57 protein-coding genes, 3 pseudogenes and 1 riboswitch (1 of these 61 running past the window's edge) are annotated in these 57,671 nt (G+C 37.8%); all 60 genes and pseudogenes read left to right on the top strand.

Annotated features, from left to right (window positions below; all coding sequences use genetic code 11):
- Positions 1-29: the final stretch of a hypothetical protein gene (locus tag ACFCYJ_RS18980; RefSeq protein ID WP_376075843.1), read on the top strand. It extends 289 nt beyond the left edge of the window; only the last 29 of its 318 coding nucleotides appear in the window; the start codon falls outside the window, past its left edge; it ends in the stop codon at positions 27-29.
- The gene (gene comGF / locus ACFCYJ_RS18975) at positions 22-447 is read left to right on the top strand and encodes a competence type IV pilus minor pilin ComGF (protein ID WP_376075842.1); all 426 of its coding nucleotides are present in this window, start codon (positions 22-24) and stop codon (positions 445-447) included. The genes ACFCYJ_RS18980 and comGF overlap by 8 nt, the downstream gene beginning before the upstream one ends.
- Positions 425-625, top strand: coding sequence for a hypothetical protein (locus ACFCYJ_RS18970; protein ID WP_376075840.1), 201 nt, complete (start codon positions 425-427; stop codon positions 623-625). The genes comGF and ACFCYJ_RS18970 overlap by 23 nt, the downstream gene beginning before the upstream one ends.
- A 19-nt stretch (positions 626-644) precedes the next feature.
- Entirely contained in the window at positions 645-1,160 is a 516-nt protein-coding gene (locus ACFCYJ_RS18965; RefSeq protein ID WP_376075839.1) for a shikimate kinase, read from the top strand.
- A gap of 144 nt (positions 1,161-1,304) precedes the next feature.
- Positions 1,305-1,397, top strand: a riboswitch (glycine riboswitch).
- A 275-nt stretch (positions 1,398-1,672) separates the two neighbouring features.
- Positions 1,673-2,776: a glycine cleavage system aminomethyltransferase GcvT gene (gene gcvT / locus ACFCYJ_RS18960; protein ID WP_376075837.1), complete on the top strand. Its 1,104-nt coding sequence runs from the start codon at positions 1,673-1,675 to the stop codon at positions 2,774-2,776.
- A gap of 25 nt (positions 2,777-2,801) precedes the next feature.
- Positions 2,802-4,148, top strand: coding sequence for an aminomethyl-transferring glycine dehydrogenase subunit GcvPA (gene gcvPA / locus ACFCYJ_RS18955; RefSeq protein WP_376075835.1), 1,347 nt, complete (start codon positions 2,802-2,804; stop codon positions 4,146-4,148).
- Complete coding sequence (gcvPB, locus tag ACFCYJ_RS18950) at positions 4,141-5,604, top strand: aminomethyl-transferring glycine dehydrogenase subunit GcvPB (protein ID WP_376075833.1); 1,464 nt, start codon at positions 4,141-4,143, stop codon at positions 5,602-5,604. The genes gcvPA and gcvPB overlap by 8 nt, the downstream gene beginning before the upstream one ends.
- Before the next feature lie 64 nt (positions 5,605-5,668).
- Positions 5,669-5,896, top strand: a complete 228-nt coding sequence (locus tag ACFCYJ_RS18945) for a hypothetical protein (protein WP_376075832.1) — start codon at positions 5,669-5,671, stop codon at positions 5,894-5,896.
- Positions 5,893-6,081, top strand: coding sequence for a hypothetical protein (locus tag ACFCYJ_RS18940; RefSeq protein ID WP_376075830.1), 189 nt, complete (start codon positions 5,893-5,895; stop codon positions 6,079-6,081). Before ACFCYJ_RS18945 ends, ACFCYJ_RS18940 begins: the two co-directional genes overlap by 4 nt.
- Before the next feature lie 99 nt (positions 6,082-6,180).
- Positions 6,181-6,465, top strand: coding sequence for a hypothetical protein (locus ACFCYJ_RS18935; protein WP_376075829.1), 285 nt, complete (start codon positions 6,181-6,183; stop codon positions 6,463-6,465).
- A 148-nt stretch (positions 6,466-6,613) separates the two neighbouring features.
- A complete protein-coding gene (locus tag ACFCYJ_RS18930; protein ID WP_376075827.1) occupies positions 6,614-7,540 on the top strand; it encodes a serine/threonine-protein kinase in 927 nt (308 codons plus the stop codon).
- Between the two features lie 461 nt (positions 7,541-8,001).
- Positions 8,002-10,170, top strand: coding sequence for a transcriptional regulator (locus ACFCYJ_RS18925; RefSeq protein WP_376075825.1), 2,169 nt, complete (start codon positions 8,002-8,004; stop codon positions 10,168-10,170).
- A 232-nt stretch (positions 10,171-10,402) separates the two neighbouring features.
- Positions 10,403-10,828 (top strand): membrane-associated protease 1, encoded by a 426-nt coding sequence (locus tag ACFCYJ_RS18920; RefSeq protein WP_376075824.1) that lies wholly within the window; start codon positions 10,403-10,405, stop codon positions 10,826-10,828.
- Positions 10,829-10,920: 92 nt separating this feature from the next.
- Entirely contained in the window at positions 10,921-11,355 is a 435-nt protein-coding gene (locus tag ACFCYJ_RS18915) for a J domain-containing protein (RefSeq protein WP_376075823.1), read from the top strand.
- 36 nt (positions 11,356-11,391) lie between these two features.
- Complete coding sequence (locus ACFCYJ_RS18910) at positions 11,392-11,967, top strand: FHA domain-containing protein (protein WP_376075821.1); 576 nt, start codon at positions 11,392-11,394, stop codon at positions 11,965-11,967.
- 40 nt (positions 11,968-12,007) lie between these two features.
- Positions 12,008-12,535: an FHA domain-containing protein gene (locus ACFCYJ_RS18905; protein ID WP_376075819.1), complete on the top strand. Its 528-nt coding sequence runs from the start codon at positions 12,008-12,010 to the stop codon at positions 12,533-12,535.
- 6 nt (positions 12,536-12,541) lie between these two features.
- The gene (locus tag ACFCYJ_RS18900) at positions 12,542-13,381 is read left to right on the top strand and encodes a PP2C family protein-serine/threonine phosphatase (RefSeq protein ID WP_376075817.1); all 840 of its coding nucleotides are present in this window, start codon (positions 12,542-12,544) and stop codon (positions 13,379-13,381) included.
- 42 nt (positions 13,382-13,423) lie between these two features.
- Complete coding sequence (locus ACFCYJ_RS18895; RefSeq protein WP_376075816.1) at positions 13,424-15,070, top strand: serine/threonine protein phosphatase; 1,647 nt, start codon at positions 13,424-13,426, stop codon at positions 15,068-15,070.
- Position 15,071: 1 nt separating this feature from the next.
- The gene (locus tag ACFCYJ_RS18890; protein WP_376075814.1) at positions 15,072-16,349 is read left to right on the top strand and encodes a normocyte-binding protein; all 1,278 of its coding nucleotides are present in this window, start codon (positions 15,072-15,074) and stop codon (positions 16,347-16,349) included.
- Entirely contained in the window at positions 16,340-17,035 is a 696-nt protein-coding gene (locus tag ACFCYJ_RS18885) for an iron-dependent peroxidase (protein WP_376075813.1), read from the top strand. The genes ACFCYJ_RS18890 and ACFCYJ_RS18885 overlap by 10 nt, the downstream gene beginning before the upstream one ends.
- Positions 17,036-17,058: 23 nt before the next feature.
- Entirely contained in the window at positions 17,059-19,707 is a 2,649-nt protein-coding gene (locus ACFCYJ_RS18880) for a molecular chaperone (protein WP_376075811.1), read from the top strand.
- 581 nt (positions 19,708-20,288) lie between these two features.
- Positions 20,289-20,444: a hypothetical protein gene (locus ACFCYJ_RS18875; RefSeq protein WP_376075810.1), complete on the top strand. Its 156-nt coding sequence runs from the start codon at positions 20,289-20,291 to the stop codon at positions 20,442-20,444.
- A 34-nt stretch (positions 20,445-20,478) separates the two neighbouring features.
- Entirely contained in the window at positions 20,479-21,252 is a 774-nt protein-coding gene (locus ACFCYJ_RS18870) for a DNA and RNA helicase (protein ID WP_376075809.1), read from the top strand.
- Positions 21,253-21,292: 40 nt separating this feature from the next.
- Positions 21,293-21,985: a hypothetical protein gene (locus tag ACFCYJ_RS18865; RefSeq protein WP_376075807.1), complete on the top strand. Its 693-nt coding sequence runs from the start codon at positions 21,293-21,295 to the stop codon at positions 21,983-21,985.
- Positions 21,986-21,987: 2 nt separating this feature from the next.
- On the top strand, positions 21,988-23,412 hold the full coding sequence (locus ACFCYJ_RS18860) for a hypothetical protein (protein WP_376075805.1): 1,425 nt from the start codon (positions 21,988-21,990) through the stop codon (positions 23,410-23,412).
- A gap of 16 nt (positions 23,413-23,428) precedes the next feature.
- Complete coding sequence (locus ACFCYJ_RS18855) at positions 23,429-24,559, top strand: pentapeptide repeat-containing protein (RefSeq protein ID WP_376075804.1); 1,131 nt, start codon at positions 23,429-23,431, stop codon at positions 24,557-24,559.
- A gap of 25 nt (positions 24,560-24,584) precedes the next feature.
- The gene (locus tag ACFCYJ_RS18850) at positions 24,585-25,136 is read left to right on the top strand and encodes a serine protease (protein ID WP_376075802.1); all 552 of its coding nucleotides are present in this window, start codon (positions 24,585-24,587) and stop codon (positions 25,134-25,136) included.
- 35 nt (positions 25,137-25,171) lie between these two features.
- Positions 25,172-25,903 carry a hypothetical protein gene (locus ACFCYJ_RS18845; RefSeq protein WP_376075801.1) on the top strand — a complete coding sequence of 244 codons (732 nt, stop codon included), beginning with the start codon at positions 25,172-25,174 and terminating at the stop codon, positions 25,901-25,903.
- 148 nt (positions 25,904-26,051) lie between these two features.
- Positions 26,052-26,459 carry a DUF4280 domain-containing protein gene (locus tag ACFCYJ_RS18840; protein WP_376075799.1) on the top strand — a complete coding sequence of 136 codons (408 nt, stop codon included), beginning with the start codon at positions 26,052-26,054 and terminating at the stop codon, positions 26,457-26,459.
- A gap of 33 nt (positions 26,460-26,492) precedes the next feature.
- Entirely contained in the window at positions 26,493-28,022 is a 1,530-nt protein-coding gene (locus ACFCYJ_RS18835) for a contractile injection system protein, VgrG/Pvc8 family (protein WP_376075797.1), read from the top strand.
- The gene (locus ACFCYJ_RS18830) at positions 28,022-29,311 is read left to right on the top strand and encodes a DNA/RNA non-specific endonuclease (protein WP_376075795.1); all 1,290 of its coding nucleotides are present in this window, start codon (positions 28,022-28,024) and stop codon (positions 29,309-29,311) included. The genes ACFCYJ_RS18835 and ACFCYJ_RS18830 overlap by 1 nt, the downstream gene beginning before the upstream one ends.
- A gap of 7 nt (positions 29,312-29,318) precedes the next feature.
- Positions 29,319-29,798 carry an antitoxin YezG family protein gene (locus ACFCYJ_RS18825; protein WP_376075793.1) on the top strand — a complete coding sequence of 160 codons (480 nt, stop codon included), beginning with the start codon at positions 29,319-29,321 and terminating at the stop codon, positions 29,796-29,798.
- A 620-nt stretch (positions 29,799-30,418) separates the two neighbouring features.
- Positions 30,419-30,766 (top strand): hypothetical protein, encoded by a 348-nt coding sequence (locus ACFCYJ_RS18820; protein WP_376075792.1) that lies wholly within the window; start codon positions 30,419-30,421, stop codon positions 30,764-30,766.
- A 316-nt stretch (positions 30,767-31,082) separates the two neighbouring features.
- Positions 31,083-31,817 carry a phage baseplate assembly protein V gene (locus tag ACFCYJ_RS18815; protein WP_376075790.1) on the top strand — a complete coding sequence of 245 codons (735 nt, stop codon included), beginning with the start codon at positions 31,083-31,085 and terminating at the stop codon, positions 31,815-31,817.
- On the top strand, positions 31,817-33,112 hold the full coding sequence (locus ACFCYJ_RS18810) for a pre-toxin TG domain-containing protein (protein WP_376075788.1): 1,296 nt from the start codon (positions 31,817-31,819) through the stop codon (positions 33,110-33,112). Before ACFCYJ_RS18815 ends, ACFCYJ_RS18810 begins: the two co-directional genes overlap by 1 nt.
- Before the next feature lie 14 nt (positions 33,113-33,126).
- Complete coding sequence (locus ACFCYJ_RS18805; RefSeq protein WP_376075787.1) at positions 33,127-33,636, top strand: hypothetical protein; 510 nt, start codon at positions 33,127-33,129, stop codon at positions 33,634-33,636.
- A 400-nt stretch (positions 33,637-34,036) separates the two neighbouring features.
- Positions 34,037-34,813 carry a recombinase family protein gene (locus ACFCYJ_RS18800; RefSeq protein ID WP_376075785.1) on the top strand — a complete coding sequence of 259 codons (777 nt, stop codon included), beginning with the start codon at positions 34,037-34,039 and terminating at the stop codon, positions 34,811-34,813.
- Between the two features lie 148 nt (positions 34,814-34,961).
- Positions 34,962-36,200 carry an IS110 family RNA-guided transposase gene (locus tag ACFCYJ_RS18795; RefSeq protein WP_376075784.1) on the top strand — a complete coding sequence of 413 codons (1,239 nt, stop codon included), beginning with the start codon at positions 34,962-34,964 and terminating at the stop codon, positions 36,198-36,200.
- 86 nt (positions 36,201-36,286) lie between these two features.
- A pseudogene (locus ACFCYJ_RS18790) lies at positions 36,287-36,556 on the top strand (polymorphic toxin type 24 domain-containing protein); the annotation flags it as partial.
- Positions 36,557-36,568: 12 nt separating this feature from the next.
- Positions 36,569-37,027 carry a hypothetical protein gene (locus tag ACFCYJ_RS18785; RefSeq protein ID WP_376075782.1) on the top strand — a complete coding sequence of 153 codons (459 nt, stop codon included), beginning with the start codon at positions 36,569-36,571 and terminating at the stop codon, positions 37,025-37,027.
- 230 nt (positions 37,028-37,257) lie between these two features.
- Positions 37,258-37,602, top strand: a pseudogene (locus ACFCYJ_RS18780) (transposase); the annotation flags it as partial.
- 433 nt (positions 37,603-38,035) lie between these two features.
- A complete protein-coding gene (locus ACFCYJ_RS18775; RefSeq protein ID WP_376075780.1) occupies positions 38,036-38,548 on the top strand; it encodes a hypothetical protein in 513 nt (170 codons plus the stop codon).
- 615 nt (positions 38,549-39,163) lie between these two features.
- Positions 39,164-39,616 carry a hypothetical protein gene (locus ACFCYJ_RS18770; protein WP_376075859.1) on the top strand — a complete coding sequence of 151 codons (453 nt, stop codon included), beginning with the start codon at positions 39,164-39,166 and terminating at the stop codon, positions 39,614-39,616.
- Positions 39,543-39,965 (top strand): annotated as a pseudogene (locus tag ACFCYJ_RS18765) (transposase); the annotation flags it as partial. The gene ACFCYJ_RS18770 and the pseudogene ACFCYJ_RS18765, both read left to right, overlap by 74 nt.
- A 201-nt stretch (positions 39,966-40,166) precedes the next feature.
- The gene (locus ACFCYJ_RS18760; RefSeq protein ID WP_376075779.1) at positions 40,167-40,379 is read left to right on the top strand and encodes a hypothetical protein; all 213 of its coding nucleotides are present in this window, start codon (positions 40,167-40,169) and stop codon (positions 40,377-40,379) included.
- Between the two features lie 14 nt (positions 40,380-40,393).
- Positions 40,394-40,864: a DUF2247 family protein gene (locus ACFCYJ_RS18755; RefSeq protein ID WP_376075777.1), complete on the top strand. Its 471-nt coding sequence runs from the start codon at positions 40,394-40,396 to the stop codon at positions 40,862-40,864.
- Positions 40,865-41,154: 290 nt separating this feature from the next.
- The gene (locus ACFCYJ_RS18750; RefSeq protein ID WP_376075775.1) at positions 41,155-41,358 is read left to right on the top strand and encodes a hypothetical protein; all 204 of its coding nucleotides are present in this window, start codon (positions 41,155-41,157) and stop codon (positions 41,356-41,358) included.
- Positions 41,358-41,891, top strand: a complete 534-nt coding sequence (locus ACFCYJ_RS18745) for a hypothetical protein (protein WP_376075774.1) — start codon at positions 41,358-41,360, stop codon at positions 41,889-41,891. Before ACFCYJ_RS18750 ends, ACFCYJ_RS18745 begins: the two co-directional genes overlap by 1 nt.
- Positions 41,892-42,390: 499 nt before the next feature.
- A complete protein-coding gene (locus ACFCYJ_RS18740) occupies positions 42,391-42,726 on the top strand; it encodes a hypothetical protein (RefSeq protein WP_376075772.1) in 336 nt (111 codons plus the stop codon).
- Positions 42,726-43,835: a deaminase domain-containing protein gene (locus tag ACFCYJ_RS18735; protein ID WP_376075770.1), complete on the top strand. Its 1,110-nt coding sequence runs from the start codon at positions 42,726-42,728 to the stop codon at positions 43,833-43,835. Before ACFCYJ_RS18740 ends, ACFCYJ_RS18735 begins: the two co-directional genes overlap by 1 nt.
- A gap of 12 nt (positions 43,836-43,847) precedes the next feature.
- On the top strand, positions 43,848-44,543 hold the full coding sequence (locus tag ACFCYJ_RS18730) for an Imm3 family immunity protein (protein WP_376075769.1): 696 nt from the start codon (positions 43,848-43,850) through the stop codon (positions 44,541-44,543).
- A gap of 142 nt (positions 44,544-44,685) precedes the next feature.
- Positions 44,686-45,246 (top strand): hypothetical protein, encoded by a 561-nt coding sequence (locus ACFCYJ_RS18725; RefSeq protein ID WP_376075768.1) that lies wholly within the window; start codon positions 44,686-44,688, stop codon positions 45,244-45,246.
- A complete protein-coding gene (locus tag ACFCYJ_RS18720) occupies positions 45,246-46,361 on the top strand; it encodes a pre-toxin TG domain-containing protein (RefSeq protein WP_376075766.1) in 1,116 nt (371 codons plus the stop codon). Before ACFCYJ_RS18725 ends, ACFCYJ_RS18720 begins: the two co-directional genes overlap by 1 nt.
- A 14-nt stretch (positions 46,362-46,375) precedes the next feature.
- The gene (locus ACFCYJ_RS18715; protein WP_376075764.1) at positions 46,376-46,750 is read left to right on the top strand and encodes a hypothetical protein; all 375 of its coding nucleotides are present in this window, start codon (positions 46,376-46,378) and stop codon (positions 46,748-46,750) included.
- Positions 46,751-47,461: 711 nt separating this feature from the next.
- Positions 47,462-48,106, top strand: coding sequence for a hypothetical protein (locus ACFCYJ_RS18710; RefSeq protein WP_376075763.1), 645 nt, complete (start codon positions 47,462-47,464; stop codon positions 48,104-48,106).
- The gene (locus ACFCYJ_RS18705) at positions 48,103-49,635 is read left to right on the top strand and encodes a phage baseplate assembly protein V (protein WP_376075761.1); all 1,533 of its coding nucleotides are present in this window, start codon (positions 48,103-48,105) and stop codon (positions 49,633-49,635) included. The genes ACFCYJ_RS18710 and ACFCYJ_RS18705 overlap by 4 nt, the downstream gene beginning before the upstream one ends.
- A 15-nt stretch (positions 49,636-49,650) precedes the next feature.
- Positions 49,651-50,748, top strand: coding sequence for a pentapeptide repeat-containing protein (locus tag ACFCYJ_RS18700; protein ID WP_376075760.1), 1,098 nt, complete (start codon positions 49,651-49,653; stop codon positions 50,746-50,748).
- A gap of 39 nt (positions 50,749-50,787) precedes the next feature.
- Positions 50,788-51,285 (top strand): hypothetical protein, encoded by a 498-nt coding sequence (locus ACFCYJ_RS18695; protein WP_376075758.1) that lies wholly within the window; start codon positions 50,788-50,790, stop codon positions 51,283-51,285.
- A gap of 338 nt (positions 51,286-51,623) precedes the next feature.
- Positions 51,624-52,022 (top strand): DUF4280 domain-containing protein, encoded by a 399-nt coding sequence (locus ACFCYJ_RS18690; RefSeq protein ID WP_053596527.1) that lies wholly within the window; start codon positions 51,624-51,626, stop codon positions 52,020-52,022.
- 30 nt (positions 52,023-52,052) lie between these two features.
- Complete coding sequence (locus tag ACFCYJ_RS18685; protein ID WP_376075757.1) at positions 52,053-57,557, top strand: RHS repeat-associated core domain-containing protein; 5,505 nt, start codon at positions 52,053-52,055, stop codon at positions 57,555-57,557.
- Positions 57,558-57,671 lie beyond the last annotated feature (114 nt).

The raw sequence follows: 57,671 nt of genomic DNA, 5'->3' as shown, positions 1-57,671 counted from the left end.
TACAACTGACAGGTGAAGTCGATGAATGAGCGAGGCTATACATTATTAGAAGCGTTATTTCAATTAGTTGTTTTTGTGTTTATTGCCCATCTTGTTGTGTTCATCATGCTTTGGTTTGCAGAAATGAAAATAACGGTGTTATCTGATGAGCAATCAAAGTGGGAGCTTTTTGTTTATGATTTGAATATGTATGTAAATGATGTTTCATCATTTACGATTCGGAAAGATCAAAAGAGAATAACCTTCCAGGCAGCAGATACCATTCATCATATTGATTGTTATAGCAATATTATTCGTGATCAAGTAAATGGTGGTCATGTACCAATGCTAATTGGTATTAATAAATGCCAGTTCCAATATGAAAAAGATATGTTAACAGTAGCTGTTGAACTTCCAAGTGGTATCAAAAAGGAGCGAACTTTCTATGTTCCAGTTATTGAAAAATGACAGAGGGGCTATTTTTTTAATCGCAATTGCATTATTATTTTTTGTAACTACTTTTGTTCTTACGTATTGTACGTCTTATGAGATTCAGTTTCGAACATACGATGGCCTAGAAAAGCTGAATGTTCGAGCTACGGTAAATTTATTAGGACAAATTTTGTCAGACAGTGTAGAATCGTAGTTATAAGAAGGTGATTCGAATGCGAAAAATATATTTAGTGGGCTTTATGGGCTGCGGGAAAAGTGCGTTAGGAAGGCGTTTAAGTTATTTGTTAAAGATGCCATATTATGATATGGATCATGAGATTGTTAGGCAGCAGGGTATGACAATTCCACAGATATTTGAAAAATATGGAGAAGCACGTTTTCGAGAAATAGAAACAGAATTTTTGAAAAATTTCCGAGACGAAGCTTGTATTATTTCAACTGGTGGTGGAGTTGCAATCAATGCTGAAAATCGAAAAATAATGAGGCGCAGTGGACTCGTGTTTTTTTTAGATGCGACATTCGAAGATATTTACAAACGAATACAGCATGATCCGAACAGACCGATTGTACAGAGCTCGACGAAAGAGGAGTTAGAGCAGCTGTATCATTACAGAAGAAAGTTCTATCGTGAAGTAGGACATATTCAAGTGTTAACAGAGGGGAGAACAATCCGCCAAATTCTTGAGTATTTAGCATTCCAAGTTAAAAGGTTAAAAGGCGAACTATGATGCATTGTAGTGATTTAAACGTTCGTGTTTTAATATAAATTAAAAAATGATTGCCTTTTCATTGCAATTAATGTTAGGATATAGACAAATAAGTTACTTAATGTTCATTGAATACTAAATAGTACCAAGTTGAAACTTGGGCGGATGACTGTACGGGGAGAGCACGTGTAGACGTCACCGAAGGAGCAAGTAACAAAAAGTTATGAATCTCTCAGGTAAAAGGACTCGTATAAGACGCAACTCTGGAGAGAGCTGTAGTACAACAGCCACCAAAGGGGAAAGCCGGCTGATTGGCATTGTAGGTATGCGAGCCAGTCTGGTGTAACTTTCAGGTGCAAGGACAGAGAATCCCGAAAAGGGGTTCGTCTGTCTTTTTTAATGTCTAAATGTTTTACCTAATGTTGTTAGTTCCTCTTTTTGATGAACAAACAGGGAAAGCATGACTGTACAAATAAAAAAACAGACGAACTACTATCAGTAAAAATGTAACGAACAATAAGGGGGCAAAAACAATGACGAACGAATTACAACGTACACCTCTATTTGAAGAATATGCAACACATGGCGGAAAAACAATTGACTTCGGTGGATGGGAATTACCAGTGCAATTCTCTTCTATTAAAGAAGAGCATGATGCAGTACGTAATCGTGCTGGCTTATTTGATGTATCACATATGGGGGAGATTTTAGTAACTGGACCTAATTCACTAGAGTTTTTACAAAATCTTTTGACAAATGATATTTCCAAAATTGCAGTAGGTCAAGCGCAATATAATGCAATGTGCTATGAAGATGGTGGTGTTGTCGATGATTTATTAACGTATAAATTAGCAGACAATCATTATTTACTATGCGTGAACGCGTCAAATATTGAAAAAGATTATGAGTGGATGATGGAAAATCAACATCAATATGATGTGACGATCGACAACCAATCAGAGGCTTATGCACAAATTGCCCTTCAAGGTCCATTAGCAGAAGAAGTTCTTCAAACATTAACAGATACTGATTTACAAACGATTAAATATTTCCGTTTCCAAGCAGATGTTGAAGTTGCTGGTCATAAAACGTTAGTATCTCGTAGTGGTTACACCGGAGAAGATGGTTTTGAACTATACGGCTCTCCAGAAGATATTAAAGCATTATGGAGTAAAATCCTAGAGGCTGGAAAAGACAAAGGTGTAGTTCCTGCAGGTTTAGGCTGCCGAGATACACTTCGTTTTGAAGCAGGTCTTCCATTATACGGGCAAGAGCTATCAGCGACAATTTCACCCCTTGAGGCTGGTATTGGTTTTGCTGTGAAGTTAAATAAAGAGGATTTTAATGGTCATGATGCATTAGTGGCACAAAAAGAAAATGGGCTGTCACGTAAAATTGTTGGCATTGAAATGATTGATAAAGGAATTCCTCGTCATGGCTATAAAGTGTTGAAGGATGGTCAGGAAATCGGTGAAGTGACAACAGGTACACAGCTTCCTTCTTCTAAACGTAATGTTGGTCACGCATTAATTGACAGCCAATTCGCAACTATCGGAACTGAATTGGAAATCGAAATCCGTGGTAAGCACTTAAAGGTAGTAACAGTTGAAACACCGTTTTACAAACGTTCAAAATAATATTTGAAAAGAGGGACCTACATTTATGAAACATCGTTATTTACCTATGACGGAGCAAGATAAACAAGAAATGTTAGACGTAATCGGTGTATCCTCAGTTGATGAGTTATTTGGGGATATTCCAGAAAAAGTACGTTTTAAAGGCCTATATGATATTAAAGAAGCGAAATCTGAATCAGCTTTATTAAAAGAATTAACGGCAATGGCTGCGAAAAATAAAGATACAAATGCTAACGTATCGTTTTTAGGTGCAGGCGTATACAACCACTATAAACCGGTTATCGTGGACCATGTTATTTCTCGTTCAGAGTTTTACACAGCGTATACTCCATATCAACCGGAAATTTCACAAGGGGAATTACAAGCAATTTTTGAATTCCAAACGATGATTGCAGAGCTTACAGGTATGGATCTTGCAAACTCTTCTATGTACGATGGAGGAACAGCATTAGCTGAAGCGGGTATGCTTGCAGCTGGCCATACACGTCGTAAGAAAATTTTAGTATCTGAAACTGTTCATCCTGAGTATCGTGATGTCGTTGCTACATATGCATATGGTCAATCCATTGAAATTGTTACTGTTCCACAAAAAGATGGTGTGACAGATGTAGAAGCTTTAAAGGAATTAATGGATGACAATACGGCAGCTGTTATTGCACAATATCCAAACTTCTTTGGTCAAATAGAGGACTTACAAGTAATTGGTGATATTGCGCATGAGGCAAAAAGTTTATTTGTTGTATCTTCAAACCCACTTGCACTAGGAATTTTAACACCACCTGGTGAGCTAGGGGCTGATATTTGTGTAGGGGATGCACAGGTCTTCGGTATTTCTGAAGCATTCGGTGGTCCACACTGTGGTTTCTTTGCAGTAACAACGAAGCTAATGCGTAAAGTTCCTGGTCGTCTTGTTGGTGAAACAGTAGATGGTGAAGGTCGTCGTGGTTATGTTTTAACATTACAAGCACGTGAACAACATATCCGTCGTGATAAAGCAACGTCTAATATTTGTTCGAACCAAGCGCTTCTTGCACTTGCTGCTTCTGTAGCAATGACTGCTCTAGGTAAAGAAGGCGTTCGTGAAATGGCTACGCAAAATATCGCGAAAACTCGCTATGCTAAAAATGCCTTTGAAGCGGCAGGCTTCACAGTAGCATTCCAAGGTGCTCACTTTAACGAAATCGTTGTGAAGACAAATAAATGTGTGAAAGAAATTAATAAAAGCTTAATTGATAAAGGGATCATCGGTGGATATCCTTTAGGTCAAACATATGACTCTCTAAAAAATCACGTGCTAATCGCAGTAACAGAATTACGCACGAAGGAAGAAATTGATGCACTTGTTGCAGAAATGGGGGCTCTTAATGCATAACGAAAATCAATCACTCATTTTTGAAATTTCCAAAGAAGGTCGCGTAGGCTACAACTTAGAAGCACTTGATGTACCTGAGATTGATCTTGCAGATTTACTTCCTGCAAACTTAGTACGCGCTGAGGCAGCGGAATTACCAGAAGTATCTGAGCTTGATATTATGCGTCATTATACAGCACTTTCTCGTCGAAACCATGGTGTAGACTCTGGCTTCTACCCTCTTGGTTCTTGTACGATGAAATATAATCCTAAAATTAACGAGGCTGTTGCACGAATTTCTGGTTTTGCAAATGTTCACCCATTACAGGATGAATCAACAGTTCAAGGTGCGATGGAGCTTCTTTATGATCTACAAACTTCATTAGTTGAAATTACAGGTATGGATGAAGTGACATTACAACCTGCAGCAGGTGCTCATGGTGAATGGACAGCATTAATGATGATTCGTGCCTTCCATGAGGCAAACGGTGAAGGTCATCGTAATAAAGTTATCGTTCCTGACTCTGCTCACGGTACAAACCCAGCATCGGCAACGGTTGCAGGCTTTGAAACTATCACTGTTAAATCAGATGAAAATGGCTTAGTAGATATTGAAGATTTGCGCAAAGTAGTTGGTTCTGATACAGCTGCATTAATGCTAACAAATCCAAATACACTTGGTCTATTTGAAGAAAACATTATCGAAATGGCAGAGCTTATTCACTCTGTTGGCGGTAAAGTATACTATGACGGTGCAAACTTAAACGCAGTTATGAGTAAAGCACGTCCTGGTGATATGGGCTTTGACTGCGTACACTTAAATTTACACAAAACATTTACAGGTCCTCACGGTGGCGGTGGCCCAGGTTCAGGTCCAGTAGGAGTAAAAGCAGATTTAATACCATTCCTTCCAAAACCAGTTTTAGTAAGAACAGAGGAAGGAACATATCACTTCGATTACGAGCGTCCACAATCAATCGGACGTGTTAAACCTTACTATGGTAACTTTGGTATCAACGTACGTGCATACACTTATATCCGTACAATGGGTCCAGATGGCTTAAAAGCAGTAACAGAATACGCTGTACTAAACGCAAACTATATGATGCGTCGCCTAGAGCCATTCTACGATCTACCATATAACCGTCATTGTAAGCATGAATTTGTATTATCAGGTCGTCGTCAAAAGAAACTTGGCGTTCGTACTTTAGACATTGCAAAACGTCTGTTAGACTTTGGCTATCATCCACCAACAACTTACTTCCCATTAAATGTGGAAGAGGCATTAATGATTGAGCCAACAGAAACAGAATCTAAAGAAACATTAGATGCATTCTGCGATGTGATGATTCAAATTGCAAAAGAAACAGAAGAAAACCCATCAATCGTACAAGAAGCACCACATACAACAGTCGTAACTCGTCTAGACGAAACACGTGCTGCTCGTACACCTGTGCTACGTTACCAAAAAGCATAATTAATTGTATAAGGCATCCGATAAGTATTTAGATACTTATTGGACGCTTTTTTTTTATTCTTTTTTGATAGACATTAGCAATGTGACGGAAAGAAAACAGAGCGACGGAAGGAAGAACCGAAGCGACGGAAGGAAAGGTCCAAGCGACGGAAAAAAAGTCGAAAGTGACGGAAGGAAGAGCCAAGGTGACGGAAAGAAGGCAGGGCGACGGAAGGAAGAGCAGAAGCGACGGAAGGAAAGGTCCAAGCGACGGAAAGAAAGTCGAAAGCGACGGAAGGAAGAGCCAAGGTGACGGAAAGAAAACAGAGCGACGGAAGGAAGAACCGAAGCGACGGAAGGAAAGGTCCAAGCGACGGAAAGAAAGTCGAAAGCGACGGAAAGAAGAGCCAAGGTGACGGAAAGAAGGCAGAGCGACGGAAGGAAGAGCAGAAGCGACGGAAGGAAAGTCGAAAGCGACGGAAGGAAGAGCCAAGGTGACGGAAAGAAAACAGAGCGACGGAAGGAAGAACCGAAGCGACGGAAGGAAAGGTCCAATCGACGGAAAGAAAGTCGAAAGCGACGGAAAGAAGAGCCAAGGTGACGGAAAGAAAACAGAGCGACGGAAGGAAGAACCGAAGCGACGGAAGGAAAGGTCCAATCGACGGAAAGAAAGTCGAAAGCGACGGAAAGAAGAGCCAAGGTGACGGAAAGAAGGCAGAGCGACGGAAGGTAAGGTCCAAGCGACGGAAGGAAGAGCAGAAGCGACGGAAAGAAAACAAAATGATGGATAGAACCATCAAAGTGCCAGATAGGACTAGCAAAATGTCAGGAAAAATAAGCAACCCCACCCCACATTGTGCCTATCCCCACCATTCCATGTAGAACTACTATAAGATAACTATTTAATATAAGGGTGTATATTGATATACTTACATTAATTTGTATTTTAGTTAAAACAATTACATATTTCGCGTTGAATATGTAACAGATTGTTCGTAGTTTATGTGTTGAAAGGGATGATAGATCAAAAATGCAAGCGACGACTCAAATTGAATTGAGCTTACCGGCAAACAGTGTGTTGAACGATACATATAAAATAATAGAAGTACTTGCAACTAGTAAGTTGTCCTTTGTTTATATGGCGGAGAATATCAATGATGGAAATCAGCTAATTATTAAGGAGTTCTTTCCCAATGACATTGCTTTGCGGGATTTAGATAATAAAACAGTTATTAATCGTTTGCCTTCAACAAAGCAGAAATTCGAGGATTTAAAAGCTATTTTTCTAAATGAAGCATTAATTTTGCAGCAAATAAATCATCACAATATCGTCAAATATATTGACCATTTTGAGGAAAATGAATCGATTTATATCATTATGGAGTATTATGAAGGAACTTTATTAGATCAATATTTAATAGATTATCCTATTAATAATAGGGACCATTTGTACACAGGTGTATTCCTCCCTCTAATTGATGCTTTAAGCTATTTACATAAAAAAGGCATACTCCATCGTGACATTAAACCAAATAATATTATGATAGATTCTGAAGGTAATCCATATCTACTAGATTTTGGTTCCGCAATTTATTATAAAACTGCTGAAGATTATCAAATATTTACGAGTTCAGGATATTCCCCTCTTGAGCAATATTCAACTATTTCTGAGCAAGGTGTCTATACGGATATTTATAGTTTAGCAGCAACATTTTATTTTTCTTTGACAAATGTTATTTCACCTGATGTATCGCAGCGGTTAATAGAGGATAAAATTGGAGATGTAAGAACGTATAATAAAAAGGTGAGTATTCTTTTATCCAAAACCATCATGTGGGGGCTGGCAGTGCAAGCAAAGAAACGCTGCTCTTCACTAAAATATATGAAATTGGTAATTACTATTGAAGGTATTGTCAATAGGATAACGAACTATTTTAAGGAAAATAATTCTAAATGACCAAAAATTTAGGTAAAGTGATTCTATGTTATCATTTTACAGTTAAAGGTAAGAGCTTACGAAGCAACTTATGGGGTATGAAAAATACCCCATAAGTTGCTTTTTTAATAAAAAAGAATGAATGCATACGCATTTTTGATTAAAATAGCACAAATATATTAATGTATATTTTTTACCATTCACCCAGTTGCATACATATTATTTGCCAGAATATTCTAATGAAAATATTGACAATAAAATTGGATGTTGTATAGTTACTTTTGTGATACATAATGTCATCAGTGATGTAGAAGTAAGAAGCTTAAAATACAATTTTAGTTATAGTAACTGTAAATTTTTTATCTTTCGTTACCATTTTATAACTTAATAGTTAATTTCTATTTACTTCTCACTTGTGATTATGCTTACTCGAAATTCGTTACAAAAAGGAGGGATGGCTGTATAACTATACGGCCGACTGAATGGAGATTATTAGTCAAACAAACAGAACCATGCTCTTTGAGGAAATAAATCCGGAAAAAATGGATTTAATTACGCTTGTTGGAGATGTAAAAGGGATTGACAGTCTTAGTGATGAAAAAATCAAAGAAATCAATGAAAATCTTCTTGTCAAAAGCTTCGACGAGTTTTTAGATAAGTTTTCTCCAACGGTTTATTCATTCTACAATGCTGCTAACCAAAAGGTTATGTATACATTAAAGAAACCAGAAGGAATTCAAGATGACTGTATTTCTGAAATAGCAATTGATCAAAATAATGATTTTTTAAAGATGTTATTTACCCTCATTGATACGAAAAGAAGTCAGGGCATTGCGAATGTTGATTTTAAGTTTGAAAATTTGCTCGACATGATCTCTCCTAAAAAGGTTATGGACGACATTCGACAAGTCCGAAAAGAAATCCATTACCTATACGGTGAATATGACAAATTAGATGAAGGCGATCCAAAAAAATTGGATACAGGGGACAAGCTAAACCTGATGTTTGAAGTGGCAAGTAGAAATTACAACAATGTCATGGCGATGCTTCCTTTAGCAATTGAAGATATTAAAACGAGACTATTGTTAGGTGCTAATCAGGATGAAGATGAATCCGAAAAATTACAAATTGGGACGCTTTCAATTGGTGACAATGGTGAATTAAAAATCATTGAGGCACCACAAAATAATAGCTCTGAACTGATGGTTATTGAAGAAAATAGTAACTATGGTTTAAGCACAGTTTTTGAAGAGGACTATGAGGCGATTACAGAATCACCATCCTCTTATGTCAAAGATTTAGTCGTAAGAACCTTCTCTCCATTGCCAGCCGTGAGAGCTGAATTTGATGTAGAGACAGAGGTACAAAACTACAATACATACTTAGAATTCTATAAGGATGCTAAGGATGAATTTGTAAAAACAGTGAAGCCATTAGTTGAAAAACTATTAGGCGTAAAAATGTACTTTGATCAGTATGCAACTAAAAACAAAGGTATGCAGCCCTCGTTACTTGTAACGAACACAAAGTTAGATATGCTCGTTAAAAGTAATAATCTACCACGATTACGCACGTATTTAAATACTGTTAACTCCAAAAATGACTTTACAGATACGGTATGGTACGGAATTGTCCCTGCACTAGAACTAGAAGCTTCCGGAAAAATGAAAGTAAGCAGAGCTAGATTTAAAGGGAACGATAAAGTTGCGAAGCAAGATGGCAATACAATGGAATCGTTATCCATCCTTCTTGATACTGTGAAAGATTATAAAATACAAATTTTCTTCAACTTCATGGCAGAAGAAGAAACGACATTCAATGGAATTGCTACTGCAGGTATTGATCGCCTGATCGATAAATGCTCAGTGCTTATTAGAAAAGATTATAGTGAGTTTGCTATACCGTGTTTACCGAACTTCACTATTATTCCTAAAGATAAATCAGGTGTAATCATTGATACAAGAATGCAGACAACAGAAAATGGAGCGCGATTATCTAAAGAAAAAGAGGATATTTTAAAGCTTTGGATAGAGGGCGTTTATGTTGGTGCTAGCTATGTAGCGGCAGGTATTGTCTCTGCTTATCAATGTCCAGAATATTTGAAAGACTCTTTCAGAAACGTTCAGAGAAATTATCCTGGTGTACGCTTCGATATTGAAGCTGGTGATAACTCACTAAGAGCCGTTACAACAATGGCAAAAGAAATCTCAGGATTTACTAATAACATTAAAGATGCCATTAACAGCAGAAGCTTTGGCTTTGTATTCTCTTCAGAAAATGCACAGCTTCAAGATAAAGACATTAAACGCATTACAGTGTATAAAGCTAGAAGTCTAGCGATGGAGGAAGATGGATTCGATTCAATCTACAAAACTCAAGTTAGTACGTATATTGAAAGAATTTTACGATTCCAATCTGGTGACTTTAAACACGAAAATATCGTTCGATTCTTTAGTAATAATCCAAGTAGTCAAAAAAGTAAATGGATTAATGATAAAGGCTATGTAAACTCCGTTATTCACGATGGAGATGACATCGGCTACATTATCGATGAAAAAACAAGCACTTGTCAGATTGATTTAGTGTTTAACGGTAATGTGAAGAATCTTGAAGTCATGATTACAAAGGCAAGCAGTGCTGTTAAGGCCTAACAAGTTTACACATACACTCAAAAACTTTTTAAGTCGTATGTATAAGATTTATTCATAAATCTTTTAACATAAATAGAATTTTCCATAAATTGCAAGGTGAAAACATTACATATTCCTCCATGCTAATGCATCATGTATTTGCATTAGCATGGAGGAATGCATACAACTAGTTATTCATTTCACCTAAAGCGGTTTTTTGAGACGATTCAACAAATATTAGGAGGTACTAAAAATGGGTTTTGTATTAAAAGTAGAAGGATCAGAAGCAATTGAACTAGGGTTAGACAGCATTATGGCTGTTGAGTATGAAACAGATACTCCAGATGACTCTAACGCACGTTCTACAGATGTAGGAGCAACTTTAAAAATAAGAGGTAAAATCCTTACTGCAACTGATGGTGACAATTCTGATGATACGATGAAATTAGGATTATGGTCATTAGTACCAGCTGAAAAGGCTGACTGTTACCGTAAAGTAACTTTAGAGGTTGTTTCAGCTGATCAAGTAGTAAGAAAAATTCATTTCCCAAATGCTTTCGTCGTTGACTATTCAGAAAAGTATGGTGACACAGAAGGTATTGGTGAATTTTACTTATTCATTAAGCAAAAGAAAGACAAAACAGACTTGGCGAAAATCGAAGGCGGCTACGCTGTCTAAGATTTCTGCTTGATAGCTACTCCATATTATCTAAGGGACTTTCATAGTTCCTTAGATAATTTTGAATAATCCTAATAATGGGGATGAAAAATATGAAAACACACTATGCAACTTTAGGTGTCAGTAGAGATGCAACGCAAGAACAAATAAAACTCGCTTACCGAAAACTATCAAAAAAGCATCATCCAGATGTGAGCGGTGGAAGCAAAGAATCTGAAAAGATTTTTTTAGCCGTGACAGAGGCATATAAAGTACTGAAGGATCAAACTTCAAGAGAGGCATATGATGCTCGACTAGATGGGGCTGGTCAAGGTTGGAGTGCTGGAAACACAAATGAAAAACAGTCTGCCCGCCAACAGTCTACTGAAAAAAAGCCAGACTTTAATATGGACAATTTAGAAAAGAACTTTGAGCATTTTTTTGGTTTTAATCCTAAAACAAAGGAAATGTCGTCAACCCTTAATAAGAATGCAAAGAAAAATCCACTAGATACAACTGATTTATTTGAACGTTTTTTTAACAAGTAAAACGAAGCCATAGCTAGTATGAAGGAGTGTGATACCATGTATGACCAAAATTCAATGGATGCATACACTGAAAACCCAAAGAAACAAATGATTATAAAAATAATCGATATTATTATTGTCACAATCGCCTTCTTTTTCATTCTATACGTATTTGTCATGAATCAGGATGTTATTTTGAAAACAATTATTGGACTAATGCTGGTCATACTAGCAATTATTTATGGCTCTATAAAGTATGAATCAAGAGATACAAATTACAATGTGACAAATAAAAAAATTCGAAAATTAGTCCTCCTCAATGATCGAGGAGTTGAAATAGATGAATGGGAGATAGGTGACCAAACGTCATTACTTATTGGGAAAAGTTCAGCTGACAATAAGGCAGATATCGACTTAAGCGGTACAGAATATGAATCGCTTATTAACTATGAGCATGCCGTATTAAATAATGTTTCTGGAGTATGGTACATAGAGGATATTGATTCGGTAAATGGTGTTGGACTAAAAAAAGCTCATAAGCGCGTTAAAAACAGAATAAAACACGAAAACCCTTACCCAATAGGTAATGGAGACACGATATACATAGCAAATACACGAATTTTAGTGAAATAGAGACAAGTAAATTCGTAAACATAGACGGGGGATAGCGAAAATGAGTTTGATTAGATGCACAAATGGTCACATGTTTAGTTCCAGAAGACATAGAAATGTATGTCCGTATTGCAACGTAATGGTGGAACAGGAGCAAAGACCAAGCAGTCAGCAAACAGCTGTAGCAGAGCTAGATGATAAAACGATGCCATATCTCGGAGAAATGGATGGAATTGATCCGGTAACGGGATGGTTAGTTTGTATTGAAGGGCCTCAAATGGGTCGAGACTATCGAATTTTATCGGAAAAAAACTTTATTGGTAGAGCTGAGGATATGCACATTCGTATTGTTGGAGATAATTCGATTTCTCAGCGCAACCATGCAGTCATTGTTTATGATCCTAAAAAAAGAAACTTTTATCTACTTCCAGGAGATGCATCAGGCTTAGCCTATCTTAATAATGAAGCGATTTATACGCCAACGGAGCTTGCAGCATATGATGTGATTCAGTTAGGCAGAAGTATGTTTCTTTTTATTCCCTTATGTGGTGTTCACTTTGAATGGGAAAACAACAACAGTGAGGAATGATGACGAATGGATCAGAAACTACTGCCATACATAATTGCGCTTATTTTTATCGTTGTACTCATTGCATTATTAATCATTAGAAACATGCTTGCGCCACAAAATGAAAAAAACAAAGTAGCAATCGGAAATGGACAAACGATTGGCAGACGTGATGAGCAGGATGATTATTTCTCTACAGCTGAAACGAAAGATGGAACAATTGCTGTCCTAGCAGATGGCATTAGTGGCTTAGCAAACGGTAGAATGGCAAGTACGGTTGCTGTCAATACATTTATTGAAGAATTTAAAAAGCTTAGCGGTCTAAATACTTTAGAAAAATTTTTTAAGGAGGCCGCTTTTGCAAGTAATCATATGATTGTTGAAAATTTAAATGGCTCGAACGGTGGTACTACATTAGTGGCAGCCGTTATTGATGATAACGGATTTCTTCACTGGGGAGCCGTTGGAGATAGTGTCATTACCATTTTTCGAAATGGAGAATTTAAGGCCATTAATCAAAAGCATATTTTTGAATCAGTGTTAACTGAGCGATATATATCTGGTGAAATATCTCAGCTTGAGGTGCAGGAAAATCCTTTGAAAAAGAGACTTATCAATTATTTAGGGTATGAAGGCTTTAAAAATATGGATATAGGAAAAAGTCCGATTCAGCTAAATAGAGGGGATAAAGTATGTCTATTTAGTGATGGCGTCTATGATACTTTAACAGAGGTTGAAATGGAGAAAATTCTCTCTCAGCAAGCTACTCCCTATGATATTGCTCAAGACATGATAAAAGCCGTTGAACAAAAACGCTTAAAAAATCAAGATAATGCAACCATCGTTATTTTAGAAAAAACATGGTAATCATGTGTCTTTCAATGAGTCAGTAAATAAGGAGGAGTAATCATGAGAAAGGAAAATAGCAACTTTAAAACAAGCTTTTTATCCGAAGCGGGCTCATTTTTGCAAAATAAAGATTACTTTGCCTATACAGAGCTGGACGATGTAGCCTGCTGGGTAGCTGTAAAAGGGTTAGATTCCGATCAGGAAATAAGTAGTGCAGAGCTTGCTGTAAAGGCAATTTTAGAAAAATTTATGGAAAAGCCATCCATGTCCAGACGGAGAATTAAACATTATTTAAAATATGCACAAGATATTCTTCAAGCTCAAAGCTTAAGGGTGAGATTGAAGGCTAGTATTGTCATTGTCGTCTCAGATTACTCAAAGATGATTGTTGCTGTTGCAGGAAATTCGAGATTGTATCATTTCCGTAATGGGACATTAACGTTTAAAAGCACGGATCAAAGCTTAGCGCATGAGCTAGTGAATGATAGGAATCGTTCGCTCGATATTAGCCAGCACGAGGAAAGAACCAATTTACTCAACTATCTGGGCAAACCAAAAGAGTTTCAGCCGTTTGTTTCAAAGAAAATGAAGTTAATGGATGACGATGTACTAGTGCTTTGTACAGCCGGCTTTTGGGAGGATGTCAATGAAATTGAAATGGCAGATGCGTTGGAAGATGCAAAAGAGCCTGAGAAATACATTGATGTATTAGAAGAGGTACTGTTAAGCAGGCAAAAGAAAGTTGTCAATAATTACACAGTTGCAGCCATATTTGCTAACAAGGTTTACCAGGAAACAAATAAGAAAAAAATGAAATACATCAAAATGATTGCTGCTGCATTAATGCTAGCTTTGGTCGTAGGTGGAGGCACGATTTTTTATCAGGCAAAGCAAGCCAAAAAAATGGCTGAATTAACCATCGAGATGAAAGATCATGAAAAGAGCGGAAACCAGTATTTTCAAGATGGAACTTATGATAAGGCACTGCTGGAATATAGTGAAGGCAGAAATGCGGCCAAAAAATTGAAGGATCCAATACATAGAAATTTACTAGCTAAAAAATTAAGAGTTACCGATCTGATTATCAGTGGAGATAAATCAGCGGAAGAAGGTAAATTTAACGATGCCCTTGAGTCATATGAAAAGGCTAAAAAAGAAGGAAAGCTTATTAAAGACTTTGGGAAAGCAGTAGTGGAACAAAGAATCGCTAATATGGATACCATTGTACAAATTGCTGAAGCTGTGAAAGATGGAGATTTTCGATTTGAGGCAGAGGATTACAATGGGGCACTTGAAACGTATCAAAAGGCAAGAAAAAAAGCCCTGACCATTGCCTATACTGGCGAACCTGAAATAAAGACAAAAATAGAAGAAACAGAGGCTAAAATTGTCGAATTGAAAAAGGCCCAGAAGGAATTAAAGGCTGAAGGCTTAGAAAAAAGCGGAGATCAGAGCTATGCACGCCAAGAGTTCGGGAAAGCGATTGAATATTATACACTTGCACAGGAAATTTATCAGGAGACAGAGCTGCTGTCCAAGGTTTTAGGTCTTGAGCGAAAGGTTATGAACGCCAATGATAAATTAAATCCGCCTCCTCAAGCACAAGCTGCCGATACAGCGCCACCTGATCAGGCAGCACCGCCTACGAATAAAGGGACAGCTGCTAGTGAGCCATCTGATGCTGAAGTGATGAAAGAGGGAAAATAATTTGATAAAAGAGCTCATGATTGAACGGTTACGCAAAATAGAGGATTTAGAGCAACGTCAACTGCTAAAGGATATTGTAAGTGGCGTTTTTGTAAATTTAATCGATTATCAGGATGACATGAACAAAAGGCTTGAGGAGCGTATATTCAATGAAATAGATGATGCTGAGAATAGGTTTGATATTTATGTGACGTTAAGTTCTAAGGAGGATGTTGACCCTATTCATGAATGCTTATTCCCGATGCGACCAGCTGACTTAGAAAGTAAATCAATCCAAATAAAAAAACTGCTTGAATCACTTAAATACAATGAACCTGCAGTGCTGTTCACCTTATTTTTAGCATGTGATTCCATACAAATTCAACAGTTGCTTGCTGAGCAGAGACTCTTTAATGGAAGGCTAGTAACAACAGAAGGACAAGTAGAGATTAAAGTCAGCCTTACACAAAATACGGACTATTTGCAAGAGATAAACAAGCTGTATCCGCTTTTCCAAATAAATGGTTTACCATGGAAAACCATTAATCATCCATTCGTCTATAAATTTTTTAATGTCAATTTGGTAGATTGCTCACCTTTAAATGAGGATGCTGAAATTACTGAAATAATCATTGATTTAGAAGAGTATGAGGACAAAAAACGCCTAAATATGGTTCCGCTATGGAATATTGAACGCCATGAGGTCAAAAATGTCGGGTTTCCCGTCCCTGCTATCGATAAGGTGAATTTTGAACATGTCCTTTCCGTACGTAAAATCGGAAACGAGCATGGCTATCTTGTTGAGGCCGAAGAGGATAATGTTCGTTACGTTAAACGCTCAGACAATGAATTAACAATTGTTTCACCCCAGGATAAGTCAGGGGTTTGGCAGGTAATAAAAATTGCCAAGATGGAAGATGCGAAGATCGGGAAATTAAATTATGAACTTGTATCAAATCGAAGAATTGAACATTTTATACACAAATTCGCTAACAAGTATACGGCTACTGTTAAAACGAAGGGTGAAATTACTCGTATGATTAACTCTTTTGAGGCAGCTACTCGATTTGAGCTTGTAGATGTCGAAATAGTGGACTCCTTCTCAGGAACAAGTTTTACGCATTCCGCAAACACTTTCTTAACGGAAATGATAGGAGAAAATAATCATAAAAAAACAATGCTATTAAAGTTTAAGGCGAATGAGGAGAGAAACTTTATCGCAAACGATATTTTAAGCTTCCTCGTATCAGAAGTGCAACGACATTTCTTCGAATATGAATGTGTAGGTGTTTGGCTATGAACTATATTTGGGATTTGCTCATTAAAGCTGAGGATGAAGGACTTTCTAAAAAGGATATTTATTTTCATCTTGCCGAAGCCTATTCACCTTATATGGAACTAAGTCCGCAACTATTAAATGCACAGTATGTTGACCAGCACGTTGAAGTAAATCCGTATTATCGCTATTACGGAATTTTTAATGGTCTTTTCCATCCTGATCATACTTCAGACATAGAGTTTAGGAATTATCTTTTAGATACCGGATTGCATTTTTTAGCTGAAATTGATCGTATGCAGGGCATGAATAAGAGAGAGTTCTATATTCGCTTTATCTTAAGGGAAATCGAGGCCGATGTATTTGGTAAATTGGTGCGTGACAATATTCATGCCTTTACGAAAAAGGAGCAAGAAATAGTTGCGCTCAACATGCTAAGACTGTACAGGACAGGTGAAGAAATTTACTTATTAAAGGATACGCTGAAAAGGCTCTTTAAAAATTGCATGATTTATGTGAAATCGGAGGACCAGGATGAGCTGCTTTTATACATCCGTCAAAAGCACACAGAACAGAATGAGCGAAAGGTACAGCTTGTACAAGAAATTTTTCTGCCAATAGGCTTTCATATGGAGGTTTATTGGCAATATCATTTTGGCATTATTGATGCAGAGGAAACGATGAAGCTAGATCGAATAGCTCTTTACTAAATAGGGGAAGAGGAGGGATTCCAATGACAACTAAATATTCATATAAGCTGTATGCCAATAAGCGTAATACAGAAAAGAAATATATGACCTATACACGAGTAGAATTAATGGAAATGACAACCTTCCAGCTTAGAAATATTTGCTATAAGGAAAAGCTTGTGACGGGGCTTATTAATACACTGACAAGAGACGAGTTAATCGACAAAATTTTAAGATACCGTGGCTCTGAAGAAAACCCTCTTATTAGAGAAAAAAAGGATGGGGGCTTTGAACGAGTAGAAGCGGCCATGCAAGAGTATTTAAAAACGCAGATGTCTGACAATGGTGACATTAAAATTCCTGCCAAAATGAGCTTATATAGCGGGATGAAGATTGATAAACCAGATCGGTATTTCGTGGAAACAGGCGGTTTTCTTGTTGAATCTAATGTACTGCTAGTCAATGAGCAGCTGGAACTTTGCGGCATCCTTAATATCCTTAAAGACGACGAAGTCCCAAATCAATACTATTTCGCTGCTGACCAAGCAATTGGTATTCGGAAGACAAACAATAAAAACTACAGCTTTATTTTTTTAAGAAAGCAAGATTCTGAGTATATCTATAAGACGTACTATCAGGAGACCCCACTTCCGCCAACAAATCTTCATTATTATAAGGTTCCAATTCCAGATTTAGAGATGAAACAGCTGGAAACAACGAATGCCATTCTTGCGATTGACTTTGGTACAACCAATACAACGGCTGGTGTTTATTTAGAGAGTGATTATGTGTCCTCTCCTTGCAGTCATGATTTGTTAAATGACAGAATTCAGCTAAATAGCATCAATTTTGTGCAATTTCCAGATCCACTTCATCAAAACGAATGGATTGAAGTAGTGCCGACGGTCATGACTGTCGCAGATTGCTCAAATGCAGACCAAGTAAACTATCACTACGGCTATGAAGCGTTAAAAATGATGAAAAAAAATAGCTATACATCATTGGCTACGAAATTCCAAGGTATTAAGCGATGGGTTAGTAATTATGCCAAGCTGGAAGAGGTGATGGATGCTAACGGGAATACTGCACTTGTTCCACGTAGCCAAATTTTAAGAGAGTTTATGCTTTATATTATTCGAATGGCGGAGCATCAATTTAAATGTCGCTTCAAGCATTTACATATCTCCAGTCCCGTTAAGCTGAAAACACAATTTTTAGATATGTTTCGTGCGATTTTACCCGAATACCAAATCGAAACTGAGCATGCTCTCGATGAAGGGATGTCGGTTCTTTATAATACAATCGCCAATCAAATAGAGAATGATAGTTTTCTCGATGGCAAGGAATACAAAGCGCTCGTGATCGATTGTGGAGGCGGAACAACAGACCTTTCTTCTTGTAAGTTTCGAATAGAGGACGGACATATTTCTTACAAAATTGATATTCATACTACCTATGAAAATGGAGATACGAATTTTGGTGGCAACAATATTACCTATCGCATTTTCCAATTTATGAAAATCGTTTTTGCTAACTATTATAGTCGAGGGAAAAATGATTATGATATCGATGCATTAATAGATATTCCTGGTAAGGATATTTATCGATATGTAGACGATCATGGCGTAGAAGCGGTGTATGAGCAATTCGAAAAAGCCTTTGTAGATGCCGAATATATTATCCCCACACGCTTTAAGGAATATGAAAATCGAACACGTGATGAGTACCTCCGTGTTCGCAATAATTATTATTTCTTATGGGAAATGGCAGAAGAGATGAAGAAGGAATTTTTCCGCAAAACAGGGATATTAAGAAGTCGTTTTTATGCGGATGCCGATATGCAGCACGATAGTGATTTAAATGTCACAGCAGTGGATCGCTGGTGCCTGTCGTTGGTAGAAAACAATCAATTTAAGGAAGTTTATGACTTTCCAAATGTCTTTTTCAACATTAAAGAAATCAATCATCTCATAAAGGCAGATATTTATGATATCGTGCGAGAGTTTTTAGAGGAATTTTATGAGAGTGGCATACTGAGTGACTATTCTATCATTAAATTGACGGGACAATCCTGTAAAATAGACGCATTTCGTGAGGCTTTAAAGGAATTTGTACCAGGACGCAGCATTGAATTTAGACAAAAGGCTGAAAATATCGGTAAAGTTCCAGAGTTAAAGCTTGCTTGTTTAAGGGGAGCGCTTCGTTATTTAAATGCCAAGAAAATTGGCATGATTGAAACAGAAGTGACGAACCATGCGCCAGTCGTACCTTATGCTGTCAGTGCCTTTACGCATAATCGTCAGGAAAAATTACTGATTAGTAGCTTAGAAAGATTGAATCAAATTCACGGGACGATTTCTCGCCCATGGGGTGTAAAAGAGGTGGAGTTTTTCCTCACTGGCAGCGACGATCACACAGCGTATAAATACACTTATTTTAATCGTCAGGAGGATTATGCACCTGTTCTTTATGACAATATCGCATCGCACTATCAAGATAAAATTCCGCAGGACGAGACGGATTCCATCACGAATGGGGAAGTGAAGTTCTTTGTCTTTGCAGGCGAAGATCATTGGGGCTTCCACGTAGTTCCAGTAGCAAGAAAAGACGAGCAGCTGTTTATCGGAAGCAAAGAATTCTTTGCCTTCGAAACCGATTTGTCTGAGCTGGATTTCTTTGATGGATTGAAGTAACACCTTCGACGGATGGAAAGAAGTTCTTAAGTGATCGGGTAAGCCCGGAAAGTGATCAGGTATCCCTGAGAAGTGATCGGGTAAGCCCGGAAAGTGATCAGGTATCCCTGAGAAGTGATCGGGTAAGCCCGGAAAGTGATCAGGTATCCCTGAGAAGTGATCGGGTAAGCCCGGAAAGTGATCAGGTATCCCTGAGAAGTGATCGGGTAAGCCCGGAAAGTGATCAGGTATCTCTGAAAAATGATCGGGTAAGCCCGGAAAGTGATCAGGTATCCCTGAAAAGTGATCGGGTAAGCCCTGAAAGTGATCAGGTATCTCTGAAAAGTGATCGGGTAAGCCCTGAAAGTGATCAGGTATCTCTGAAAAGTGATCGGGTAATCCCCGAAAGTGATCAGGTATCTCTGAAAAGTGATCAGGTAAGCCCCGAAAGTGATCAGGTATCCCTGAGAAATGATCGGGTAAGCCCCGAAAGTGATCAGGTATCTCTGAGAAGTCATCGGGTTCCCAGAGGATGTTTGCCTAAATTCATCGCATCCATGCGATAACGGCTAACTGACCTGCATCGGTAAAAATGCCATGTCTTGTGGCATTACCGAAATGACCGACATCGTGTCGGCCCTCATGCAGGCCTAAGCACAAAGGCGATTTCGGACGGATTGTTTATCTGCGCGAAAGCGGCAAATGTTTTCAGTAGCGAAAGCAAAGCGACAGCTACAATTATGCCGAGGCATAATTGATCAGTGAAAAACAAGAAAAGAGGTGGGTGACAGCTTGTTTGCCAATCAATATCCACATTTTCAAAAGGGCCGCATTTTAAAGCGAGAAATGCTGGAAAATTTGCGAGATTACCCAAGAGAATTTTTAGATTTATATTTCCAAGATTATTCTAATGGCATTATTGCGGGGGCAAATATCATTGTAGCAGATACAAGCCTCGTCATTACAAAAGGCATTATCAAGCATAACGGAAAGCTCTATACGCTACCTAGTAGCTACGAACTTCCTTATGAGGCAACAGGAAGTGAAACAATTCTAAAAGTACGATTTGCTGAAGAAGTGAATGAATTAGATTTTAGGAATCTCACAACAGAGATTGTTCTAGATGATTCGATAGAGCTTGCAAACAATGAGCTAGAGTTAGCACGCTTTAAATTAAAATCGGGTGCCAAATTGCGTTCAGAGTATACTGATTTTCTTGATTTTGCTACTGAGTACAATACGGTTAATTATCTTCACAGTCAGTATGCAGGTTTTCAAAAAAGCACATACCATCCAATCATTTTGTACTATTTTGCACGAGAACTGTTAAAAAATCGCCCAGCAAATCCGTATGATATAGCTTTTGCTTTAGAGTGCATAAATCAGGAGCGGGTTCAACGAGATGCAATCGATTTCTATATTTGCAATCGGCTAGAGCTTGATTACCAAACATTTTCTAATAGTCAGATTCATAAATACTTGAACCGTATTTTATTGGAATCAAAGCGCGGCGGTCGTATGACAGGGCACAGTCAAGGGCGACCAAAGCGCATGATTGTTGACTAGCTGATGGTCTCCTGATGAAAAAACGTTCAAGAAATGGAAGGTGAATGGGTTGAAATTTTTAGATGAACAAATTATCGCTCTTAGAAATGAAATGCGAGAGCAGGAACAACATGAATTAGCTCAAAAGGAAGCAGCTTTAAAAGAGGAGCAAGCGCCACCTGAGGAGCCTTTACAGGAGGAACAGTCTGAACTAGAAGCAATTGACCTTTACAAGGATTTTGTCAATATAGATGAGCAGGAAGTGCCGGTCATTGATCAGCATGTCCTGGATGGAAAAATTTCGTTCCGAATGCCGAAGCTATTTTCGATCATGCCAGCTGCGTTAGCCTCATTAAAATATCCGTCAGAACGAAGACCAAACATTATTTATACGGATGAATCATCTACTATCAATCTAGCTTTCAACAAGACATCACATTCGTTACCTGATGAGGGGGTAGCTGAGTTTCAGGAAAATATGATTGACGTTCTTGAGCAAGCTCAGCCTGCAGCAGAATGGTTTGATACGGATGTTATCAAAATAGATGACAAAACAGTTGGCTTTATTGAGGTCATTACACCTGCTATTGATGGCGAGATTTTTAATTTAATGTTCTTTGTATCGATTGATGGGAAAGTGCTTATCGGTACGTTCAATTGTACGGAGGAGGATACTGACACTTGGCGTCCTATCGCAAGAGCGATGATGGAAACAATGCAATTCGCTCCTAACGGAAGGATAGGAGGAGTATGACGATGAACGAAGTAGTAACTGCCTATCATAATCTGCAAATATTACCATTTAAGCTAGTGAGCATTCAAGAGCTTACGCTCACAAAGAAAATGAATGAGCATGCAACATTACGCTTTACGGGTATTGTTCCTGAGGAAGTTCGGGATCAGTACGTCGAAATGACAGAGGTCCATTCAGCCATTGAAGTGAATCAGCTCGATCATTTAGGTGCACCTACCCCGTTATTTAAGGGGGTTATATTAGGCGTCAAAGTAAGTGCGATTCGAGATATTTATTATATCGAAGTAGAAGCGGCTTCCAATACATATCAACTCGATATTAAGAAGAAAAACTGCTCCTATCAGGATAAAGGGATGACCTATTCATCTCTATTCAAACGAATGAGTTCCTTTTATCCTGGTCTCGATGTGATCGATGAGGCTACAAAAGGAGGGAAATTAGGGAAGTTTACCCTACAGTACCGAGAAACCGATTGGGAGTTTTTAAAACGTCTTGCCTCCCGCTTTAACACGGGACTAGTTCCTGCTGCAACCTTTGATAAGCCAAAGTTCCATTTTGGTGTCCCAGCTGGCAAAGCAAAAGGAAAGCTAGAAGACTATCACTATACGACAAGAAAAAAACTAGCAGACTATCTTCTCTATACAGAGAACGGCAATGGTGGTATGGGAGAACATGACTTTTTGTACTATGAAGTGGAAACCGATAAGGTACTTGCCATAGGCGACCACGTAACCTTCCATGAGCAAACACTCTATGTTTGTGAAGCCTATATGTCGATGAAGGATGGCTTACTTAAGCATCGTTATACACTTTCAACGAAAAATGGCATGAACAAGAGCGAAATATTTAATGATGAAATTTCTGGTGTTTCCATTATCGGTAAAGTGTTAGAGGTCGCCAAGGATCATATAAAAGTCCATTTAAACATTGATGAAAAACAGGATAAAGGGAAGGCGCATTGGTTCTTTTATGCAACGCCTTACACGGCCGAGGGACATAGTGGTTGGTACTGTATGCCTGAAATTAACGACTTTGTTCATGTGTATTTCCCTTCGCATCGTGAGGAGGAGGGAGTTGCTAGTAGCTCGATTCGAACAAATTTGGCCAGCACCGCAACGAACAAGCTAGATGATCCTTCGACGAAATATTACAGAACAGCCTTTGGCAAAGAAATTAAGATGAGCCCAACGGAAATTGTCATTACAGCAAAGGATAACGATATTTTTATCCGTATAAATGAAGCAAGCGGTATCGAAATTTTTAGTAAAAAGGAAATTAAGCTTATTTCCGAGGCAGATATTTCAGTCAATGCAAGTAAGAAAATTCTTTTGTCTGCGGAGGAAGAAATTTCACTAAAATGCAAGGGAAGTAAAATAACGATGGATGGCAGTGTGCAAATTTTCGGGAAAGAAGTAAAGGCCAATTAGAAAGAAGGAGACACATATGCAAGCAGAAGGAGTTTTACAGCATTTTTATGAAACAGAAGTAGAGAAAAGACGGTTGAAACATCTCTTGGCGTTAGAAGATTTTTTCCAAGCCTCAAAAGAAGAGCTTGCAGAGGAATTTAGAAAATCCTTTCAAACCATTTGTCGTCAGCTACAGCAGCAACAATCTCTTCAACAGAAAGGCCCAATTGGACATATTACGTTCTCCATGCTGCGCACAGAGATACTGGAGGGACGTCATCACTATCTAGTAGAGGGGACAGATGAGGAATGGTTATTTGACCCGCGTCCTATATTAACTACTTATGATGCAAGCTGGGCTCTAAGTTTTTTAGAGCAATTCATTGAAGAATTATATGTATACAGCAAAACATTCATGGGGGCCATTACCCAAGCGGATATTGAGCACATCAAGCTAAAGGAAGCGACTCATTTCCATCAATATGTTATTAGCCTTGCTAGATATGCATTGCCAGACATTATTAGATGTCCCGAATATTTAGCACTTGATCGTGATGTTGCTGTAGAAATTCGTATAGGTGAATTTATGGATGTCAATGAAGTTGTCTATAGCGAGGATTTCTCCTCGAAGGATATCGAAGAAATCAAAGCTTGGCTTGATCAAAAATTAGAGGATGAATATCCGTATGAAGTATTTAGCAAATTAAATCTATCTGGTGGCAGCTATGAAAACTTAGATATTCGATATGCCTTTTTCCAGAAAACGAATTTAGCACAGAGCCAAATGCGTAATTGCTTACTTATTGGGGCCAATCTTAGGAATAGTCAGCTAATGGACGCTGATTTAAGCTTTAGTACGATCCAAGAGGCAAATTTTAGCAATAGTCAATTGCAAGGTGCTAACTTCCAACAAACACAGGGAGCAAGTGGATTAATTGATCGACAGAAGTGGGAAATGCCAGGCTATCTCCCAGTGAACTTTACTGGCGCTAATTTAGAGGGAGCTGATTTTGAGCTAGCTAATTTACGAGGTGCTTGCTTTATCGGGGCTAACGTCAAGAATGCTCATTTTGAAGGAGCCAATTTAGAAAAAGCTGTGTTCTCGAAGGAAGCACGGGAGCATCTGAAGCTAGATCCATTCCAAACAGCGAGTGTCATTTGGAAATAGATGTTGTGAAAAAGGAGATTAAAAGATGAACTATTTTATTCTATCTCAGGATGAGCGTATCTCGAATGCTGTAGAACCAGTTGGACTATCAAAAATTATTAAAAAAGAACTATTAACAGTGGAAAGAATGGAGGAGCTAGAGGAGCTAGAGCGTCAATTTCCTGTTTTAGATAAAAGTGAAAATGACTATATCGATTTTATCGAAAAGCCCATTGGTCTTTTAGCTGATCCAGTGAAGCAGCTAGTGGAAAAATATGAGCCACGCCTACCATTTAAACCAGTTGTTCTCGTGGATATACCAAAAGTAAAACAGACGTTATATTGGCTCTCCATTCCACCAAAAGTTGCCTGTCTCTCACCTCAAACTGAATTCCATCTAGATGGAACGCTAAAAAAGCTTGTTATTGACGAGACTTTAGCCGCACCATACACCTTCTTTCAAATTGAAGGTATTAAAGAGGATTATATCATTGTCAATATTGAGTTAGCAGAAAGTATATTGCGCCGAGCATTTCGAGGTATTCGATTACGCAAAGTGCGAACGGAAGGCAAATGGAACGAGATCCTTCATGCATAGAAAACTAGCAATACATAGAGTAGGAGAATATTAACATGAAAAAAAGATGGGCAACGGCTGCTTTTGCAGCATTAGTACTAGCTGGTTGTGGGGCAGGTGAAGCTGAAAAAGGTGAGAAAAAAGAGCCAGTAGTTGCACAGGAAAGCGCAGCTAAAGTAGATATGAGCAAAGAGAATTTGGCTCAAAGCTTTAAAGAAGGCACATTCAAGGCAGATGTCATGGCAATCGGTCTTCCAAAAGACTTAAACGAGAAAGTGGAAAAAATTACAGCAGCGATGCAAGCTTCTCTCGCAAAAAATAAAGAATGGTATTTAGAAACAATAGCCGGGCTAGCTAAAGGTGAGCAGCTTCCCTATGATGAAAAATTAGGCATTACAGAAGACGAATATAAGTTTTTCCTAGAGCTTGATCAGCATATGAAGCTTGGGAAAATTGGTGAAAGCGACATTACCATTACAAAAACGAATGAGCAGTTAACGATACAAAATCCAACAGCTACAATCGTTAAGAATTTTAAAATTAGCGCAGATGGAAAAACACTGCATAGCGAATTAGGTGACCTAACATATGAAGATAAGATTGAAGCGTCTGACGAGCAAAAAATTACAGGCAGGTGGAACGGTCTTACTTATCGTATGGGAGGAGAAGATACAATGCAGGTTTTACAAATTTCAATTGGTCAGCTAGAGGAAAGTAAGAAAAAAATTATCTACACAAAGTCGTTTGGGGAAAGTCAAGAAATGCAAGAGGAAATACTAATTTTCTAAAGTCATAAAGTTTTAAATCAATATCTAGGCATTCATGCATCGCGATAAAGGATTCCCAAAAGCGAATTAGTAAAGGATTATTTTCGCTTTTGAGTGTACAAAGTGAAGCAGCGTGAAGGCACTTTTCTTATAGAAAGGGTGGTTTTCGATGGCAGATGAAATGCAGACAAAAGGCGATGAGCAGCGCAGTTATGTAGTTGCTGGTGCCAAATTATCGTGCTCACAGGGCGATCAAACAAGCATATTAAAGATGCCTGTAAGCCATGGTGTTTACTCAAAAAACAAGGCACAGATGAACACGATGGATTATAAGCCCTATGTCAATATTCAGCCCTTCGGTTTATGTCAAACATTATCTAATCCTACGGTGGCAGCAGCAACAGCGGCTAATAATGGTGTTTTGAAACCGATGCCGTGTACACCAGTGGTCACGATGCCGTGGATTAATGGTAAGTCTGATCAGATGATTGAGAATTTCCCCGCACTTATCAATCAATCTACTAATATGTGCATGTATTGCGGGACGATAAAGGTAGAAGATGATGGTCAAGAATAAGCCATCATCCCCTGAGGAAAGAAGGGAATTCATGTGAACACGTATGAGGAAGTGATTGGATACGGAGAGCTTGAGCTCGTATCTCCCTATGAGGTTCAGACGTTGCATGATCTCAGCTTGACCCAAACAGTGAATGACCATGCAAGGTTATCAATAACAGGATTCATTCCAGAGGAAAAGAAAGATCGATGTATGCAAATTGCCAGCAGTTCAGATCAAATTGAGCTCTATCAAAAACGCAATGGACAGCGTATGCGACCGCTTTTTAAGGGGCAAGTGTCCGAAGTGGTCGTTCGTATGGTGAGAGGCGTGTATCAAATTGAGTTAGAAGCGGTGTCATCTACATTTACCTTGGATTGTAAACGTAATGCTAGGTCCTTCCAGCACGGCAAGATGACGTACAGTGCCATGCTCAAGGAAGTGCTTACTAGCTATCCGGGTGCAGATGTTATTGACACTGCGTCAAAGGCTACACCTCTAAAGCAATTTATATTACAATATAGAGAGACGGACTGGCAATTTCTAAAGCGCATGGCCTCGCATTTTCGAACAGTGCTTGTACCAGCAGTAGATGCCGATAAGCCTAAACTATGGTTTGGACTACCAGAAGGTCGATTAGAAAAATTGACAGCTGCTAGTTATACAATCACCAAGGATCGTTCTAGGTATCTACATACAAAGCATAATGACATCGAGCCACCAATAGAGGAACGGGATACAGTATCCTATGTAATCGAGTCCAAAAAAACATTAGCACTCGGTGACCGTGTCCAACTCCAAAACAAGACGTTAGTTGTGGCCAAATCCATAGCCCGCATGCAACAAGGTGTCCTTACATATGAGTATCATTTACTGTCCGAGGCAGGTATTCGTCAAGAAAGACTAAACATTCCTTCACTGCCAGGCACAGTGATAGAAGGTAAAGTATTAGAGGTCAAAAAGGATCAAGTACGCTTGAACCTATCCATTGATAAGGCGCAAAAAAAGGAAGAGGCCACATGGTTCTCACTTGCTACGCCTTATACTGCAGAAGGACATAGCGGCTTTTACAGCCCGCCAGAGGAAGGTGATAGCGTTCATCTTGCCTTCCCGACACACCGGGAGGAAGCAGCCGTTGTCCGCCATAGTGTACGAAAGGGCGGCGACTCAAACCCAAAAACAGCCGATCCCAAAACGTCCTACTGGGGTACACCAAAAGGCAAGGACATCAAGCTAGACCCGCAATCGGTGACGTTTACCGCAAAGGAAGGCGCCGTTTTCCTAAAGCTGGATCAGGGCAGTGGAGTAGAAGTACATAGTAAGCATCCGCTTGCGCTAAAAGCCAATGAAATTACCTTTGCTGGGAAAAGCATTTCTATGAGTGCAACAGAATCTATGCAAATAACCTGTGGTACTAGTAGTCTTGTCTTGGATGGCAACACCGATATGCAAGGACAGGTTGTGAGAATGGAAGGCTCCAACAAAGCACCTGTGTCTGTATCCAATAAATCGGGAGACGGAGCTGACCTTGGCTCTGCATTAGACGTCATGGGTATGATCCCTGTTGGTGGGGGTGGTGCTTAATGAAAGGATTTTTTAAAGCAGTCGGCAATTTCCTTGGTAGTATCCCTGTCGTTAGGACAGTTATTAAAATAGGTAAGAATGCGGTGAAGGGGATCAAAAAACTAGGGAGGGAACTAGGGAAATATATAAAAAGGTTTGCGAAAAAATTGGGCAAGATCTATACAAAGGCACGAAAAAAAGCAAGAAGGCTCAAAAGGTGGCTCATCCGACGGGGGAAGCGTATTTATAAGGTGGGAACGCTCTGGTTAAAAAACACTATCCAGAAGGGAGCACGGTGGGTACAACGGACGTCAAAACAAGTGTACCAGAAGGCAAATCAAATTTATAACAAAGCTGTAAGCGTAGTAAAAACTGCTGCAAAAGAAGTTGCCAAAACCTATACGGCAATAGAAAAAGGAAAGTTTGATGCAACAGTAGATATAGTGAAAGATATTTACGGTGAAGTAAAAAAATTTGTGGCCCACCCAATTGGATATCTAAATGATTCAATAGCTGGGACTGTGGAAGGAGCATATAATCTAGTTTTCCACCCAGTTCAAACAGTTACTGGGATAAAAGATTCAGTAAAAGACTCTTTTAAGAAAGATGTCATCAACGGGGATGCATATTCACGATCATACTGGGGGACTAAAACAGTACTAAATATCGCTAAGGAATTTGCTGGAAGGAAAGGAACTGGCCTTTTGGACAATATTCCTAATTCTACGAACCGTATAATAACGAATTCAACACGGCCTAACCTAAGTAAAGATCCTAAGAAGCCTGAAGAGACTAATGGTAGTAAAAAAGTTGAAGTTCCTTATGGAGAACATATAACTAAGGATGGTAACAAAAAAGTATTACAACCAAATGTAAAGTACAAAACCGAAGAAGGATATTCCTATGAAACCAATGAATTTGGTCATATTAATAGTGTCGAAGCCGATTTACAACTTGGCAAAGGAAAGAGAAATCAATATGCTCAAAGTAATGCGGGAGGAACAGACCGAATTCGAGGTAAGTATCCCGAAAGAGATGATGGTGGTCATTTAATTGGTAGTCAATTTAAGGGTCCTGGAGGTATTGATAATTTAGTTCCAATGAATTCTCAAATAAATGAAGCAGGTGGAGTATGGCATCAGATGGAACAAGAATGGGCATCAGCATTAGAAAAAGGAGAAACCGTGAATGTAAAAATAAAACCTCAATACACTGGAGACTCAGCTAGACCTGATAGTTTTATAGTTGATTACTCAATCGATGGTGGTAGGACACAAAAGGTTACAATACAAAATCAAATTGGAGGTTAGTACAAGTATGGAACAACAGATGAATCAGATGTACCCTATGATAGCAGAGCATGTTATAGATATGATACCAGATGGTATTTGGCACGAAATTTACTTATATGCTGAAATATTAGACGGTTCTAGAGTAGTGTACTTTTATTTTAATACTTCGGCGAATGAAGATTTTATTTACTCTCATGATATTCCTGAAAAATATAAAGTGAGTGAAAAAATTTATGACAATTTATTAGTAGAATTACAAAATAAATTTTATGATTTAAGACAAATATTTATTGATAATGATCAAGAACCATGGACGAATTTAACGCTGACATTAAAGTATCCTGGAAAAATAAAAATTAATTATGATTATGAAGACATAATTAATTCAGTAATATTCCCGACTCAACGACAAATGATTTTTGAATATCAACATTTAGGTTTGTTACCTCAAAATGAAAAAAATAGACAGTTTATACAAAATTATATCAATAATTTAAAAGGGTAAAACTAAACCTTAACAATGTCTACAATTCGGATTATCTGCCCGTATTTGTGACTTCGCCTCCCCTTGCTAAGCGATGGGTTCCGGAAGTTTTGAGTTATGGACAAGAAAAAACAATCGTACATTTCAATTAAAACAAAGTACACTTACATGGTGGAAATAAATCTGGTTATTAGATAAGAAAGATTCTTTGACGGATCTATTGAAATTTAAAATTTCTCAATAAATTTGAAATTTTATATAGGTAAGTAACTAAATCCTTTAAAATGCACTCAGCATGCGTATGAACTATATATTCGGTGATAAATTGTACCCTAAAAGATATGCACTTTGAAAAGGTCAATCTTATAGGGTACTTTTGATTATAATCTGTTCCATCAGCTTTGTATTAGATGGAATTACCGACCTACAAGACAAGTCGTGTCATTAGAGGGCAGTCACAAGGCACCTATCACCAGCATAGCAGATGACACAGATGAGACTGATCTGGAAGCGGCAATTAATGCCCTCGGTGCACTTCCGTAAGGCAGTGGTGTGTGATAATCAGAGACTTTACTTTGGTCGCCACGAGCTTCTTTTGCAGGATTCCTAGCGTTTGAAATGTAAAAAATACGGGGAAATCATTGAGCAAGAAAATCGCCAAACTCAAAAAGAACACGAAGAAAAAGCTGAAAAAAATCAAGAATACTAACCGTAACAGCGCAGCGAATGACAACATCATCTTCGCTGAAAAAAGAATTGCCATGAGCGCAACGGAATCTTTAAGCTTTACGTGCGGGTCAAGTAGTCTCGTACTTGATGGCATTACAGTTATCCAAGGGCAGATTGTCGAAATGGAAGGCTCCATTAAAGCCCCATTAAATGAAGTGGATTTTAGTAAAATAACGTTTTTCATACGTGTAGTTATAGAAAGTATCAAAATTAGTGAATTGCAGATTTTTTTACTTATAAAACTAAATGTTTTTTTGTAAAAACTGTTTTCGAAGATTATATTAATTGAAATGGATATAAAACTACTTCAAAATGATATTAATTTGTAAAATAAAATTATAGAACTAGGTAATTATTAAATCATTCAACCCGACGATAACTAGTAAGGTATACTTGAATATATTTTAAGTTTGAGACAAAGTGACTTGTGAAAAATTGGTATGGATATCTATTAATTAAAATAAAAAATATAAGGAAACTTTTATTTCTAAAAATATCACAAGTTAAAAAGCTTTCCCTCAAACAGCTCATACACAACCGTTTTTATGGTGAGTATGAGCTGTTTATTTTTGTATTGTGTCAAAGTCGACATTCTTTAAAACAAGTTGTCGCTTCCTATATGAAAGACTAAACATTCCTTCACTGTCAGGCATAGCGATTGAGGGAAAGGTATTAGAGGTCAAGAAGGATCAAGTACGCCTGCACCTATCCATTGATGAAGCACAAAAAAAGGAAGAAGCCACATGGTTCTCACTTGCTACGCCTTATACAGCAGAAGGACATAGCGGCTTTTACAGCCCGCCAGAAGAAGGCGATAGCGTTCATCTTGCCTTCCCGACACACCGGGAGGAAGCAGCCATTGTCCGCCACAGTGTACGAAAGGGCGGCGACTCTAACCCAAAAACAGCCGATCCCAAAACGTCCTACTGGGGCACACCAAAAGGCAAGGACATCAAGCTAGACCCACAATCTGTCACGTTTACCGCACAGGAAGGCGCCGTTTTCCTAAAGGTGGATCAGGGAAGCGGAGTAGAAGTACATAGTAAGCACCCACTTACACTAACAGCCAATGATACGATCACCTTTGCAGGTAAAAGCATCTCCATGAGCTCAACAGAATCAATGCGCTTAACATGTGGCTCCAGCAGTCTCGTTTTTGATGGAATCACCGATATTCAGGGACAGGCTGTGACAATGGAAGGCTCGAATAAAGCACCTGTAACCGTGTCTAATACATCGGGAGAAGGCGCTGACCTTGAATCCGCACTAGACGTCATGGGCATGATCCCTATTGGTGGGGGTGGTGCTTAATGGCGAAGAAGGGTAAAGGATTCTTTGGAGCACTAGGTAGTGCTTTAAGCAGTATTCCTGTTGTAGGGAAAGTTAAAAAAGCGGCTAAAAAGAAACTCAAAAAGGCCAAAAAGAAACTAAAGAAAGCCTTAAAAAAAGCGAAGAAAAAGCTCAAGAAAAAGTTAGGCAAGGTCTTGACAAAAGCCAGGAAGCTAAAAAATAATCTATCCAAGAGCAAACTGGTTAAGAGGTTTAAAAAGGCTGTAAAAAAGGCAGTTAAAAAGGCCAAGAAGTATGTAAAAAAAGTTGTAAAGACAGTTAAAAAGGCAGCAAAAACAGTTGTAAAGGCAGTTAAAAAGGCAGCAAAAACAACTGTTAAGGCGGTTAAAACCGCAGCAAAAGCAACTGTTAAGGCGGTTAAAACCGCAGCAAAAGCAACTGTTAAGGCGGTTAAAACCGCAGCAAAAACAACTGTTAAAGCGGTTAAAACCGCAACAAAGACAGCTGTTAAAGCAGTTAAAACCGCAACGAAAACAATAGTACATGCAAAGAAAAATGATGTTAATGTGGCTACTAAAAAAGCAAGTAAAGCTGCAGCATCAATAGCACAAAAATCAAAGTATATAAATTTAGAAAAATCCTGTCCTGTTGAACAACCAGTAAAGAAACCAGGAATATTATTAACGTTACTATCTACAATTGCAGATTTAGTCCCGTTTCTCGGAAATGCTAAAGCTGGTTTTGAGGCGTACGAAGGATACAATCCAATTACAAAGGAAAAATTGGATCTTACGGATCGAGGGATAGCCACAGCAGGTATCATTCTTGGTGGTATTGCTAAAGTAGGAAAAGGAGGGAAACTTGCCTCTGAATTAATCTCTGAAGGTAAGGACGCGACTAATGTAGCCGAAACAGCTGCAAATTCATCGAAAAATACAGGGGATATTCCTAAGGGTACGGGTAATGTTTTAGATGATGGTACAGTGTGGGGAAATATAAAAATAACTCAACCATTTTATGATGGTACAAAAATACCTAAATCATTTGAATTAGCAGTAGATGGTGAAAAATTTTGGGTACATCCAAATGGAACAAAACATATGGTAGAGTATACAACCAGAGATGCGACTACACATGGTATGCCGATAAATAGTCAAACTTTATTGTCAAGTTTCGAAAGCTCTGTTAAGAAAGCTGTTAATGAAGGTGTCAAATATGAAGAAATTATGAACGTAGGCAATTGGGAGTTAATATTTAGTAAACCTCGTGGAGACGGATTACTACCAGTAATAAAGCACGCTGTATATAGACCTTAGAAGGAGACATGATTATGTTAAAAGTAACAGAATACAAAGAAAGTCAGTCTATGAATATTGAATATGATATTTATACACCGATTAATATAGAATTCGGTACTTGGAATATATCAAAGGAACCAACGATTTATTGGAGAACTGGGGATTTTAAGAAATCTTTAATTGAAATAGGAGTAGGAAAATATACAGGAAATATTCGTTCTATTACACTAACTTTAAGTGAAAACGTACACAAGATGGAAAATTTGAATTTGGATATGAAAAATATTACTTTAATAAAAGGCATACCTAATTTTCAAGTTGAAGAATATGACGATAAGACGTATATAGATGAAAATAGCAAATTGAATGTATATATAGGGATTGATAAGGTATTAATTTCATTTTCAGAAAACGATACTGTTTCAATTGTACAAAATGAGAATGTGGGATTTGCTTTAGACAAAGATAAAATGGTTTGTGGCGTTATAGTAAGTGGTATGTTAGAACATGAAAAGAATATATTAGAAGAAGCATTGAAATAAAGTGTTGTGAAGAATAAAAAATAATTGAACCTTGATTGGCTAATATGCCTTTCAAGGTTTTTTCTATGGTTAAAAAGTAATCTGATATTTGATTCGAAAGCTCATGAAGGCTGGGCCATCGAGGAGTGCTTTGTAAACAGTGGTCTAGGGAGAAAAGTGTGAGAATTAGGCGAGATGACATTTTACTTGCAGGAGGTAGTTTTGTATGGAATAGTGACTAAATAAACGATAATGACAAAGCTCGTGGCGATAAACAATGGTTAATGTGACAGGGAATTATTTGCTTTATATAGTCAAATGTTTTTAAGGTTGTATTTTTACTTGAGACGGTCGTATAATACTCGCTATTCGTTAAAAAGCGTTACGGAAATTACAATTTATGTAACGGGAGGTTGAGAAATTGAACGTTGTTGGGTATATACGAGTCTCGACTCAAGGGCAAGCAAGAGACGGATATAGCTTGAGATATCAAGAAGATGAAATTAAGGCATATTGCAAGGAACAAGGCTTAAACTTGGTACATATTTTTAGAGATGAAGGAATAAGTGGTGCCAAACTGAATGAGGAAGCACTAGAAATAGATAGGGTGGGCTTACAGGAGATGTTGGCTCACCTTTCGTCTGTCCAAATAGAGTATGTGTTGGTGTTAAACACAAGTCGGTTATGGAGGTCAGATATTGTTAAGGTGCTAATACAACGAGAGTTGAAGAAATATGGTTGTGATATTAAAAGCATAGAACAGCCGTTTTACAGTATCCATAAGAAAGACCCCAATGATTTTTTGGTAAACGGCTTAATGGAGTTATTAGACCAATACCAACGGCTTGAAATTTCGTTAAAACTAACAAAGGGAAGAAATAAAAAAGCAAAGGAAGGTGGGTATGCAGGTGGAAGGGCAACATTTGGCTACATGAAACAAAAGGGTAATAAGGAACTTATTATACACGATAGTCAGGCAGAAGCAGTTAAACGGTTGTTTGAGCTAAAGCAGCTCCATAAGAAATGGTCACTGTCTACGTTCGCAAACAGGTTGAATGAAGAAGGATATAAAACAGCTCAAGGTAAACAATTTACGAAAGTGCAAGTGAAACGCATTTTAGACAGAGAAAGTTTTTATCAAGGGATATATACATACGGAAAAATACAAGCAAATGGGAAACACCAAGCAATAATTTGAAAGGTTACTTAAAAAAGGTGCTCATTTTCTTATAAGTTCTTATGTAACAGTGAAAATAGATAGGCTTTCGTACCAATGCGCACCAGTTGGTGAACGCTCGAACTAAGGTTGCCGGTATTTTCATTCCGTTGGATAGGAGGATGAGTTAATGCACGAACGACAGAAACATTTTTATGTGGGAGTAGACTTACATAAGCAACACCATGTGGCGGTTATTATTAATTGTTGGCAAGAGAAACTAGATGAAATAAAGTTTGAAAATAAACCGTCTGCTTTTTCAACGTTTTTACTGGATATTTATCAACATATGGACGATGGTTTGACACCCATTTTTGGTTTAGAAGATGTTGGGGGATACGGGAGAGCATTAGCTCAATATTTGGTAGAACATGAACAAAGTGTAAAGGAAGTGAATCCAGCTCTTTCATACCGTGAACGCAAAAGCAAGATGACCACACAAAAAAACGATAGTTGGGATGCAGAATGTGTAGCTAGAATTTTGGTGAACAAACTAGAGCAGTTACCAGACGCTAAACCACATGATTTATATTGGTCGATACAACAGCTGGTCAGTAGAAGAAATGCATTAGTAAAGGCACAAGGGGCTTTAAAGAACCAACTGCATATTCAATTAAGTCACCACTATCCAAGCTATAAAAAGTTTTTTTCAGAGGTAGATGGAAAAACAGCATTGGCATTTTGGGAACGATACCCGTCTCCACCGTGTTTAGAGGGGGTAAGTGTTAAGCAATTGACCATATTTTTATTAGAAGCCAGTAGCAATACATGTTCGGTGAAAAAAGCGAGTGAAATTTTAAAGTTGGTGAAAGAGGATGGAAACACAATAAGAGAACACCAAGAAACACGAGACTTTCTAGTAAAGAGCATCGTCCGAGACATTTCATTTAAGAAGCAGGAAATGCGCTATGTGGAACGAGAATTAAAAGGGTTAATGAGTTTACTAGACTTTCAACTAGATACGATGCCAGGCATAGATCTCGTTACAGCTTCGGCTTTAATTGCAGAAATAGGTGATGTACGCCGTTTTCCAAATGCCAACAAATTAGCACGATTCGCGGGCATTGCGCCAGTTTACTTTGGTTCTGGTGGGAAAGGAAGGGAACAAAAAAGCAAGCAAGGAAATCGGGCGCTACACGCTTTATTTTACAACTTAGCCGTACAGCAAGTACAAGTAGCAAAGGGAAGTAAGCTGCCAAGGAATCCAGTATTCCATGCTTACTATCAACGGAAACTAAAAGAAGGCAAAACAAAGGGACAAGCATTGGTTTGTATCATGAGACGACTTGTAAACATTATATACGGCATGATGAAGCACAAAACAGCCTATGAATTGCCGATAATAAAAGAGGAGGAAGTAGTTTATTGAGGTTTAAGATAGATTGCTTTTTTATTAGCGGATTTAAGATTACAACATAGGGTACGGATAAAACTAATACTTCAAAGGACAAAAAAAATAGAAATAAACCTAAGGAGTATGGTACGCCTAATTCCACAGAAGTAGTGAGAGATAAGGACGGTAATATAACTAAATATACGACTTACGGTTCCGACGGTAAAATTGTTAAAGAGGTTCGTGTAACAGGAAAGAAACATGGAGATATTCCTAGACCAAATGTAAAAGAGCCTAAATACAATACTAACCCTAAAACAGGGGAGAAGTTTCAAAATGGTTATGAGGTTCGACCAGCTGACCCATCTGAAATACCTAAAAATATTCCATAAAAAGATTAGGATGTGATATTCTTGTTCAATGATGAAATAAATAGCGAATTTATGGAGTTTAAAGATGTTAATGAAGGGAAATTTACATGGTGGAGCTATGTAAATATGAAATCAGATATAAAAACAGCACTTGGGTTTGCGAAATTTTTTTATCCGGATGTTATTGAAGTCGAAGGATGTATTTTATTAAAAGATAAGTTTTCGGAAAAAAATTTTGATATGTGGAAGAAGGAATGTCAAAATAATAAGATTAATATTGAAAAAATGATGAACTTATATCAAGTAAGAGATTTTTTTCATATTAATGTTGATGAGGATGAGAACTTAGAGGAGCAAATACAGGCTTTAGGAGAGGTTCTTAAAATATTTTGGTCACTTAGCTTTAAGAACAGATTCCCAGATCGGGAGATAGTAGTATGTGTGTTCGAGGAGGAGGACGGAGAAATATTCATTACTGTATATGAAAGATGAGTGAAAAATTTTAAATTTGATTACCTTGACTGGCTATATGCCTTTCAAGTTTTTTTACTTATACGAAAAACTGATGGGATGTAAGTTTAATTAATGATGGTCAGCTATGACACATGAAAATGCTTACTGTTAGAAAAGATACTAAGATGACATTTATGGGCGTAAAAGATAGTGGGACAAAGTGAGAAAAAAGATGTGTTTTGAGAATTGAGAGCTCATGAAGGTTTGTAGATGTACGCCGTTTTCCAAATGCCAACAAATTAGCACGATTTGCGGGCATTGCATCGGTTTACTTTGGTTCTGGTGGGAAAGGAAGGGAACAAAAAAGCAAACAAGGAAATCGGGCGCTACATGCTTTATTTTACAACTTAGCCGTACAGCAAGTACAAGTGGTAAAAGGAAGTAAGCTGCCAAGGAATCCAGTATTCCATGCATACTATCAACGGAAACTAAAAGAAGGCAAAACAAAGGGACAAGCATTGGTTTGTATAATGAAACGGCTTGTAAACATTATCTACGGCATGATGAAACACAAAACAGCCTATGAATTGCCGATAATAAAAGAGGAAAAGTAGTTTAAAAAGGTTTAAGATAGATTGTTTTATTAGCGGATTTTAAGATTACAACATAGGGTACGGAAAAACCTATGTATGTGCCTAAGGATACCAATGGGAATAAATTAGGGTTACCAAGAAATAAAGATGGGAATTTGGTTAATGGTACTTCTCATAAACCCGATTCTATGAATCCACACACTCAAATTGGGATTAAAAAAGGTCGAAAGAGAGAGTATAATCAAACTCTTGAGTGGGGAAAAATGGGAAGCCGTTCCAACGGACAGACTGGACAGACCGGACAGACCGGACAGACCGGACAGACCGGACAGACCGGACAGACCGGACAGACCGGACAGACCAGACAGACCGGACAGACCAGACAGACCAGACCAGACAGACCATGGTAGAGGGGACCATGTAAACCCACATTCACACGAAGCTATTTTTAAGGATGGATCATGGAGCTTTAAAGAATAAGTCATTGGGGAGTAAAATTATGAATTTAAAAGAACCAGCTTTTATGCTAAAGGTACGTGGTAATGAGTTTTTTAATGAAGAGCTTTCTTGCTTAGGTTGGCAATTTGCTGAAATTTTAATGTCTCTTAAGGATTATACAGAAAGTCATGATTGGTATATTTTTGATGTATTAGGTACTAGTAAGACATCTCTTCACGAGTTGTTTCCTAAGAATCCAAAGGAACTTTGTATTGTACTTTCAACAGATGAATTAATAGATAAAGTGAAAACGATAATACAATTTGAGTCAGGGGTATTCATTGCTGTTCAAAAAGGTAAAAAGATTAATTGGGATTTCGATCATTTACCTGAAACTGAAGAAAGTGAGGGATTACAACATCCATTTGCAGAAATAGAAATTCGTACTTTTGATTATTCATTTTTTGAGATTTACGGAAATGATATTGAAGTGAAAAAGACAATATTAAATCATTTTAGGAAAAATTAATTTGAGAATAAAGGATTTATTAACCTTGATTGGCTTTTGTCCTTCAAGGTTTTTTTATCGGAAAAAATGAGTGCGATGGATCGAGGGATATCAGTGGTAGGCATCTTGGTGGTGGATATGCCAAAGCAGCTGGAAAAGGTCGAAAGGCTACATTAAATCTCTTCTCCAACAGCAAAAACGCGACGAATGCACCGAAGTTCTTTTCCATCCGTTTTATATGCACTTTCAGCTCCATCAACTACCTTTATGATACCTTGGTCGTTCGTACTAATTTTTACATATGGACTTCCTCCGTGTCTCCCACCTCCAGGTGATACTTGAACTTGAGTAATATTCCTATCTCCGCCAGTATTATTTATCTTGATAATTTTTGCTCCTGAACTTGATTTATTGGAGTCTTTTACAGTAACTTCGTATCCTTCATTTTTTAGTATTTGAGTGATTTCCCTTTGAATGCAGTAGGATTTGATTTAATTGCATCAACAGTGGCTCTACCGTTATTAAGAACAGCATTACCCGTACCCTTAGGAATATCACCCTTAGCCATCAACAATAATCTTCACAGGAGGTAATTAACTATGGTGTTATTGAATGCTCCCATTGTTCCGGGAGGAAATGGGTGGAATAAAACTTTACAGTCATATCAGCGAATTTTATGAGATTATTAATAATCTCCATGATGATGCTGCTCTATTAGGGAAATTTCTAGTGAGATATGAAATTAAAGATGAAGTTTACTTGTGGTTTAATTTATTCAATGGGAAATTATTCAAAATCACTGCATTGAAGAACTATACTGGAAAGTTACTTGATGTAATTTATATTGGTATGCCTATTGATAGGGTTTTGGAAATAGAGCCAAGTTTTGAATATGATGATTTTGAAGAAGTATATTGTAGTTCTAAAGGGATTTATATTGAGACTGACCCTGTGGAAAATACTGTATTATGGATTTCGGTATACATTACGAGAATTAAAAGGGTTAATGAGTTTACTAGACTTTCAATTAGACACGATGCCAGGTATAGATCTCGTTACAGCTTGTGCTTTAGTTGCAGAAATAGGTGATGTACGCTGTTTTCCAAATGCCAACAAATTAGCACGATTTGCGGGGATTGCGCCGATTTACTTTGGCTCTTGTGGGAAAGGAAGGGAACATAAAAGTAAACAGGGAAATCGGGCGCTACACGCTTTATTTTACAACTTAGCCGTACAGCAAGTACAAGTGGCAAAAGGAAGTAGGCTGCCAAGGAATCCAGTATTCCATGCATACTATCAACGGAAACTAAAAGAAGGCAAAACAAAGGGACAAGCATTGGTTTGTATAATGAGACGGCTTGTAAACATTATCTACGGCATGATGAAGCACAAAACAGCCTATGAATTACCGATAATAAAGGAGGAAGAAGTAGTTTAATAAGGTTTAAGAGGGATTATTTTTTTTAGAGGATTTTAAGATTACAACATAGGGTACGGGTGAACTTAAGCATCCAGTTTTAGACAATCCACGAGGAGGTAGTGCATTTTAAAAGATGATTTTTACCATAGCTTTAATGATATAGTTGATAACTATGCAGTTGATGCTCAAAGATTTGATTTACCAAATAAAAAAGGACATATGGATTCGTTGTATCAGCTAGAAGGTTCAGTGGTTAAGTATGAAACGCAATATGTAAAGGTTAAGAATAACGCCCCTAAAATGTCACAGACGAAAAAAACAATAGACGGCGTGTTTGAATGGGTGGTCGATCCTACGACTAACACAGTAATCCATAGAACATTTATACCTGGTCAAAAAGTTACAGGAAAAATAAATCAGTGGAGGAAATAAAGCAATTGTATAAAATGGAAATAATCAAGAAAAATGGATTTAATTGTAATTGGACTACATTATTTATTGGTAGACAGTTTAAATTAATTTCTTCCTTAGAAGTAAAAAATTACGCTGCTGAATATCTAGAGAATAATCCTAATGTTAATAATGAGTTTATATTTGAATTGGCGTGGGAACAAGTAGAAGATAAAGTAGATGATTTACTTGAAAGAATAATCTCTGACAGTTCTCCGGAAGGCATGACTAAAGAGTATCATAAGTGGTTATATAGCATTATTAAAGAGGTATATAATAACTCTTCTGCTGAAAATATCTTTCGAGAAATTGAAAATATTTTTTTTATGTTTAATACGCCTCAAAATATGTATGATTTTTTTAGAAAAGTATCGGATACATTTTATTATCCTTCTGATTCAAAACATACAATTAAAGAACTTATTGAGGAGTTTTTGAATGCTGAGAAGCAACTGATTTTAAAATAAATAGAGAGTTTGAAAAGAACGATGGACTAATAAATCCATCGTTTTTTTTATAAAGGCGGAAGTTTTTAAGATTACATCATAGGGTACGGGTAAACCTGAAGATTCTTACTCTAGTTTTAAGATTTAATGTCATTAGAAGAAACTACACGATACGATAAAAATCGGTATTATTTGGGTGTAGAAAAAGCGACAAAGGCAAGAGATACAAAATTGGTGCATGGAGTAATACTAAAAAGAATGATATCACCACTGTAGTAGGAGGGGTTGACCTCAATACAGGGAAAGTTGCAGTGGGTACAAAAAGTAGTAAGCAATATGCTGGAAAACCTATTTGTGCTGAAGATTTAGTTGTTGAGCAGTTAGGAGGGAACCATCAAAATATTATTATGACAGATGCAATTAGACCGAGAAAGGGAAACAGTATTCCAGTATGTAAAAGATGTCAAACCAAATTTTCGGAAAAACAATTTGTTGAGGGGACGGAGTTTGATTAATGAATATTGAAGAGTTATATAAAGAGTCAGAATGTTGCATGGAATTCAGTAACGAGGAAATTTTAGATTATTTTGTAAAACCACTAAAGGATAAACCGAATATATTGATTAAGATTTTATCGGAAGATAAGGAAATTTCAGAATCCGAAAACAAAAAAATTGAGATAGTTTGTCTGGATGGAGATAAAGAAGAACTATATATTAGTTTTATGGGTTGCCAAACTTCAATATTTATTAAAAATGAAGAAATAATGTTCATTGATGAAAAAGCAAAAAGTAATTATACAATAAGTGATACAAAATATAATGTTGTGTATGAAGGTATTCTTAGGACATTGACACATAAAGAAATACTTATGTTGTTTGTTGATTTTATAAATTGCTTTATAGGTGTAAATGATATTTGTATTTATGAAGAAGTAATAGACAGTAGTCATACTTATCAAAAGTGCAACTATCGGATTCAGATTAAAAAGGAATCAGCTGAAAAGAAAACAATAAGATTCGAAAATATTTACCTAGACCTCGAATAATAATTGTTGAAAATAGGTGAAATTTTTCTTCTTCAGCTTTGGTTTTGGATTAAATAGAGTATTCTTATCGAGCTACCTAGTACGCATGGCAAGAGGTCATTAGAAAGGTGTCACCGTCTTTTATTTTTAAATGTAAGATTACTATTTAGTACTAGGTGGTAAATAGGAGTATTAATCTTAATGAACGTTTACAGCAAAATAGCTGAATCATAGAGAGCAAATTAAGAAGTTGTATTCAAGCAATACGGAATTTTTTCGACAAAAACAGTCCATAAAACCATGGAATTTGGTTAATACGGGCTGTTTTTTAGTACCAAAGGACTATTTATAACCAAACAGTGGAAGAAAGTTGCCACCTTGCCTTTCCGACACATCAGAAGGAAGAAGCGGTGTTCGCAGTGTACGAAAGGGCGGCGACTCTAACCCAAAAACAGCCGATCCCAAAACGTCCTACTGGGGCACACCAAAAGGCAAGGACATCAAGCTAGACCCGCAATCGGTGACGCTTACCGCAAAGGAAGGCGCCGTTTTCCTAAAGCTAAATCAGGGCAGCGGAGTAGAAGTACATAGTAAGCAATCACTTACACTAAAAGCCAATGATATCACCTTTGCAGGTAAAAGCATTTCGATGAGTGCAACAGAATCTATGCAAATAACCTGTGGTACTAGTAGTCTTGTCTTGGATGGCAACACCGATATGCAAGGACAGGTTGTGAGAATGGAAGGTTCCAGCAAAGCACCTGTGTCTGTATCCAATAAATTGGGAGACGGAGCTGACCTTGGTTCTGCATTAGACGTCATGGGCATGATCCCTGTTGGTGGGGGTGGTGCTTAATGAAAGGCTTTTTTAAAGCAGTTGGCAATTTCCTTGGTAGTATCCCTGTCGTTAGGACAGTTATTAAAATAGGTAAGAATGCGTGGAAGGGAATCAAAAAATTAGGGAAAAAACTAAGGAAATTTATAAAAAAGTTTAGGAAAAAATTGGGTAAGATTTATACAAAGGCACGAAAAAAAGTAAGAAGGCTCAAAAGGTGGATCATCCGACGGGGGAAGCGTATTTATAAGGCGGGAACGCTCTGGTTAAAAAACACTGTCCAGAAGGGAGCACGGTGGGTACAACAGAAGTCAAAACAAGTGTACGAGAAGACAAAACAGGTGTACCAGCAGTCAAAGCAAAAAGTAGAAGAACAAGTAAATAAGACAGTTGATGTATTGAAGCAAGAAATGAAAGTAGAGTCTGAAAAATGGAAGAAAGAGTTTGAAATATGGAAAAAAGAGATTGAGTTATTAAAAAAAGATTTTAAGTTACTAAAGGACGATACTGTATTATGGCTAAGTAATGATGGAAGATCTTTCAAGGAGAAATGGGAAGAATCAAAAGGAAATTTAAAAGAATCTAATGAAAATCTCGAAAAATCCAATGAAAATCTCACAGGGGGTACAGAGCAATCAAAATTTCCTACCAAACAAATTGATCCTAAAAAAGATCAACAAATTATTGATAAAGTAGCGGAAGCTAGAGGACAATTAGGAAGAAGATATAAGGAAAAAGGTAATTTTGCTTATGCAGAAGTGAATATATCAGGAGTTAGTAAGAAAGATTTTTATGCCCATAGCAGAATTCAAGATCACGAGAAAAATATACCTGGAGCTGAAGAGTTTTCATTTAAACCAGATAATCCAACATTTAAAGCAACTGTTGCTCCTGATAAAGCAGGAGAATCTTTTTTGAGAGACGTAGATACAGAGTATAAAATTTTAAATGATTTAGCAGAGAGATTAGGAACTAATTATGAAGCAAAAGGTACGATCAAACTATTTACTGAAAAAGTTGTATGTGATAGTTGTGATCAAGTAATCCAACAATTTAATGAAAAATACCCTAATATTAAAATTGAAGTAATTCATAATGGTGATAATCCGATTTCACCAAAAAGTAAATAAGGAGGTCTTTTAATGGTTTTTAGTTATGATGAATATGAAGAGGATATTTACGAAGATTATAATGAATTAATAGAGGAAGAAAAAATTAGTAAGAGAGAAGCGTTAGCTAGGAATTTTTATGACTATGATATGTTGGCTAAAAAAAGTGAAACAGATAAAGCAATGATTTTTGTGATATTTTCAGAAATAGCAGTCTCCCATGTTAAAATTCTACATTCTTTCAAGGATTATTTGGAAAAAAATCTAACTGAATTGGATTTTAAAATAATTCAACAAGAAAATAAATTAACACCACAACAATATAGTGATTTAGCTTCGCGAAAGGAACGTGTTTTACAGAAATTAAAAAACATGTCTCTAGATTATTTTCCTAGAGCTTGTTGGTATTACGATGAATTGGTAGAAGAGGTCCAAAAATTTATTAACAATTTTAAGTTAGAAAATGAAAATACTGATTCAATAGTTACTACTGTGTTGCCACGATTTGGCCGAGATTGTGAAAATACAAAAAGTGAAAAATTCATTGTCTATACAACACTTGCTGAAAATTTGTACAACCAAGGATTAACTGTAGTGGATGGTATTGAAGATGTTAAACATGTGTTGCAATCGTTCAGTTTCAAAGATGTATCTGATGAGCAATTGACTGAAGAGGAACAAGAAAAGTTAGCTGATCGAATTAAAAGTGTTTTATCTAATTTAAAATGAAATTATTGTTGTTTAATCGCTAAAAGACAATAAGTTAAAAACTATTTTCTAATAAGACTAATAATTTCTTAATATCTTAAGCCTATAAACCATACATAACAGTGGTTAAATGGGCTTTTTTTATTATTAAAATCATGATTCTGTGGAAGTAAAGTGTACCCTTTGTAAAGGACATATCGGTTTTTACAGCCCGCCAGAAGAAGGCGATAGCGTTCAACTTTCCTTCCCGACACACCGGGAGGAAGCTGCCGTTGTTCGCCACAGTGTACGAAAGGGCGGCGACTCCAATCCAAAAACAGCCGATCCCAAAACGTCCTACTGGGGTACGCCAAAAGGCAAGGACATCAAGCAAGACCCACAAGCTATCACATTTACTGCACAAGAAGGCGCGGATTTCCTAAAGTTGGATCAGGGAAGCGGAGTAGAAGTACATAGTAAGCATCCGCTTACACTAACAGCCAATGATACGATCACCTTTGCAGGTAAAAGCATCTCCATGAGCGCAACAGAATCCATGCGCTTGACATGTGGCTCCAGCAGTCTCGTTTTTGATGGAATCACCGATATTCAGGGACAGGTTGTGACAATGGAAGGCTCGAACAAAGCACCTGTAACCGTGTCTAATACATCGGGAGAAGGCGCTGATCTTGAATCCGCACTAGACGTCATGGGCATGATCCCTATTGGTGGGGGTGATGCTTAATGGCGAAGAAGGGTAAAGGATTCTTCGGAGCACTAGGTAGTGCTTTAGGCAGTATCCCTGTTGTAGGGAAAGTTAAAAAAGCGGCTAAAAAGAAAATTAAAAAGGCCAAAAAGAAATTAAAGAAAGCTTTAAAAAAAGCGAAGAAAAAGCTCAAGAAAAAGTTAGGCAAGGTCTTGACAAAAGCCAGGAAGCTAAAAAATAATTTATCCAAGAGCAAACTGGTTAAGAGGTTTAAAAAGGCTGTAAAAAAAGCAGTTAAAAAGGCCAAGAAATATGTAAAAAAAGTTGTAAAGACAGTTAAAAAGGCAGCGAAAACAGCTGTTAAGGCAGTTAAAAAGGCAGCGAAAACAACTGCTAATGTGGCTAAAAGCGCAGCAAAAACAACTGCTAATGTGGCTAAAAGCGCAGCAAAAACAACTGCTAATGTAGCTAAAAACGCAGCAAATACAACTGCTAATGTAGCTAAAAACGCAGCAAATACAACTGTTAATGTGGCTAAAAGTGCGACAAAGAAAGCAGCAGTAGGTGTTAAATCGGTAAGCATCAGCCAAGCAATATCAACCGCAGCTGATTTCATTCCAGGCGTTGGCAATGCAAAAGCTGCTTTTGAAACGGCCTTTGGATTTGATCCGTTTACACTGGATAAATTGAGTGCGATGGATCGAGGGATATCAGCGGCAGGCATCTTGGGTGGTGGATATGCCAAAGCAGCTGGAAAAGGTGGGAAGGCTACATTAAATCTCTTCTCCAACAGCAAGAATGCGACGAATGTAACCGAATCAGCTGCTAAATCATCGAAAAATGCGGCATCAGCTAAGGGTGATATTCCTAAGGGTACGGGTAACCTTAGTGAAACTATAAAACAAGGTCAAAAAATGCCAAAACATAGTGAAGTGAAGAATAAGAATAACTTGCCTGGAAAAGGAGGAGAGCCTAATTCTTCAGCTGATCTGTTAAATCCAGATGGAACTGTTAAACAAAGAAGGTATTACGACGAACAAGGAAGAGCAAAGGAAGATATAGATTTCAATCATTCTGATGATGGAACCCATACATTTCCTCATAGACACAAATGGGATTGGTCTAAAAAACCGCCTAGACAAAAACCGGAATAAAAGGAGGATTACTTATGATTAAAATTCATGATAGTAAAATTTTAAATTATCAAATAGACTTTGAGTATTCAAAAATTGAAATGAAAATGGAAAACGAACAAGAAAAACAAGTGAAAATTTTATTTGAAGATTTTTTTGCCTTTCATTTTGAAAACCAGTTACCTGGCAGCATACTTATTGATATAGTTGAAGGAGAGATTGATTCGTTTGCTTTGGAAAACAAAGAATTGTTAGATAAGGAAAAGGATTATCTTTGGCCAATGGATTATGAATATGTTGAAGATTTGATTAATTATATCAAGGAAAATAGTTATCATTACTATAAAATTTTTGCTTCATACGGATTAAATGGATGGATTCTTTCTAAGAGTGTGCTCTTTGAAGAATAAAATGGATAAAGAAGATCAAATGCATTCTGTTATAATACTTAATTGCTGAAAATAATAACGATAAATAGGCGAGATGACATTTTACTTAAAAGGATTACTTATGGATGTCATAAGCAACAAACACACGAGATTAAACAAGCTAAAGGGTTTAAACGTTACACTTGCCATGTGGTAAAAAAGATCATACTGTCGATACTAAAATAACTTACAAAACGTTCAAATATTAATAATCTTAGAAAATATGTGAACATAAAGCGCTTGATTGCCATAAAAGGCACAAGTGCTTTTTCGTATTTTCATATACATAGATTGAGAAGATTAAAGTGGAGATAGAGGTTTCGATTTATAATTCTTATACCCCAATGATTAAAGTTCCACTTTATCTTTTCCTCACACAGTATATCTAACTACTAAATTTCAAATTTTTCCGCGCCTTCAGGATTATTTTTTTGTCTATTCCAAATAATAGAACTTATGGATGTTGACTTTTTATCTATGGTTTATTAGCATATTTAATGATGAAAATAACCAGTTACTGGTTATTTTGTCATAAATGTATTTTATTATGGAATATTACTGAAATAAATTAAATTAATAACAATAACTATTGATTTATTACTGATAAATAATCGGTGCTATTTAATAAGAAAACAAAAGAATACAAGGTTATGAGATAGAACGAATAGTAGATAAAACAAAGGAGCGAAAACAATGAATTTCATGGATGAAGAAGTTATTGAGATGACGAAACAGGCAAGACAGAAGAAACGAATGGAGAACATCGAAAACCAATTATTACATACTGATATCGTGAAAGCGATTAAAGATGGTCAGCTCATGATTGAAGATGAAACGATTGCGTTTACAGAAATGAGTTTTTATGAGGATCAAATCCGGATGTGTATGCCTGCAACATTTGATGTGATGGAGCCTGAATTAATGGATATTAAATATCCGTCCAGTCGTAGACCCGATTATATTTATACAAGCGAAAGTACGTCCATCAATGTCACACTGAAAATCATGGAACAACAGGTAAAAGAAGAGGAATTAGAAGACTTCACAGAGGCCATGAGGAACATCCTTCAAAAAACGCAGCCAACTACAAAAATGTTGGATACCGGCATGAATGAAGTTAACGGTTTACAAATTGGTTGCTTTGATTTTATTTCGCCAGCACTAGATAACAAGATTTATAATTTAATGTTTTTGTTTATAGTAGGCGAGAATGTGACGATGGGCTCGGTTAATTGTTTGAAAAAAGAGATGGATATTTGGAAGCCCATTGCTTACGGCATGATGGAATCTATCGTTGTTGAAAACAAATTATTAGATGGGGAAGGTGTTGTCGAATGAGTAAGGAAACGGCCTTGACGTATAAAGATATCATCGTGATGCCCTATAATATTCGCGTCGATCAAATCGAAATTACGCAACAAATGAATGAGCATGCTACATTGCATTTAACGGGTGTGATTCCAGATGAACTACAAGATTCCTATGTCTATATGACGGATGCAGAAACGGCTATTGAAGTAGTGCAAATCGGTAGTGGTGGACAAACTATTCCTATTTTTAATGGGTTGGCGCTAGATGTACAAGTGAAATCGGTTTTGGGTACCTATTATTTGGAGGTTAAAGCAGTTTCGCATACGTATTTGTTAGATGTGAAGAAGATAAACCAAACCTATCAAAATGCGAGTATGCCCTATAGTGAATTAATAAATGCATGTATTGCCGATCAAAAAGGTGCAGATTTCATGGATTATGCCTCAAAGGGCGCTACTATTGGTCACTTTACGATGCAATATATAGAGACGGATTGGGAGTTTCTTAAACGAATGGCATCGCGATTTCATACAGGCCTAGTGCCGGATACGGTTCACCCAGCCGCCAAGTTTTACTTCGGTGTACCGTTTCAAGCTGGGGGCACGCAGAAAATGGAGGCCATCAATTATCGAGTTAAAAAGGCGATTGGCAATTTCCTTGTGTCCAGTAAAAATCATCTTGACGGTATTACTGATAGTGACTATATGTACTATGAAGTAGAATCGTTCCAACCATTCAAAATAGGCAATGAAGTTACATTCCAATCAAAAAAATTATATGTCTATAAAATCTTCTCAACTTTAAAAGATGGCTTGTTCAAGCATATCTACACGTTAACACCTCAGAACGGCTTCAGTGTCCATACTACTTATAATCAAGCTATTATTGGTGCCTCCATTCAAGGGAAAGTAATTGATGTTGCGGGGGACAAAATTCGTATTCATGTCGATTTCGACGAGGGTCAAGAAAAAGATACAGCTTATTGGTTTCCGTATTCTACGATCTATGCATCAGAAGATAATACAGGATGGTACTTCATGCCGGAGCTATCTGATAATGTGAGAATCTATTTCCCAGGCAATCGTGAGGATGAAGGGATTGCGATTAGTTCCGTATCAAAAGCACCACCACAATCTGGTTCGATGCTAGCAGCGACGAATCCGCCTAGTCCAGGAGGCGGTGGAAGTGCCAGTGCTAGCGGTGGAGGTGGCGGCGGATCAAGACCTGCACCACCTGAGGATAGTCGCCAAGACCCAGCACGGATGGCGGATCCAGATGTCAAAACACTCAGAACAAAGCACGGTAAACAAATTCTACTTGCACCCGATCGGATTGTTATATCTGGTGGAGGATTAATGATTTCGCTTATGGATGATAATGGGATTTCTATCATAAGTGATAAAAATATTACCTTACAAGCAACAGATAAAGTCGCCATCAATGCGAAGCAAATTATGATTAATGCGAGCGAGAAAATAGAGATGACTTGTAAAGACAGTTCAATCAAGATGGAAGACAAAATGGAGATTAAAGGAACAGAAGTACGAGCAAATTAGTGAGGATGTGGACGCATGAAACGAGAAGAAGCATTACAGCATTTTATGGATGAATGCGTGTCGGTTCATGTTAGCCGATTACAAGAGAAGGTTGATCGACAGTTTCGCCAAGAGAAGGAAGTCTTATTAAAACCAATCATTCACTCGCTTGAACAGCTGTTTGCAAATATTAGAGATCAGCAGGGACAAGGGAGGTTAGCGCCAGTAGCCTTTATTCATTTTTCATTGCTGCGAACATCATTACTAGATAACAAGTGTACGTATTTGCTAGAAGCCTACGGAGAAAAATGGTACTACGACTGGGGAGAATGCACGGCACAGTATGAAGCGGATTGGCTTAGTGAGGCGATTATAGATTTACACAAAACGCTTGAAATAGAAAGAAAGCCGTATCTCTCCATCCAAGCAGCTGACGTTCGAGGAATCATTCAACAGACTGTGATCCTGTTTCATCAGTATATCATTCAATTGGTACGCTATCTTTTCCGCTATCAACAAGAAAGTGTACCTGAAATAGACTTTCAACGAGCTGCGTGCTTGCGCTTTCGTGTCGGTGAATATAAAGGATTTAGTGAAGATGTTGCGATGCTTGACGAACGGGAACATGTGGAACAAAATCTTCTGTCGTGGTTAGGGAAAAAAGAGATGGATAAATCATATACGTTTGAAAATTTCTCAAGCCTACAGTTACAGCAAAAACTTTTCGACCAAATGGACTTTTCTTATGCGAATTTCAATGGCAGTGACTTAGAAGGGGCTTCATTGAAACAAAGTGTTTGCGTCGGTACTAGTTTTGTAGATTGTAGCTTAGCGAATGTTGATTTTTCCTATGCAGCCATTCAAGATGCTGATTTTCGAAATGCCAATTTAGCAGGCGCTAATTTTACACATGCACAGGGAAAAACATTAATGCTTCCTGATGACGAAGTTGCGTGTTACCTAGGCACTGATTTCAGTCATGCGAATTTGGAAAATGCAAAATTTGAGTTTGCGCAGATTGCAGGCGCTAATTTTATAGGTGCAAATTTAAAAGGAGCTACCTTTTTTAAACGCGATCAAGAGAAATGTCTATTTAGTCCAGACCAGATAAAAGACATTCATTGGATTCATTAACTTTGAAATCAATAGAAATGATGGTTACAGGAGGAAAAGATGGAGTATTTTATTGTTCGGCAAGATCAAAGTATTACAAATCCAATTATTCCTTTCAAGACAGACCTCGATGATAACTTTGTCTGTTCATCTGTATTCGGGGAAGTAATAGAAAAAGAGAATGCGGTATATCTGGATTATTTAGAGAAGCCTCGAAGAATCGTGTCTGATGATTTTAAAGGGTTATTGGTGAAATATGAGGATAACTTAGAATTTACAGCTATAGTCTTTACGGATGTGAAGAAAGGAACACAGCGCGTGCATTGGCTTATGGACATTGCGAAGAAGAACTGTATTTCCGATGAGACGATTTATTATCCAGACGGACAAATAAAGGAGCTCGTGATTGACCCTAAAAAGGTGGAACTGGATTGTATTTTTCAAGTCGACGGCAAAAAAGAATCGTTCACCATCGTCAATTTAGATGTGGCAGAAAGTATGCTACGACGACCATATCTCGGGATTCAGTTGCAGCGAGTAAAACTACAAAGACGATAGATCAGTCTAATAAATCATGGCTCATTATCAAAAGTTGTGGATGACATTTGTTAATGCCATTTATATAAGTTGATTGGAGTGGAGATTGGGCGACTCCTTGGGGATTAGCAATAGGGGAACGAAGACTAAAACCATCACATCCTGTGATAACGCCTTCGTGACCAACATCGTGTTGGCCCGAGACCCTGCAGCGAAGCGAAGCGGCTCATCGGACGCCCCCAGGAAAGCGCCCAATCGGAACGGAGATCAACCACACGCTATGATGATAAGCTAAATCATTCCAAAATACTGTCGTAGTTTGAAACAGTGTTCAATCGATATGAAAGGAAGGATAGTTAATGGCTCAAGTTGTAGAAAGTTTGGAAACAGAAGGTTCGGAACAGGAGCAATTTAGTTATGTGGTACATGGAGCAATCATTTCTTGCGAGCATGGTAGCCATCTTAATTATTTAAATTTGCCGCAAGACCATGGCGTTTATATTAAAGAGAAAGCCGTCATGAATGTAGGGGATCGAAACCCTGACAACATCCCAACCTTTGGTGTTTGTTTACAGTTGCAAAAGCCATGTACACCAACATGTTCCATTGACTGGATGGAAGGAATGGAAAATGTCAATATCGAGGGGAAGCAAGCATTATTAAGCCGCTGCCATACCCAATGCTCGGCAGGTGGAGGTAAAATCGAAATTATTCATGACGGTCAAGAGGAAGTAGAAATACCGAAACAAGGTTTTTAAAAGACGAGGTTGATTGAAAGGAGGTAAGTAATGAAATCGCTAGAAGAAAAGGAAGTACACATGGTTAGTACGTATGAGGATCTTGTGCTCGAATGGCCATATCCACTTATTCATTTAGAAAAGCTAACTATTAAACATAAGGGCAATGACCATGCGAGATTGCACTTTACGGGAATGATCGCTGAAGAGCAAGCGCAAAAGTATATTCAGCGCGTCAATCATACAGATGAAGTTATTGTGAAATTTGGACGAGACAGTGCCATATTGTTCTCAGGAAGAATTGAAAATGCGGAGTTGCAGGCATTACAAGGGGTGCACTATGTCTCCGTTGAGGCTGTATCATTTACAGCGAATATGGATATTGCAAAGCGCTCACGTTCTTTTCAAGATGCGAACATGACGTACGTGCAGTTAATAAAAAACATCGTGAGCGCCTATCCTAATGGGGATTACATCGACCAAGCTTCTAACGGTCAAGCCATTGGTAGTATTGCGATTCAATACTTAGAAACAGATTGGGAATTCATTAAAAGAATGGCCTCCCGTTTGCACGCCGTTGTTTTTCCGGATTTAAAAGGAAAGGGTGCTCGATTTTGGTTTGGTACACCTCAAAGCAGAAAAAGCGTAACGATCGACCATCTGCCTTCTATAGTACGAATGGACGTCGATGCGTATCGGTTGATTACTGAAAACGATGGTACGGATGTGAGTGAAGCCGATTATACTTTTTGTGAGTTTGAAAGCACAGAGGCCCATGAGCTAGGCACGTTGGTGCAATTCAAGGGAAGTTCCTATATCGTAACGGCTAGGGAGACCCATCTTGATGATGGCGTGTTGAAGTTTCAATATACTGCTCAACCAGAGAAAAGTATTCGTCAGCGATTAGCACGCAATTTAGACCTCATTGGTGCAGCATTTACAGGGAAAATCATTGATGTTACCCAAAACACCGTTAAAATTCATTTAGATATAGATAAAAGCCAGGATCAAGGAAAAGCACATTGGTTTGCTTATTCAGCAGATGCCAATGGTGTTATGTATTTAATGCCTCAAACAGGTGCACGTGCCCAATTGCATTTTCCAAGTGCAGTTGAAGAAGAAGCCATCGTTATCAGCTCGGTACGTGTCAATCCAGCCACACCAGAGGGCGGGCAAAAGCAGACGAAGAAAATGGCGGACACTACCGTTAAATCATTTGCGACCAATGTAGGCAAAGATGTGACATTAGGTGTTGGAGATATTACCTTTAGTGCAGTAGATGGTGTCTTGGACTTAAAGATGGATGATGGAGATGGCGTAACATTTCAAAGTAACAGTACCATCATGCTTGCGGCCGATGAAACACTCGAAATTAGTGGAATGAAAGAGCTAGCCGTAGAAGCGGAAGAATGGATTGCGATATCAGCGAAGGAACAAAGTCATGTGATTATGGCCGCTGACACACAATTAATTAGTACGCTCATTGATCAAGAAGGTATAGAGAAGCAAAGCCAGCCACCGAAATTAAATGAAGAAGCAATCGAAGCTACGACGAAAGTTGACTTAATTTTCCCGCAAAAGGCAGAAGAGAAGAAGGAGAAGAAGGGCTGGTTTAGTAGTTTAGTAGATGGCGTAAGTGCAGCATTGGATATCGCTGGGTTTATTCCTGTCATTGGTACATTTGCAGATATTGCGAATGCAGGTATTAGCTTGGCAAGAGGAGACTACATGGGGGCAGCCATGAACATTGTAGGTGCAGTCCCAGTAGTTGGTGATGCAGCAAAGACAGCTTACAAGGTCAATAAAGCGTCAAAACTTGTAAAAACTGCTGATAAGGTAATGGATGCATCAAAAGCAATAGCAAAAGGGATGAAGGCAGCTTATCCGAAAGTATCTAAAACGTTAGATGCAGTAAAGGGACTAGCGGAACTAGCCAACAAAGGATCTAAGGCCGTGAAGACGGCAGCAGATAAAGTTGTCTCGTCGATGGATGAATTGCTCGGTGTGTCGAAGGTATTAGACGGTATGAAGGATATGGCCAAGGACGCGCTAAAGAAATTTAATCGTAAAGGATCAAAGAAGCAAAAGTGTACAGATGGGCCAAGTAAAAAACATACCCAACCATGTGGAGATCCTGTTGACGCAATTACCGGGCGTATGATTTATGAAGGTATCGACTTTGAACTACCTGGACCTATCCCTCTTTCATGGGAACGCGCTTGGTACAGTGATAGTAGTCGGATTGGATTGTCAGGTCATGGTATGCACTTTACATATGATCTAGCCTTAGAGATATTTGAAGAAGAAGACTTGATTGGGATTGTTGTGACGGATGGTCGTGCAATAGGATTTCCAATTTTACCAATAAATTTGCCTTATTTTAACAAACGAGAAAGAATGACTTTAACAAATACAGGTGAGGAGTATCATCTATTTGAGCATGATACACGATTGATTTATGTATTTGAACAAATAACAGAAACAACATACCGATTAAAAGAAGTAAGAAATGAGCAAGAGCATCATATTCAATTTGCGTATAACCTTAAAGGCTTCCTATCTCAAGTAACCGACAGTGTTGGAAGAGTGCTCGACGTTACGACCAATGAGGCAGGTAGAATGACAGAAGTCGCCTTACGTAACCAGATGAGTCGTGAAGTCTTAGTTCGCTATGATTACAATGATGGACAAGATTTAATTGGAATCCAAGATGCGTTAGGGCAAAGTACGCATATTAAATATGTTAATCATTTAATGATGCAAAAAATTGACCGTAATAAAAATAGCTTCTTCTGGCGCTATGATGGGCCAACTACAGGTGCACGAGTAATCAATACATGGGGAGATGGCAATGTCCTTGCTTATGAGCTTTCGTATCACGAGGGTTATAACGAAATTACGAATAGCTTAGGCCATAAGAGTTATTATTATTATAACGAAGATAACCTGTGTACGAAAATTGTTCATCCAGATGGTAGTGAAGTCAGCTATGAATATAATGAGGACTTCGAATTACTCCAAACAGTAGATGAAGATGGACGTGTAACGACATATAGCTATGATGAATGGGCAAATCCGGTAACGATTACTCTTGCAGATGGCAGTACCTTATCCTCTCAGTATGATGAGAAGGATAGGTTAATTCAGGTAGTTAACGCAGAGGGTGGAAGTCGTCAGTGGATTTATAATGAAGATGGGACATTACAGGCTAATGTTTTAGAAGATGACACAAAGACTGAATTTTCCTATAATGAGCAATTTTTAATTGAAACTGTGACAAATGCGCAAGGCCATGTGGTAAGCTTAGCTTATGATGCTGATTTGAACTTAAGTCAAGTAACATTGCCAGACGGGACAAGTTCAACCTGGTCGTATGACAGTCGTGGTAACTGCACAACAACGACCAATCCGCTAGGGGCTACAGAGAAGTTCCGTTATGATAACTTGAATCGCCTTATACGGGCAAATCTATCAGACGGTAACGATGTTCAATTAAAGTACAATGCCTATGATGATGTCGTTTTTGCGAAAGATAACCATACGCAAGCAACTTTTGATTACACCATTCTTGGTAGCTTGGTGTCTCGAGAACAAGGTGGAAAGATAGTTAAATTCACCTATGATACTGAAGAGCAGTTAACCACTGTCATCAATGAAAGAGGCGAAGCGTATCAGTTAGAACGTGATACGAAAGGGAATATCATTAAGGAAGTCGGCTTTGATGAGCTTACAAGAACGTATGAGCGAAGTCTGGCAGGATTGGTTCAGAGAATTCAACGTCCTGGTGATCGTTGGACAGCGTACCAGCATGATGGTCTAGGAAATGTCATTCGTGCTGATTATTATGATGACACTTGGGAAACGTTTGGTTATGACAAAAATGGTTCGTTAATTGAGACTGAAAATGAGCATGTGGCCGTAAAGCTAGAACGAGACACATCTGGCCAAATAATCAAGGAATGGCAGAATGACCATTGGGTTGCGAGTAACTATGATGAATTAGGCAATCGTTCACAGATTACGAGTAGCTTAGGTGCAAAAATTGATGTAGCTCGTAATGAAATGGGGAGTGTGTCGCAAATCACAGCTTCTCGCTCAGAGCAAAAAAGTTGGACAGCAGCAATGCAGTACAATGAACTCGGTCAAGAGATTGAGCGGATCCTACCAGGTGATGTCATCAGTAAATGGCAGTATGACGTAACAGGAAGACCCACGCACCATCGAATAAGTAGTCAAAACCGCGATACACGAAGACGAGTATATAATTGGGACGTCAACCATCGATTACGGAGCATGGTCAACGAGTTAACAGGTGTAAAAGTTACCTATGGTTACGATGAATTCAGTAACCTCGTCTGGTCCAATCAAGGCGGTCAATTTGACTTCTTACACCGCAGTGTTGATGATGTCGGGAACTTGTATGAAACAAAAGAAAAGACAGATCGTGTCTATGGCGCCGGAAGCAGATTGCTTGAAACGAAAGAGGTGACCTTCTCTTATGATGATGACGGTAATCTAATTCAGAAGGTTGAGAAGAACGGTGATACGTGGGAATACGAATATAATGGCAATGGCATGATGGCGAAGGTCATCAAACCAGACAAAACAGAAGTTACTTTCAAATATGACTCAATAGGTAGACGAATTGAGAAGAGTTCAAACGAAAAAACAATTCATTTCATATGGGATGGAAATACTATCTTACATGAGTATTACTCGCAGCATAATTCAGATATATTTGAAAATCTAGATGAGTATTCTTCACAAAATAAGTCTCAAATACCAGATAATCTAGTGACATGGGTGTTTAATGATGGATTCATACCTTCAGCTAAAATCACGAGTGAAGGTAACTACAGTATTATTAGTGACTATCTAGGAACGCCTGTAGAAGCCTATGATGATGATGGTAAAAAGGTTTGGTCAGCTGAGCTTGATATTTATGGACGAGTAGTGGAGTTTACTGGTGAGCAGGATTTCATTCTGTTTAGGTATCAAGGGCAATATGAAGATGTTGAAACAGGATTGTATTACAATCGATTCCGTTATTACTCACCAAGCGAGGGGATGTATACACAACCTGATCCAATTGGGCTTGAAGGTGGAAATCCTACTTTGTATGGGTATGTAAGTAACCCTATTATGCAAATAGATCCACTAGGGCTAATGGCATTTTGGAAAGAGCTAAAACATAACGGAATGGGACATCATACGGTTCCGAGATCCCATGCAAATCAACATGGTTTTCCAAATCTAGGTACAAAAAAAGATTCGCCTTCATGGTTTCCTTACAAAATCGAAGGCTCGGATGAGTTACACAAACAATTCCATGATGCATTAAAAGACCAAGGAATTCCATTTAATAGACCTTTTAATGGTTCTTCTGCTGACTTAATTTACAAAACAAATGAAGCATACAAGGGTTTTTCACAAAAGGGGTTTGTAATGATTTCTAGGACTGGTGAAATAATTGCAGAAAATGTTACAGTTCGTGAAGGGTTCCATGAATCTATGAAATGGGATATAAAGAAAAATAGTGGGGGTTGTAAAAAATGATGATAAAAAAATTAAAATTGATGTTATATGCTCCTGGGTTAGTAATATTTGATCCCCTAACTTTAAATAACTTTTTAGAGAAAAATAATATTTCGAGGAATGATTTGCTGGATT

The sequence above is a fragment of the Lysinibacillus sp. NPDC056232 genome, assembly GCF_042267565.1.
Lineage (GTDB): Bacteria > Bacillota > Bacilli > Bacillales_A > Planococcaceae > Lysinibacillus.
The sequence above is the reverse complement of the archived record's forward strand: the minus strand, read 5'-3'. Positions and strand labels throughout refer to the sequence as shown.

Excerpts from the sequence above, each read along its gene's own strand:
- ACFCYJ_RS18775 (WP_376075780.1), top strand. The coding sequence starts at position 38,036 with ATGGATCATGGAGCTTTAAAGAATAAGTCATTGGGGAGTAAAATTATG.
- ACFCYJ_RS18825 (WP_376075793.1), top strand. The coding sequence starts at position 29,319 with ATGGAACAACAGATGAATCAGATGTACCCTATGATAGCAGAGCATGTT.
- ACFCYJ_RS18840 (WP_376075799.1), top strand. The coding sequence starts at position 26,052 with ATGGCAGATGAAATGCAGACAAAAGGCGATGAGCAGCGCAGTTATGTA.
- ACFCYJ_RS18915 (WP_376075823.1), top strand. The coding sequence starts at position 10,921 with ATGAAAACACACTATGCAACTTTAGGTGTCAGTAGAGATGCAACGCAA.
- ACFCYJ_RS18730 (WP_376075769.1), top strand. The coding sequence starts at position 43,848 with ATGGTTTTTAGTTATGATGAATATGAAGAGGATATTTACGAAGATTAT.
- ACFCYJ_RS18900 (WP_376075817.1), top strand. The coding sequence starts at position 12,542 with ATGGATCAGAAACTACTGCCATACATAATTGCGCTTATTTTTATCGTT.
- ACFCYJ_RS18910 (WP_376075821.1), top strand. The coding sequence starts at position 11,392 with ATGTATGACCAAAATTCAATGGATGCATACACTGAAAACCCAAAGAAA.
- gcvPA (WP_376075835.1), top strand. The coding sequence starts at position 2,802 with ATGAAACATCGTTATTTACCTATGACGGAGCAAGATAAACAAGAAATG.
- ACFCYJ_RS18905 (WP_376075819.1), top strand. The coding sequence starts at position 12,008 with ATGAGTTTGATTAGATGCACAAATGGTCACATGTTTAGTTCCAGAAGA.
- ACFCYJ_RS18805 (WP_376075787.1), top strand. The coding sequence starts at position 33,127 with ATGTTAAAAGTAACAGAATACAAAGAAAGTCAGTCTATGAATATTGAA.
- gcvT (WP_376075837.1), top strand. The coding sequence starts at position 1,673 with ATGACGAACGAATTACAACGTACACCTCTATTTGAAGAATATGCAACA.
- ACFCYJ_RS18690 (WP_053596527.1), top strand. The coding sequence starts at position 51,624 with ATGGCTCAAGTTGTAGAAAGTTTGGAAACAGAAGGTTCGGAACAGGAG.
- ACFCYJ_RS18970 (WP_376075840.1), top strand. The coding sequence starts at position 425 with ATGTTCCAGTTATTGAAAAATGACAGAGGGGCTATTTTTTTAATCGCA.
- ACFCYJ_RS18705 (WP_376075761.1), top strand. The coding sequence starts at position 48,103 with ATGAGTAAGGAAACGGCCTTGACGTATAAAGATATCATCGTGATGCCC.
- comGF (WP_376075842.1), top strand. The coding sequence starts at position 22 with ATGAATGAGCGAGGCTATACATTATTAGAAGCGTTATTTCAATTAGTT.
- ACFCYJ_RS18830 (WP_376075795.1), top strand. The coding sequence starts at position 28,022 with ATGAAAGGATTTTTTAAAGCAGTCGGCAATTTCCTTGGTAGTATCCCT.
- ACFCYJ_RS18755 (WP_376075777.1), top strand. The coding sequence starts at position 40,394 with ATGGAAATAATCAAGAAAAATGGATTTAATTGTAATTGGACTACATTA.
- ACFCYJ_RS18895 (WP_376075816.1), top strand. The coding sequence starts at position 13,424 with ATGAGAAAGGAAAATAGCAACTTTAAAACAAGCTTTTTATCCGAAGCG.
- ACFCYJ_RS18850 (WP_376075802.1), top strand. The coding sequence starts at position 24,585 with ATGAACTATTTTATTCTATCTCAGGATGAGCGTATCTCGAATGCTGTA.
- ACFCYJ_RS18880 (WP_376075811.1), top strand. The coding sequence starts at position 17,059 with ATGACAACTAAATATTCATATAAGCTGTATGCCAATAAGCGTAATACA.
- ACFCYJ_RS18770 (WP_376075859.1), top strand. The coding sequence starts at position 39,164 with ATGGGTGGAATAAAACTTTACAGTCATATCAGCGAATTTTATGAGATT.
- ACFCYJ_RS18860 (WP_376075805.1), top strand. The coding sequence starts at position 21,988 with ATGAACGAAGTAGTAACTGCCTATCATAATCTGCAAATATTACCATTT.
- ACFCYJ_RS18925 (WP_376075825.1), top strand. The coding sequence starts at position 8,002 with ATGGAGATTATTAGTCAAACAAACAGAACCATGCTCTTTGAGGAAATA.
- gcvPB (WP_376075833.1), top strand. The coding sequence starts at position 4,141 with ATGCATAACGAAAATCAATCACTCATTTTTGAAATTTCCAAAGAAGGT.
- ACFCYJ_RS18745 (WP_376075774.1), top strand. The coding sequence starts at position 41,358 with ATGAATATTGAAGAGTTATATAAAGAGTCAGAATGTTGCATGGAATTC.
- ACFCYJ_RS18700 (WP_376075760.1), top strand. The coding sequence starts at position 49,651 with ATGAAACGAGAAGAAGCATTACAGCATTTTATGGATGAATGCGTGTCG.
- ACFCYJ_RS18965 (WP_376075839.1), top strand. The coding sequence starts at position 645 with ATGCGAAAAATATATTTAGTGGGCTTTATGGGCTGCGGGAAAAGTGCG.
- ACFCYJ_RS18920 (WP_376075824.1), top strand. The coding sequence starts at position 10,403 with ATGGGTTTTGTATTAAAAGTAGAAGGATCAGAAGCAATTGAACTAGGG.
- ACFCYJ_RS18710 (WP_376075763.1), top strand. The coding sequence starts at position 47,462 with ATGAATTTCATGGATGAAGAAGTTATTGAGATGACGAAACAGGCAAGA.
- ACFCYJ_RS18735 (WP_376075770.1), top strand. The coding sequence starts at position 42,726 with ATGAAAGGCTTTTTTAAAGCAGTTGGCAATTTCCTTGGTAGTATCCCT.
- ACFCYJ_RS18685 (WP_376075757.1), top strand. The coding sequence starts at position 52,053 with ATGAAATCGCTAGAAGAAAAGGAAGTACACATGGTTAGTACGTATGAG.
- ACFCYJ_RS18715 (WP_376075764.1), top strand. The coding sequence starts at position 46,376 with ATGATTAAAATTCATGATAGTAAAATTTTAAATTATCAAATAGACTTT.
- ACFCYJ_RS18720 (WP_376075766.1), top strand. The coding sequence starts at position 45,246 with ATGGCGAAGAAGGGTAAAGGATTCTTCGGAGCACTAGGTAGTGCTTTA.
- ACFCYJ_RS18845 (WP_376075801.1), top strand. The coding sequence starts at position 25,172 with ATGAAAAAAAGATGGGCAACGGCTGCTTTTGCAGCATTAGTACTAGCT.
- ACFCYJ_RS18930 (WP_376075827.1), top strand. The coding sequence starts at position 6,614 with ATGCAAGCGACGACTCAAATTGAATTGAGCTTACCGGCAAACAGTGTG.
- ACFCYJ_RS18795 (WP_376075784.1), top strand. The coding sequence starts at position 34,962 with ATGCACGAACGACAGAAACATTTTTATGTGGGAGTAGACTTACATAAG.
- ACFCYJ_RS18695 (WP_376075758.1), top strand. The coding sequence starts at position 50,788 with ATGGAGTATTTTATTGTTCGGCAAGATCAAAGTATTACAAATCCAATT.
- ACFCYJ_RS18810 (WP_376075788.1), top strand. The coding sequence starts at position 31,817 with ATGGCGAAGAAGGGTAAAGGATTCTTTGGAGCACTAGGTAGTGCTTTA.
- ACFCYJ_RS18760 (WP_376075779.1), top strand. The coding sequence starts at position 40,167 with ATGGATTCGTTGTATCAGCTAGAAGGTTCAGTGGTTAAGTATGAAACG.
- ACFCYJ_RS18855 (WP_376075804.1), top strand. The coding sequence starts at position 23,429 with ATGCAAGCAGAAGGAGTTTTACAGCATTTTTATGAAACAGAAGTAGAG.